General features: G+C 36.8%; 48 protein-coding genes (1 of these 48 running past the window's edge). 3 read left to right on the plus strand and 45 right to left on the minus strand.

The features are described from left to right. Positions 1-345: 345 nt before the first annotated feature. The 22 genes from ADJ83_RS22205 to ADJ83_RS22310 all read right to left on the minus strand — a co-directional run bounded on the left by ADJ83_RS22205 (position 346) and on the right by ADJ83_RS22310 (position 29,314). Positions 346-3,108, minus strand: coding sequence for a VWA domain-containing protein (locus ADJ83_RS22205; protein ID WP_031534434.1), 2,763 nt, complete (start codon positions 3,106-3,108; stop codon positions 346-348). After that, positions 3,092-4,864, minus strand: coding sequence for a BatA domain-containing protein (locus ADJ83_RS22210; RefSeq protein WP_031534433.1), 1,773 nt, complete (start codon positions 4,862-4,864; stop codon positions 3,092-3,094). The genes ADJ83_RS22205 and ADJ83_RS22210 overlap by 17 nt, the downstream gene beginning before the upstream one ends. Before the next feature lie 34 nt (positions 4,865-4,898). After that, on the minus strand, positions 4,899-5,759 hold the full coding sequence (locus ADJ83_RS22215; protein ID WP_031534431.1) for a DUF58 domain-containing protein: 861 nt from the start codon (positions 5,757-5,759) through the stop codon (positions 4,899-4,901). Next, complete coding sequence (locus ADJ83_RS22220; protein ID WP_031534429.1) at positions 5,756-6,766, minus strand: AAA family ATPase; 1,011 nt, start codon at positions 6,764-6,766, stop codon at positions 5,756-5,758. Before ADJ83_RS22220 ends, ADJ83_RS22215 begins: the two co-directional genes overlap by 4 nt. 8 nt (positions 6,767-6,774) lie before the next feature. Further along, positions 6,775-8,331 (minus strand): AAA family ATPase, encoded by a 1,557-nt coding sequence (locus ADJ83_RS25780; protein ID WP_048719120.1) that lies wholly within the window; start codon positions 8,329-8,331, stop codon positions 6,775-6,777. A gap of 8 nt (positions 8,332-8,339) precedes the next feature. Beyond that, positions 8,340-9,185: an ABC transporter permease gene (locus tag ADJ83_RS22230; protein ID WP_031534424.1), complete on the minus strand. Its 846-nt coding sequence runs from the start codon at positions 9,183-9,185 to the stop codon at positions 8,340-8,342. After that, complete coding sequence (locus ADJ83_RS22235) at positions 9,182-10,114, minus strand: ABC transporter ATP-binding protein (RefSeq protein WP_031534423.1); 933 nt, start codon at positions 10,112-10,114, stop codon at positions 9,182-9,184. The genes ADJ83_RS22230 and ADJ83_RS22235 overlap by 4 nt, the downstream gene beginning before the upstream one ends. Beyond that, positions 10,111-12,459 carry a hypothetical protein gene (locus tag ADJ83_RS22240; RefSeq protein ID WP_031534422.1) on the minus strand — a complete coding sequence of 783 codons (2,349 nt, stop codon included), beginning with the start codon at positions 12,457-12,459 and terminating at the stop codon, positions 10,111-10,113. The genes ADJ83_RS22235 and ADJ83_RS22240 overlap by 4 nt, the downstream gene beginning before the upstream one ends. A gap of 398 nt (positions 12,460-12,857) precedes the next feature. Then, positions 12,858-13,124, minus strand: coding sequence for a hypothetical protein (locus ADJ83_RS22245; RefSeq protein ID WP_031534420.1), 267 nt, complete (start codon positions 13,122-13,124; stop codon positions 12,858-12,860). A 156-nt stretch (positions 13,125-13,280) separates the two neighbouring features. After that, a complete protein-coding gene (gene ftsY, locus ADJ83_RS22250) occupies positions 13,281-14,270 on the minus strand; it encodes a signal recognition particle-docking protein FtsY (RefSeq protein WP_031534418.1) in 990 nt (329 codons plus the stop codon). A gap of 191 nt (positions 14,271-14,461) precedes the next feature. After that, complete coding sequence (smc, locus tag ADJ83_RS22255; RefSeq protein WP_031534416.1) at positions 14,462-18,031, minus strand: chromosome segregation protein SMC; 3,570 nt, start codon at positions 18,029-18,031, stop codon at positions 14,462-14,464. Between the two features lie 66 nt (positions 18,032-18,097). Further along, the gene (gene rnc / locus ADJ83_RS22260; protein WP_031534414.1) at positions 18,098-18,838 is read right to left on the minus strand and encodes a ribonuclease III; all 741 of its coding nucleotides are present in this window, start codon (positions 18,836-18,838) and stop codon (positions 18,098-18,100) included. Positions 18,839-19,233: 395 nt separating this feature from the next. Next, positions 19,234-19,464 (minus strand): acyl carrier protein, encoded by a 231-nt coding sequence (locus ADJ83_RS22265; RefSeq protein ID WP_016201082.1) that lies wholly within the window; start codon positions 19,462-19,464, stop codon positions 19,234-19,236. Between the two features lie 140 nt (positions 19,465-19,604). Next, a complete protein-coding gene (gene fabG, locus ADJ83_RS22270) occupies positions 19,605-20,348 on the minus strand; it encodes a 3-oxoacyl-[acyl-carrier-protein] reductase (RefSeq protein ID WP_031534413.1) in 744 nt (247 codons plus the stop codon). Beyond that, positions 20,349-21,293, minus strand: coding sequence for an ACP S-malonyltransferase (gene fabD / locus ADJ83_RS22275; RefSeq protein ID WP_031534411.1), 945 nt, complete (start codon positions 21,291-21,293; stop codon positions 20,349-20,351). Between the two features lie 61 nt (positions 21,294-21,354). Continuing rightward, positions 21,355-22,341, minus strand: a complete 987-nt coding sequence (gene plsX / locus ADJ83_RS22280; protein ID WP_031534409.1) for a phosphate acyltransferase PlsX — start codon at positions 22,339-22,341, stop codon at positions 21,355-21,357. Between the two features lie 16 nt (positions 22,342-22,357). Further along, entirely contained in the window at positions 22,358-22,921 is a 564-nt protein-coding gene (gene fapR, locus ADJ83_RS22285) for a transcription factor FapR (protein WP_031534407.1), read from the minus strand. Between the two features lie 236 nt (positions 22,922-23,157). After that, positions 23,158-25,206 carry an ATP-dependent DNA helicase RecG gene (gene recG / locus ADJ83_RS22290; protein ID WP_031534404.1) on the minus strand — a complete coding sequence of 683 codons (2,049 nt, stop codon included), beginning with the start codon at positions 25,204-25,206 and terminating at the stop codon, positions 23,158-23,160. Then, positions 25,203-26,090: an L-serine ammonia-lyase, iron-sulfur-dependent, subunit alpha gene (gene sdaAA, locus ADJ83_RS22295; protein WP_031534402.1), complete on the minus strand. Its 888-nt coding sequence runs from the start codon at positions 26,088-26,090 to the stop codon at positions 25,203-25,205. The genes recG and sdaAA overlap by 4 nt, the downstream gene beginning before the upstream one ends. Before the next feature lie 16 nt (positions 26,091-26,106). Beyond that, positions 26,107-26,769 (minus strand): L-serine ammonia-lyase, iron-sulfur-dependent subunit beta, encoded by a 663-nt coding sequence (sdaAB, locus tag ADJ83_RS22300; RefSeq protein WP_031534400.1) that lies wholly within the window; start codon positions 26,767-26,769, stop codon positions 26,107-26,109. Between the two features lie 486 nt (positions 26,770-27,255). After that, complete coding sequence (locus ADJ83_RS22305) at positions 27,256-28,935, minus strand: DAK2 domain-containing protein (RefSeq protein ID WP_031534398.1); 1,680 nt, start codon at positions 28,933-28,935, stop codon at positions 27,256-27,258. 16 nt (positions 28,936-28,951) lie between these two features. Next, a complete protein-coding gene (locus tag ADJ83_RS22310; protein WP_031534397.1) occupies positions 28,952-29,314 on the minus strand; it encodes an Asp23/Gls24 family envelope stress response protein in 363 nt (120 codons plus the stop codon). A gap of 372 nt (positions 29,315-29,686) precedes the next feature. On the opposite strand from ADJ83_RS22310, the gene rpmB reads away from it, so the two are divergent. Beyond that, positions 29,687-29,875, plus strand: coding sequence for a 50S ribosomal protein L28 (gene rpmB, locus ADJ83_RS22315; RefSeq protein WP_016201071.1), 189 nt, complete (start codon positions 29,687-29,689; stop codon positions 29,873-29,875). 163 nt (positions 29,876-30,038) lie between these two features. Here rpmB and spoVM read toward each other — a convergent pair whose 3' ends face one another. From spoVM to ADJ83_RS22390, 15 genes are all read right to left on the minus strand, one after another. Further along, complete coding sequence (gene spoVM, locus ADJ83_RS22320; RefSeq protein ID WP_016201070.1) at positions 30,039-30,119, minus strand: stage V sporulation protein SpoVM; 81 nt, start codon at positions 30,117-30,119, stop codon at positions 30,039-30,041. 89 nt (positions 30,120-30,208) lie between these two features. Beyond that, on the minus strand, positions 30,209-30,853 hold the full coding sequence (locus tag ADJ83_RS22325; RefSeq protein WP_031534396.1) for a thiamine diphosphokinase: 645 nt from the start codon (positions 30,851-30,853) through the stop codon (positions 30,209-30,211). A 169-nt stretch (positions 30,854-31,022) separates the two neighbouring features. Further along, entirely contained in the window at positions 31,023-31,904 is an 882-nt protein-coding gene (gene rsgA, locus ADJ83_RS22330; protein WP_031534394.1) for a ribosome small subunit-dependent GTPase A, read from the minus strand. A gap of 106 nt (positions 31,905-32,010) precedes the next feature. Continuing rightward, positions 32,011-34,005, minus strand: a complete 1,995-nt coding sequence (gene pknB, locus ADJ83_RS22335; RefSeq protein WP_031534391.1) for a Stk1 family PASTA domain-containing Ser/Thr kinase — start codon at positions 34,003-34,005, stop codon at positions 32,011-32,013. Then, positions 34,002-34,760, minus strand: coding sequence for a Stp1/IreP family PP2C-type Ser/Thr phosphatase (locus tag ADJ83_RS22340; RefSeq protein WP_109766205.1), 759 nt, complete (start codon positions 34,758-34,760; stop codon positions 34,002-34,004). Before ADJ83_RS22340 ends, pknB begins: the two co-directional genes overlap by 4 nt. A gap of 6 nt (positions 34,761-34,766) precedes the next feature. After that, positions 34,767-35,864, minus strand: a complete 1,098-nt coding sequence (gene rlmN / locus ADJ83_RS22345) for a 23S rRNA (adenine(2503)-C(2))-methyltransferase RlmN (protein WP_031534388.1) — start codon at positions 35,862-35,864, stop codon at positions 34,767-34,769. Beyond that, positions 35,861-37,213, minus strand: a complete 1,353-nt coding sequence (rsmB, locus tag ADJ83_RS22350) for a 16S rRNA (cytosine(967)-C(5))-methyltransferase RsmB (RefSeq protein WP_031534386.1) — start codon at positions 37,211-37,213, stop codon at positions 35,861-35,863. Before rsmB ends, rlmN begins: the two co-directional genes overlap by 4 nt. Further along, the gene (gene fmt / locus ADJ83_RS22355; protein WP_031534384.1) at positions 37,200-38,159 is read right to left on the minus strand and encodes a methionyl-tRNA formyltransferase; all 960 of its coding nucleotides are present in this window, start codon (positions 38,157-38,159) and stop codon (positions 37,200-37,202) included. Before fmt ends, rsmB begins: the two co-directional genes overlap by 14 nt. Continuing rightward, positions 38,152-38,640, minus strand: coding sequence for a peptide deformylase (def, locus tag ADJ83_RS22360; RefSeq protein ID WP_031534382.1), 489 nt, complete (start codon positions 38,638-38,640; stop codon positions 38,152-38,154). The genes fmt and def overlap by 8 nt, the downstream gene beginning before the upstream one ends. Before the next feature lie 359 nt (positions 38,641-38,999). Beyond that, on the minus strand, positions 39,000-40,811 hold the full coding sequence (locus ADJ83_RS22365; protein WP_031534380.1) for a glycoside hydrolase family 2 protein: 1,812 nt from the start codon (positions 40,809-40,811) through the stop codon (positions 39,000-39,002). 17 nt (positions 40,812-40,828) lie between these two features. Continuing rightward, positions 40,829-42,571: a glycoside hydrolase family 2 protein gene (locus ADJ83_RS22370; protein ID WP_031534378.1), complete on the minus strand. Its 1,743-nt coding sequence runs from the start codon at positions 42,569-42,571 to the stop codon at positions 40,829-40,831. Beyond that, positions 42,571-43,008 carry a hypothetical protein gene (locus ADJ83_RS22375; protein ID WP_031534377.1) on the minus strand — a complete coding sequence of 146 codons (438 nt, stop codon included), beginning with the start codon at positions 43,006-43,008 and terminating at the stop codon, positions 42,571-42,573. The genes ADJ83_RS22370 and ADJ83_RS22375 overlap by 1 nt, the downstream gene beginning before the upstream one ends. After that, positions 43,008-43,853, minus strand: coding sequence for a carbohydrate ABC transporter permease (locus tag ADJ83_RS22380; RefSeq protein ID WP_031534374.1), 846 nt, complete (start codon positions 43,851-43,853; stop codon positions 43,008-43,010). The genes ADJ83_RS22375 and ADJ83_RS22380 overlap by 1 nt, the downstream gene beginning before the upstream one ends. Positions 43,854-43,869: 16 nt before the next feature. Then, on the minus strand, positions 43,870-44,793 hold the full coding sequence (locus ADJ83_RS22385; protein WP_331280212.1) for a sugar ABC transporter permease: 924 nt from the start codon (positions 44,791-44,793) through the stop codon (positions 43,870-43,872). A 385-nt stretch (positions 44,794-45,178) separates the two neighbouring features. Further along, entirely contained in the window at positions 45,179-46,447 is a 1,269-nt protein-coding gene (locus ADJ83_RS22390) for an extracellular solute-binding protein (protein WP_031534370.1), read from the minus strand. Between the two features lie 225 nt (positions 46,448-46,672). Here ADJ83_RS22390 and ADJ83_RS22395 point away from each other — a divergent pair, with 225 nt between their 5' ends. After that, entirely contained in the window at positions 46,673-47,590 is a 918-nt protein-coding gene (locus ADJ83_RS22395; RefSeq protein WP_031534368.1) for an ArsR/SmtB family transcription factor, read from the plus strand. Positions 47,591-47,699: 109 nt separating this feature from the next. Here ADJ83_RS22395 and priA read toward each other — a convergent pair whose 3' ends face one another. From priA to ADJ83_RS22430, 8 genes are all read right to left on the minus strand, one after another. Continuing rightward, positions 47,700-50,111, minus strand: coding sequence for a primosomal protein N' (priA, locus tag ADJ83_RS22400; RefSeq protein WP_031534366.1), 2,412 nt, complete (start codon positions 50,109-50,111; stop codon positions 47,700-47,702). Continuing rightward, positions 50,108-51,316: a bifunctional phosphopantothenoylcysteine decarboxylase/phosphopantothenate--cysteine ligase CoaBC gene (gene coaBC / locus ADJ83_RS22405; protein WP_031534364.1), complete on the minus strand. Its 1,209-nt coding sequence runs from the start codon at positions 51,314-51,316 to the stop codon at positions 50,108-50,110. The genes priA and coaBC overlap by 4 nt, the downstream gene beginning before the upstream one ends. 314 nt (positions 51,317-51,630) lie before the next feature. Beyond that, complete coding sequence (rpoZ, locus tag ADJ83_RS22410; protein ID WP_031534362.1) at positions 51,631-51,849, minus strand: DNA-directed RNA polymerase subunit omega; 219 nt, start codon at positions 51,847-51,849, stop codon at positions 51,631-51,633. Continuing rightward, positions 51,849-52,463, minus strand: coding sequence for a guanylate kinase (gene gmk, locus ADJ83_RS22415; RefSeq protein ID WP_031534359.1), 615 nt, complete (start codon positions 52,461-52,463; stop codon positions 51,849-51,851). Before gmk ends, rpoZ begins: the two co-directional genes overlap by 1 nt. A 9-nt stretch (positions 52,464-52,472) precedes the next feature. After that, positions 52,473-52,736, minus strand: coding sequence for an extracellular matrix/biofilm regulator RemA (gene remA / locus ADJ83_RS22420; protein WP_031534358.1), 264 nt, complete (start codon positions 52,734-52,736; stop codon positions 52,473-52,475). A gap of 60 nt (positions 52,737-52,796) precedes the next feature. Beyond that, a complete protein-coding gene (locus tag ADJ83_RS26385; RefSeq protein WP_231512490.1) occupies positions 52,797-53,135 on the minus strand; it encodes a DUF1732 domain-containing protein in 339 nt (112 codons plus the stop codon). 8 nt (positions 53,136-53,143) lie between these two features. Further along, complete coding sequence (locus ADJ83_RS26390; protein WP_231512489.1) at positions 53,144-53,671, minus strand: YicC/YloC family endoribonuclease; 528 nt, start codon at positions 53,669-53,671, stop codon at positions 53,144-53,146. 324 nt (positions 53,672-53,995) lie between these two features. Next, positions 53,996-56,674: a calcium-translocating P-type ATPase, SERCA-type gene (locus ADJ83_RS22430; protein ID WP_031534357.1), complete on the minus strand. Its 2,679-nt coding sequence runs from the start codon at positions 56,672-56,674 to the stop codon at positions 53,996-53,998. 332 nt (positions 56,675-57,006) lie between these two features. Between ADJ83_RS22430 and ADJ83_RS22435 the strand changes: the two genes are divergently transcribed. Further along, positions 57,007-57,671, plus strand: partial view of an Rqc2 family fibronectin-binding protein gene (locus ADJ83_RS22435; RefSeq protein WP_031534356.1) — the 5' portion only. The gene runs 1,048 nt beyond the window's last position; 665 of the gene's 1,713 nt are visible here — the first part of the coding sequence; it begins with the start codon at positions 57,007-57,009; the stop codon falls past the right edge of the window.

Here is a 57,671-nt window from a genome sequence, read left to right on the forward strand (position 1 = left end):
AGGGTAGCATCGTGAAGCCCATCAGCCCCTGGGCACCCGGAGCTGGACTAGTTGAAAAGCGGAAGCGCCTGGTTATCGTTGTACAAACTAGTAGGGGGGCTGACTGAGATACTTTTAAAAATGCGACAATTTAATGTTGTCTCTTCCCTAGTTTGTTTTTAATAAATACAAATGGGCTTTTATAAGGTTTCTATGTTACCTTCTCCTCTTCTTTTCCTTACTTTCGGGCTCAAAGAACGCTCCTCTGTTACTTATAAACCAGTTTATAACCTAAACCGCTGCTTCCATAAAAAACTGCAGATAACTTTTAAAGTATACCCGCAGTTCGTATCATACCAACCTATCTCATCGTTTTTTCTTCCGCTTCATCTCTAACAATTGATCCAAATGGTTTTCGTTCTCTTCCTTTGTATTTAGCTTTTTCGTCTTTTTCGGTGGTTTTGCTTGTTTTTTATTTGTTTCTCTATTAGAATCCAGCTGTGCCTCTTTCCCTATAGATACTGGTGTCTCTCTAGGTGCTGAGCTGATCTTTTGCTTAAAGGTCTTTTGCCGTTTAACACCTTCTTTTTTTTCAAACACAGCAAGGAATTTAACTGGTAATCCTAATCTTCTAATGGCAATTTCTATCAATAGAAGCAGGAAACTAATGAACAGCAAAACTTCTGTAATCTCCTGCTTTTGTTTAACTGGATTCTTTAGCGGTCGAAATGCTTGTGATTCTTTTTCTAGCTGAGAGCCGTCAGTTATTGCCAGAAGCTCGTTTACCTTTTCTTCATTGGCTCCGGTAATTAAATATTCATCAGAATAAGGGACGGTAAAGCCTGATTGGTAAACGGTGACATTTCCATCCTCATCCGTCTGTTTGACATGAATAAAATAAAGACCTGGATCATTGTCAACATCCACCTCATATTTTCCAGGGGCAATCATTTTTGTATTTCCTTCAACCACTTCTCCTCTTTCTGAAATAATGGTTGTTTCAATCGGGAGCATCGATAATTTATCTGCTGAAACGGATAAATAGGTTCGATCCTGCTCTTTTTCGACAGATAAAGAATACGCTTCTGAATCGTACTGTGGCAAAGTATTCGCGACCACTTTTGTAAAAAAGCTGCTCCATTGGTTCCAGCGAGCCCAATCCCCGTTCCATGCACCATTTACGTCAGAAGTGAAAGCTATCGTCTTACCTAAACCGTATTGCCATTCTGCTAATATCGGATCTTCCTTTGTGCTTTCAATCGGAACGGTGCTTTCTGCTTTGGGTGTTGTTGCGATATAGGCATTCATCTGGGGAATTCCTTGACTAAACAACGAATCCCATCCATAGCCAGATTTAATATTAGGATAAAATGGATTGTCTTCAATATAGGTTCTTGTCGCCATAACAGTTTCTCTTGATAAAATGGAAGGAATAACCGTTGAATCCTGTACATCATAAAAACGCCCTGCCCCAAGCTTTGCTAATTCCTCCAACAAATTTCGGTCCGCATCTGCGCCTAAAGCTACCGTTGACATCGTAACATTTTTCTTACTGCCTTCATTAATTAGCTCTTCGTAATCATTATTCGTCGCAGATTGTCCATCGGTGAGTAAAATGATATGTTTTCTTTTTACATCTAAATCACTGATTTGATCATAAGCTTCCACTAATGACCCATATATTTCAGTTCCTCCACCAACTGGAACAGAACGAATTTTATTTACTACTTCTTCTTTATTTTTCAAAGGCTTAGGCTCCACTATCACCCATGGTTTATCATCAAAAGCAATAAACCCTAACGTATCTGTCTCTTGAAGCAATTCAACCGATCTTGCTGCCGCTTCTTTCGCTAACGAAAACTTTTGCCCATCCATACTTCCAGATCGATCTAAAACAATCATTAACGCCATTGAAGGCATTTCTTTTTTTCCTTTGATGTCCATATCTACTGGGAGAAGCTTCTCTATAGGTGTTTGAAAATATCCCCCTAGCCCGAAGCTATCTTCCCCACCTGTCATGAGAAAACCGACACCAAAGTCTTTGACACTTTTTTCGATAAGACTCATTTGATTTTCCGTAATATCTGTTGCAGCAATATTATTAAAAATAATCGACTGATAATTCAAATAGCCAGGAAGTACGGTTGGCAGCTGAATCGATGAACGTACCTCTACTTTATACCCTGCTCCTTCCATGATTTGTACGAGCGCTTTATTTGAATCATTTTGAACCAAGAGAATTTGCGGAATCGTTTTAACCATATTCACGACCTGCAGCTTGTTATTTTCAGCGTAAGCATCATTCGTCAATTCTAGTTCCGCTTTATAGGTTACTAATCCAGCCTGTTCCACTGGAAACTGGATTGGGATAACATTTGTTCCTTCTTTTATTTCAATTGACTTGGAAACAATTTTATTATTATTCTCATAAAAATGAAGCAATCCACTCTTTGCAATATTACTCTCAATCGTTACAGAAACCGACGCTTGTTCCCCTTCATATAAAGTGGAAGGCACTTCTATTTCACTAACGGCAGTATCTTCATAAGAATGCGATTGGAGCAAAACAGTATCTAATTCGATAGAGCGATTTTTTAATAACTTCGCAGCTTCGATGAGATTCCCCATCGTCTCGTTTCCGTCCGTAAATAGAATAATTCTTCCACCACTATTATTCGGAAAAACACTACTGGCAAGATTAATGGCCCCTTCAATATTCGTATGATCTTTCCCTGTCTCCTCATTCCATTTTGGAAAACGGAGACCTTCTTTTCCCATCATTTGTTCAATGGTTGCTTTCTCTCCAAAGGAAAGAACACTATATTCATCTTTTTCGTTCTTATTTTGCACGCTTTTTTCCAGCCATTCGAGTTGCTGGTCTCCTGAATCTTGTACACTTGCACTTCGATCCATTAGAAATACAACTTGTGTTTCTTTTTGCGGCAAAACTATTTGAGGAATAGCAAGCGCAATGATTAATAGGGAAAAAATACATGTTCTTAAAAAGAGTATAACCTGACTTTCCTTTCTATTTGTCATCATCTTCATCTGCTTCCAATATCGGTAAAGAAGAAAAGCAACAGGAAGGAATAGTAATAGAATGAATGGGTATTTAAACTCTATTTGCACGGCGATAAACCTCCCATTCCAGACATAAAATGATAAGAACAAGTAAACATAAAACATACCATAGCCAATCACTTTCCGTTTTTGTAACCTGATTTTCCTTTAGTTGGGTCTCGTTTAATATAAACGACTTTTGCGATTCAATGGTCTTCTCTCGGTCATCTAAATTCACAGAAAAATAAAGGAGCTCAGAATCATTTGTAAGCTGATAAACACCTGGTAGCTTCGGTGCCTGGAAGCCATCTTCCATCGAAAAGGAGTCTACTAATTGGTCATTTTCATTATATATATCCCAATCGGATTCTTGATTTGTTAATGAAATGGTTCTTGATTCTAAAGGCTGAAAATCTCCAACATAATTGGATTGTGAGGAAAGCCATAGATACATATTGTATAAAAGAATCGGAAAACTTGGGTGTAATGGCCAATCACTATCTTTTAAATCAAATTGAATGAATATGGCTGGCTGATTATTTACTTCCCCTTTTTGAATCAACGGCAGCTCTCCACTTTTAACAATCGGTTTCATACTTTCCATCGTTTGCTTTATAGCACTTGCGATAAAAACATCCTTCATATCTACATGTAATAATAATTCATCTTCACTTTGTTCTATCTCTGTTTGTAATTCTTCTTTTTTTCCATCCGTAAAAAAGAATACAAACGGAGCCCCAATATTTTCAGGTAGCGTAGAACCAGATAATAGGAAAATACTGTCCTGTTTCGTTAAAAATTCTGTTTTATCCTCCATTTGGATGACACGAAGACCAATCGCCTCAAACCCCTTTACCAAAAAAGGATTCATTTCCTTATCTGTATACATAGTTGTAATCTGTCTATTAAATACAGCGGTTTGCCTATTATCGATTACATAATCATCTGTAGCAGTAAGTTTGGCATTGTAATAAGATTTCTCGGGTAAATCGTTTATTGCGATTATTTTTCTTTCTTTTGGCTGTAGCTCAATCTCTTGCTGATAAAGCACTGTTTTTTCGCTTTCAACTTGAAAAGGTATTGTCTTAAGGGAATCTGATTGATTTTCCACCAAAGCAATCCCTGCTACTCCATCACCATTTTTTGATACACCAAAAGATAAAATCGAAATATTATCTGGCTTTTCCTGTTCTTGATTATGTACTTCTACGTAGAAGGAATTAATACTCTGTATCCTTTCCTTCTCTACTCCGTCAGAAAAAATATGAATAGCCGTTTTTCCCTCTTTTGCTAGGCTTGCGGTTAGTTCTGTGGCACTTTGCCAGTCTTCATGGGTATAGGAAAGCTCTATGTCTTTAATCGCTGCACTTACTTTATATCGGTCTGACTCATCATGTAGAAGTATTTTAGGATGATCATTTACCTCGAGAACCGTGACAGATTGGTTTTGCTGAATACGTTCCATCATTTCTAACGCAGCAGCTTTGCTTTCTTCTAATCTATTAGAGGCATTTTCCTTTGCGGCCATCGAAGCCGATGTATCAAACATAAAAATGATTTGTTCCCCTTTAATCGCCTCTTTAGCAAAATATGGCCCTACAAGTGCTAACATCAGCAAAAGCAAGCAAATAAGCTGCAGCCAGAATAAGACGTTATTTTGCCATTTATGTAACCATGAGGATGCCTTCATTTCCTTAAGAACTTCCTCCCAAAGTAAATTGGAAGGGATGATTTGTTTAGTATATTTCTTCCGAAAAAAATATAATAGGATAAATAATCCAATTAAAAATAGCAGCAAAAAGTAGTATGGATTTGCTAAATGCATTTTTTCTCTCCTTTTGGCTCGAAATGAATAAGAATTATTGAACCAATCCAGTAAATGCTAGTTCACGTAAAATGATTGTTTGTATATCTAATTTATCGCTGATTTGACAATAACGGATTCCATGTGTGGCACAAAGAATTTCTAGCTCCTGATTATGCTGTGTTAGTCTTTTTTTATAAAGCGTTTTAATCGAATTATTAAGACTTACATCTACCATTTTTCCATTTTCACTATCAACTAATTGTATATCGCCAGAAAGATGCGGATTTATTTCCGTATCACTTAGTAATTGAATCAGCCATATAGGTTGATTTCGAAATTTTAGCCGTTTAAAACTTTCCTCAAAAAGCGACAATGCTTCTAAACCATCAGTTATCAAAACAATCATTTGTGACGGCGCTGATAAAGAGCTAATTAATGATTGTGTGAAGCTTTCATTTATTGTCTGCTCCTTCATATCGACAATTTCGTAAAAGGTTCTTTTATTATGAACCGATCCTTTGCGATGAAAGGAAAGCTTTGTTGAAACAGCAGCAAAACTCAATCGATCCTCATGAGACAGTGTAATATAAGCTAAGCTTGCTGCTAGTTCTCTTGCTAACTCCCATTTAGAAGGGACTTGTTTCATCGAAGAAGTAGCATCAAGGAGTATACTAACAGAAATCTCTTTTTCATCTTGAAATCTTTTAATATATGGCTTATTCGTGCGACCATAGACATTCCAATCAATTTGGCGGATATCATCACCAGGATGATAGATTCTATAATCAGCAAAATCCAGGGAAGTGCCATGGATATGAGATTTTCTTCTGCCATTTTGCATTCCTGTACCCTTCATCGAAACTTGCAGGCTTTTTCGATTCATTCTTGCTAATAAGGAATGATAGTTCTTCATCGACCCTTCCCTGCTTCAATACGTAATGTTTTTTCCAAAATATCTTCGATGATCTGATCTGGAGTAACCCCCGCAATCTCCCCTTCAAAATTAAGCAAAATTCGATGTCTAAGAACAGGCACTGCCACATATCGCAAATCGGCAATAGAAATATGCAATCTTCCAGACGCTAACGCTCTAGCTTTTGCCATCGTTACTAAAGACTGTAGCCCCCTTGGTCCACTGCCTGCCTGAATATACTTGTTTCCTAATTCTGTCACATCCCCTGAGCCTGGATGAGTAGCAGAAACAATATTTACTGCAATGTCTAAAATATCATCAGCCACAAGAATTTGTTTAACAAGACTTTGCAAATGAATAATATTCTCTACAGTGGCAACTTGATTCAAAGTGGTTGAGTCTGTTCCTGTAGTCCGCTTAATAATTGCTTTTAATTCCTCTTTTGAAGGATAAGTTACATGTAATTTACATAAAAACCGATCCAATTGGGCCTCAGGCAATGGATATGTTCCTTCCATATCGAGAGGATTTTGAGTTGCTAATACAAAAAATGGCGCTTCTAATCTTTTCGTTTCTCCCATAATGGTGACCGTTTTTTCTCCCATTGCTTCTAATAAAGCACTTTGCGTTTTCGGTGTTGCTCGGTTGATTTCGTCAGCAAGGACAATATGCTTGAATAAAGGTCCCTCATGAAAATCAAATTGCTGTTTGCCTTTCTCATCAGGCTGTAGCACCATCGTACCGGTAATATCTGCAGGCATTAAATCTGGCGTAAACTGAATACGTGCAAAGGTAAGGTTCATTACTTCCGAAATTGTTCGAATCATCATCGTTTTTCCAAGACCAGGAAGTCCTTCTAAAAGTACATGTCCGCCTGCTAGCATACTCCAAAGTACCTCATCAGTGATTTTTTCTTGTCCGACAATAAACTTGCCAATCTCTTCTTTCACCTTTTTAAGTAAAGACTCTGCTTGGATAAAATCTTGTTCTACTGGTTCTTTTTCCATCTTTTCCCCTACTTTTCATTTGGTTTTATATCGGTAAAATAATTCTTCACAATATTTTCCAAGTCATGTGGTAATGTATATCTTGATGTACTTTCCCTATAAGAATCTTCATATTCTGAAAATACCTGTTCATATGGACGAACACTCCCTTTCAGAACTGGACCTTCCCCTTCTGTCACCTGACCTTTCTTTCCATTCCCTAATTCACCTGAATCCACTTCAATATTATCTTTGCCATCTACTTTTTCTGGGACAGTTAATAACTCTCTGCTTCCGCCCCCAAATCCTGCTCCAGAGCCATTTCCTCCTCCAGATCCACTACCATTCCCGGAGCCTGATCCATTTCCTGATCCTGAGCCCGACCCTGTTCCTGAACCATCCCCATTCCCTGAGCCGTCGCTACCATCATTTCCATTAGTGGAGCCGTCATTGTCCTTCTGCCCTTGTTGGCCATTAGCATTTGCATTTTCTGGTGAATTCGCACCATTATTACTTGATCCATCAGCAACTGTGCTAGAATTAGGTACCGTTATTCCATTTGCAAGACTTTCATTTTTAAGTAGATTTTCTAATTGAGCTAGTTCAGTCTGTACAGATTCCAATTGCTCAAGAAGCTTCTCATTATTTAATAAATCATCCATCTGGTCTAATAGCTGCTGTAACTGTTCTTCTGTTAACTGCTTATTTCCACCAGTCAATTGATTTAGGGCATCTCTTTGTTTTTCTGTTAACTGATCATATTGCTCGTTTGCTTTTTGTAATTCCTTCTTGACTAATTCTTGATCCTTCTCTGAAATGGCTTCAGAAAGAGACTTAAAGCCAGCTTCATTCAGCTTTGCTTCCGCTTTTTGTCGCTCATTGCTTTTCTCTTGAAGCTTTCTTTTTTTTAGCTGTAGCTCTTTCGCTTGTTTTTCCAATTCCGCAAAGGTTTTTTCGACCGTATCCTTCTTCTCTAATTCCTTTTGAACCTGTTTAAGTTCTTTTTTTACTTGTTGATTTGTTTCTCTTTTTATTGCTTTTTCTAATTCTCTTTCCGCTTTAGCCATTGTTTTTATCTCATTCTCTTTTTCCTTCGCTGCTTCCATATTAATGGATGGGAAAAGCTGCAACAGGACACAAATAACAAGAGAAGCAACTCCTGAAAAAACAAATTTCGGGGAGAGATAGCTTTTCTTCCGTTTTAATACAACTAATTGCTTCTGTTCCATTTCCGATATCGCCTGTTTTACAACTAACTGTTCTACAGCGCCATTACTCTGTAAATAGGCATAGGCAGTCGTTGCATAATCATCTGAAACGAACTGATTATATAGTTTTACAGCCTGTTTCTCAGTTGGCCATTTTCTCCATAATCGAAATAGAAAAAGAATGACACCGATACAAGCTGTTAGAAAAAGAATGGATGATAAAAACGGAAGCACAAAAAAATAGGCAATAACAGAAAGAAGGAGAAATACTCCTCCTAAAACCGCAAGTAAAAAACAGAACTCTTTTGCGATCATTTCTTTTGCTAGAGACGTTCTTACTGGTTTCACTAATTCCTTATATTGTTGGTGGTTTTCCATACGATTATCTACTTCCCTTTTGTCATATTCGCTCGCAATTTACGGACGCTAATTGTCAATGAAAGGGCAATAACTACACAATAACTAATGACATGTGCCGCCCATATAGGAAATTTTATCCCGGTCCATTCCTTTATTTGATCAGAAACGGTTGGTTCAAATATATCTGCTAGCACAATACCAGGATTAAACATCGCGCTAAAATAGACGGAAGGTACTTTTTTGGGTACAGAACTAGAATAGATATCTGCCATTTGAAATAGAATGAGCGATATAACGACCGTTCCACCGACAATAAATAGGGTAACACTGTAGGTTGTAACCATGCTGACAATCGTTTTGCGAATCAGCGTCGAAAATAAAACACCAAAGCTACCAATAACTAAGATTGTAAATAAGCTAAAGAAAAACACTTGCACTAGCTGTGTCGGGGAGATACCACCATATAGAAATACAAAGCTATATATTGGTAGACTCGCAAGGATTAATAAAACCAAATATGCAACAGAAGAAAGTAATTTTCCAATAATAATCGTAAAACTGCTTTGCGTTGTCGTTAACAAAATGCTTAATGTTTGCCTTTCTCGCTCACTACTAATTACTCCACCAGTAAGCCCTGGAGTAATAAATAACACTAAACCTAATTGAAAGAACGCCAAAAACATGAACATCATACGACTTTCCTGCGGTTTGAAAAAACCAACTGGGCTCGTTGTTCTTAGTACAAACATAAAAGCAACCATCAGCAAGGAGAGGGCAAGGAGATAAAACAGGATTCCAAGAAATGTTTTCCCTGAACGAAAGCGTAACTTTAATTCTTTATTTAATACAGGATTCATGAAGTAGGTTTTCAAGAGAATTCAACCTCCTTTGTAATTTCCATAAATACATCCTCTAAATTACTTTCCATTTCGGCGAAGCTAATGATCGGAATCTCCATATTAACTGCTGTTTTTAAAAGGCTCAACTGTTCCTCATCTCCGCCTTTAAACTGGAATTGAATCGTTTTAGCATTCTCCAAGACTTCCAATTTTGTAATTCGTGGGTTTTCTTCTAAAAATGCAATCGTTTTTGGCATATCCAGTGTTTTTACACTAATCATTTTTTCACTTTGCAATTGCTGCTGAATTGCTGATACCGTCCCTTGTGCGACTAGTTTCCCTTGATCCAAAATTCCAATAACATCACACATTTCTGCTAGCTCTGGCAAGATATGTGAAGAAATAAGAATGGTTTTCCCCATATTTTTTAGTTCTTTTAAAATCTCCCGCATTTCAATTCTGGCTCGAGGGTCCAAGCCAGAAGCAGGTTCATCTAGAATTAGAACAGCCGGATCATGAATTAAGCTTCTAGCAAGACAAAGTCTTTGTTTCATTCCTCTCGACAAAAGATCCACATAATCCTTTCGCTTATGAGAAAGATTTACTAACTCTAATAATTGTGGGATTAATTTTTCTCTTTTTGCTGCCGGAATCCCATAGCTAGCGCCATAGAAATCTAAATATTCTTCTGCTTTTAGCTGATCATAAACACCAAAGAAATCAGGCATATACCCTAATTGTTTTCTTACCTCTTTCGGCTGCTTAATGATATCCGCTCCATTAATAGTTGCCGTGCCAGAGGTAGGTGCTAATAAAGTAGCAAGAATGGAAAATGTCGTCGATTTACCTGCCCCATTTTGACCAACAAACCCAAACACACATCCTTCTTCAATCTGAAGTTCTAGCGGTTCAAGCGCTGTAAACTTTCCATACTTCTTGGAAAGACCTTTAATTTCTATCATTCTTTTATCTCTCCTTTAATCTTAACAGACGGCAGCTGAATATATGGATCTCCATTCGTTGCTTTTACTACCTTCATATTGATTATTTTATTTTCATCTAGATAAGCAGAAACTTTATCTTCATCTACTTTAAAAAGGCTAGTTATTTTTTCATAAGAATCTGTTTCTTTATTATAAATATTGTATGTGACACCTGGATTACCATTTGGCTGAACAGTTAATGAATCAAACGATAGCGATTTTATATCATACGATTTAGGAATTTGAAGTGTATATAAATACTCGCCATCCTCTAATGAAATATCATTATTTTGGTAGTTCTCACTATAAATGGCTCCTTCGATAACGGTTAATTTTTGTTCCATATTTCCTTCATTTATCGTAAATGCTCCTGGAAAATGATTGGTTAAAATAATCGGCTCCATGATTAAATTAGTGCTATTTTTCGTTTCCTTTTCGCTAGCAATCCCAACATTCACGATATCTTCATTCGTAATCGCAACTAACATCGAATCTCCAGTAGATATGTTATTAAAGTAGTAATCCGTACTTAATACCATGCTTTCCGCCACTAATTCTCTAAACTCCTTTAAATCATGGCCATTATAATCGTAAATATAATAACCATAGCCATTTCCACTTGGTCTAGAAAAGTATTTATTGCTATGTGTGACTTGAACATTTTTTGTTTCACCAGATTTAATAGAACCTAGCTCGATTTTTTCATTACCTGACCAGATAAAGACTTTTGAAAAATCAAATGGATACAGATTCGTTATCGTTCCTGAAATATCTTTTTCTGTTACAGCAAAATCATGGCTAAATCCACCTTCCATTGGCATAGAGGTTTTTCCATACATGGTACGGCTAGACCAATATTCTACTTCTGGAAAAATGATTTCACTACTTTTCACTTTTTCATTTTTAATAGCCTTAACTTGCAGCTCTCCATATCCTAAATAAGGAAAAGGAGTATATGTATCTTGATCAAAGGTTAAAGCAAAATCACCGGATTTATTCGATAAAAGGGTTGTTGCTTGGTAGCCAGATAAATAATTATTGCTATATTGGTAGATACCCATTTCATTCAACTGCGGATTTTTTATTTTATCTTTTGCCCCAGTAATAAACATTCCTAATGATAAAAGAATCGAAAGACACGGAATAATCCACCAAGCATGCTCTCTTTTATCGTATTTTCTTAGTATAAAATACAATATTGGCACAATAACTAATAAATAACCTGCCAGTATTATTAATAAAAGACCAGTTGTAATCGTAGAGCTTTTAAAATACTCATTTGATTCGACAAATTGATAGTACAGATTACTTAAAGGATTCCCACTATATTGGTAATTTGCCGTTATCCGTGTATTCTCTGTTTGCAATAGATTTTCCATCCAACTATTAAAGTCTTGCCAATTCAGTAAGGTAGAATCACTAAGTGAAAAAGAGGTTTGAATAATTTTCCCTTCCCCAAGATTTTTTTTCGCAACCAGTGGATGCTCATTATGTATCGTTATGGCGTCAGAACTGTCTGTTAGAGAAGACCGAAAAGCAGTTATCTTTTCCTGTTCTTTCGTTTTTGTATCAATTCCAGACAATGGAATCTCTTCTTCATTTCCAAAAGCCAATGGCATTAGTGATTCTAAATTGCCATATGCTTGCTTTCCATTTGTCGTTGCACCGGTAATTAAGATTCCTCCTTTTTCTATCCATTTCTTAATCGCCAGTTGCTGTTCTTCTGATAATTCTGTTAATGAGAATTGATCGACCATTAAATAGCTTAGCGTTTCAAGGCCTAATGCTTGATCTGGTATATCTTCTTTAAGTAGCTCTGTCGTAAAAATGGAACTGCTTGAAAGCTTTCGCAAATTTTTAAATTTGTCATACTGATCGGTAAGAATGCCTAAAGTCTGATCTGAAATTAAGGTAAGCCTTAGTTCTTTAACACCAGTAAAACTTACTTCCTCGTCTTTTTGCCAGCTATCTCGATATAATTTCATTTTATTACTAGTATAGTTAGAATCCGAAGAAATCCCTGGTATTGTTACGGTATACGTTTTCTTGCTGTTTGCTGGTATGTCGACAGGTACTAATGTTTGTCCACCGATATCATAACTAGGAGAATAAGGAATAAGTAAGTCACCTTTGAAATCCTTCTCTTTATTCTCAATCGTGACCTTTAGCATAAATCCTTTGCCATCCATTACTTTGCCATCCAAGCCAGCTTCTGTTGTAATTTTTATGCCGGATGTACTTGCTGCATTTGCTTCTTTCACAATAAAAGTGGTGGCCAAAAATAAAATAAAGCAGATGATTAAAACTTTTTTGACTTTTCGCAAACTGTGTTTCCCCCATTTTTTATTTTTTCATTCTATTTAATAGACGATTGGTAATAGTTTTCACCCTACACCAAATTAGAAAAAATTTCATAATGTAATTTTACAATATACTATACTTTTTATACATATTTTTTGTAAAATTTTTCTTCTTTCGTTATTAGACGAAGGAAATGGTCGAAAGGTTTTATATGCCAGAAACTATTTTTTAGTATTTTCGAATCAAAAACTCCTGTTTGTGAAAGTTAACAGGAGTTTTAGTATATATCCGTTATTGATTTGGTTACTTTTCGGACGAATTGATAGCAAAAGCATCCTGTATAATCAAACAAAAATCTAATTTATATGTCATCTAGCCATTATATCAGCCAATCTTGCTCTTTTTTCAGCCAAACCAAAAACTAATGAATATGAAATAAAATTAGAATACTTGCTGGAATCGCAATTAAAAGCGCGCCGATTATTTTCATGCGCATGCCTGATAAACTATTTAGAAATAGATTTTCTTCTTCTAAAGTAAGCAGATTTCCCCAGTCTGCTTCCTCCATTTTTTTAGCTGGTAAGGAGTCTCCAAGTTGAACATAGGCATGATGTTCTACAAGATGTCCTTTTATCATTAAGGCAATTCCTCCAATAAGAACAAGTAAAACAACGCATTGAATAATCATACGTTTTCCCTCCGAAAAATAAAGTAATATGCTACTTTTTATTATTCTACTTATTCTTATTTTTATTACGCCTTTGCAAATATTTAACAATCAAAAAAACAGCCAATAAATAAATGCCGCAAAGTTTCCTTTGCGACATCTATGTAAATTCACTTTTTACTCTTCACTTTCTTCTACTAATGTTGAAAACAAGCCATATACATATCTTTCTGGATCAAAGCTTTGGAGATCATCCATTTTTTCTCCTAAACCAACAAATTTTACTGGAATATGCAACTCGTTGCGAATTGCAAGCACGATACCACCTTTAGCTGTGCCATCCAATTTAGTTAAGACAATCCCACTTACATTTGTTGTTTCTTTAAACGTTTTCGCCTGTACTAATGCATTTTGTCCAGTTGTCGCATCTAGCACGAGTAGAACTTCATGGGGAGCACCTGGAACCTCTCTCTCAATAACTCGTTTTACTTTCTCTAGCTCTTTCATTAGATTCACTTTGTTTTGCAGTCTTCCAGCTGTATCACAAAGAAGAATATCTGCTTGACGAGATTTTGCAGCCTGTACTGCATCGAACATAACTGCTGCTGGATCAGAGCCTTCAGTATGCTTAATGACGTCCACTCCGACACGATCTCCCCACACCTCTAATTGTTCAATAGCTCCAGCGCGGAAAGTATCTCCTGCAGCAAGTAAAACCTTTTTGCCTTCTTCTTTAAACTTATGGGCAAGCTTACCGATTGTCGTTGTTTTTCCTACTCCATTGACACCTACAAAAAGAATCACCGTTAAGCCGTCTGCTTGCATATTAATTGTAGAAGATTCTTCTTCTCCGTTCTGATAAATAGCAACGAGCTTTTCTGAAATAACATCCTGGACTTCTTTTGGATCTTGGATGTTTTTTCGCTTGACTTCATTTTTTAATTCATCAATTAGCTCCAAAACTGTTTCAAAGCCAACATCTGCGCCAATTAATATTTCTTCCAGCTCTTCAAAGAAATCTTCGTCTACTTTACGATAACGAGAAACGAGATCATTGACTTTTTCGGAAAAATTATTTCTTGTTTTCGATAATCCTTCTTTAAACTTCTCGGTTACTGTACTCGTCTGCTGAGACATTTTTTCTTTTAACTTTTTAAAAAAACTCAATTATTATCCCTTCTTTCATTTAGGTTTTTTTTCATAAAGTTTATTGATATGCCCCGTGGTTATGTAAGTTTTCTTTCTATTAACGATTTAGGATTAAATTTCACAAGGCCAATTACTAAGCTATTCTGTAGGAGGAAATGGCCTTGGAAACTAAAAATTATTAACTAGAAGTATTAGTGTCTGCAAAAGGATTATGCATTAGCTACTAACTCATTCGTTTCACTTAAGCGTACCGAAACTAGCTTTGATACGCCAGATTCTTGCATCGTTACCCCATAAAGAACATCGGCTTCTTCCATTGTTCCTTTGCGATGGGTAATGACAATAAATTGGGTTTCATGGCTATATCGTTTTAAATACGAACTAAATCGAAATACATTTGCTTCATCCAATGCTGCTTCGACCTCATCCAAGATACAAAAAGGAACAGGTCTCACTTTCAGAATCGAGAATAATAAAGCAATAGCAGTTAGCGCTCTTTCTCCACCAGATAACAGACTTAAGTTCTGTAGCTTTTTCCCTGGTGGCTGGGCAACTATCTCTACTCCTGTGTTTAAGAGATCTTCTGGATTTGTTAAAACTAAATCTGCACTTCCTCCACCAAATAAGCTTTGAAAGACAGTTTCAAAATGCTCTTTTATGCCTTCAAATGTTTGTTCAAAGCGATTTTTCATTTCTTCATCCATTTCATCAATTACTTGATAAAGAGTATCTTTCGCTTCTTCTAAATCTGTTTTCTGCTCCAGAAGAAACTCATATCTTTCCGAAATTCGTTCATATTCCTCGATAGCACCAAGATTGACAGTGCCGAGCTCTTCCATCGCTAATTTAATAAGCTTCACCTTTTTACGCGCTTCCTCTACTTCTAACGTTAAAGGATAATCTAACTTTGCTCCTTCATACGTTAATAAGTATTCCTCACGTAAATTAGTTAATCGTGTATCTAGTTCTACATCTACACGGTTCAATTTTACTTCTTCATCTTTTAAAGCCTGGACGATACCTCTGTGAAGTCTGCGCTGCTCCTTCGTTTCAAGCTCCAGCTCTTCTAATCGCATTTGCTTTTGCAATCTTTCCTCTCTACGCAAAGAGATTAGCTGGATAGTTTCTTGCTTTTCATGCAGCTTTTGCTCTGCTGCTTCTTCTAGCGTCGCTTCTCCAGAATGCGAATTGCTCATTTCAGAAGAAAGCAAGCGAAGATCTTCACTGACAAGCTTCCATTTTTCTTCCGTTGCTTGATGTTCTTGCAAAATGGTCGCAAGCTTCTCTTTCTCATGTCTAAGCTTTTCTTTTTTTGCCGCAGACTGGATCCTTAGGTCGCTAATTGCATTTACTACCGATTCTTTGGAAACAGATTGTTTATTCTTTTGCTCTGTTAATAAGGCAATCTCTTTATCCAATTCAGTAAGTTTTTTATTCTGTTCTTCAAGCTCTTTTTGTAAATCCGTTCTTCTTTTTAGAAGAAGCTCTTGCTCTTGATTAGAATCTGCCTTATTCCGATCATATAGCGACAATTTATCATTCATGGCTCTTTCTTCAAATTCAACTTCTTTTAAATCATCTTTCCATGTTTGAATTTGGAAACGAAGATCCTCGACTTTTAATCGAGCTTCTTCCATGGTTGATTCTTCTGTTTGCAATGCCGCTTTTCCCTTTTTCAGCTGTTCCTCAAGCTTAAGAGATGTTTTGTCCATTTCAAAAATCTTTTTCTTCAGCTCTTCCAATTCACCTTTTCTGGTGATGATAGATGCTTGCTTTTGCTTGATTGCTCCCCCTGTCATGGAACCACCAGGATTAACAATTTCTCCGTCTAATGTAACAAAGCGGGAACGATACTGAAGGATTTTCGCCATTTCATTGGCACCCTTTAAGTCCTTGGTTATAACGACATTTCCAAGTAAACTGCGCATAATTTCGCGATATTGACTATCATAGTTAATCAAATCTGCCGCAATGCCAATAAACGCAGGATGACCTTGAATTAGCCTTAGTTGCGAATCGGAAAGGGATTTTCCTTTAATAACATTCATTGGTAAAAAAGTAGCTCGTCCATAACCGTTTTTCTTCAAATACGCAATTGCCTCGCGACCATTTTGTTCTGTTTCCACAACAATATGCTGCATCGAACCACCTAAAGCAATTTCCAAGCTCACACTATATTCCTTTGGCACTTGCATTAATTCTGCAACTGCTCCTCTAATGCCGTGCAAAGACTTGCCTCTTGCTTTAAGAACTTCCTTAACTCCTTGGAAAAATCCAGAATAATCGTCTTCCAATTCCTCCAACATTTCTTTTCTCGATTTTGCCTGCTGGGCAAACTGGTAGGATTGATAAAGAGACTTTTCCACTTGTTGAACTTTTGCCTCTATTCCCGCAAAATGACTTTGTTTTTCTTTCCAAGCTGTCGACCATCTCTCTAGTTCGTCAGAAAGCTCCTTAAGCTTTGCTGAAATACTTGTCTTTTTTTCCTGAATACGGACACGCTCATTTGTATAATTAACATTTTCCTCATCAAGCTGAGATGTTCTCTTTTCCTGATTCTCTAATTGCTGGTTAACCGAATTTAGTTCATTTTTAGATGCTGCTTGATTGCTTACTATGTCTATATAGTCACTTTTTAACATTTCAATTTTCTCTTCTAAATTCTCGTTAAAAAGGGCCAGATTTTTCTCGTTAACCTTTAATGTGTCTTCAATTTCCTTTGATTCTGCTTGTAATTCATAAACAAGCTTTTGTTGAGTTTCTTTTTGCGAAACGAGTGCTGCTACTCTTTCCTGTAACTCCACTTTACTTTTTTCAAGCTGATCGCGATTTTGTGTAGCATTCTTTTTTCTTTCTTTTAATACTTCTTTTCTACCTTCAAGCTTCTCTAGTTCCTCACTGACTAAAAGAAGTACTTGCTGTAGATCATCAATCGATTCATCAAGAGCTGCTACCTCGTTTTTCCCTTCCTCCATTTTTGCTTCTTTACTTTGGAGCAAAGAGGATAACTTTAACTCTTCTTGTTTATAGGCCTCTAGCTGCTTGGAGATTGCTTCAAATCGCTCATGTGCCTCTTCAATATCATGAACCATTAAGGCTACCTCAATTGATTCAAGATTTTCTCGATGATGCAAATATTCTTTTGCCATGGAGCTTTGAATTTTTAATGGCTCCACCTGACTCTCTAATTCGTGTAATATATCATTTACACGATTAAGGTTATCTTGTGTTTCAACAAGCTTCCCTTCTGCTTTTTTCTTACGTGTTTTGTATTTTAATACACCTGCGGCTTCTTCAAATATAGACCTGCGATCCTCTGCCTTACTATTTAAAATTTCCTCGACTTTCCCTTGACTAATGATAGAAAAAGCCTCTCTTCCCAGTCCAGAATCCATAAATAAATCAACAATATCTTTTAAGCGACATGATTGTTTATTAATTAAAAAGTCACTTTCTCCTGAACGATAAACACGTCTTGTTACACTTACTTCATGATAATCCAATGGAAGAAAATGATCCTCATTCTCTAACGTTAATGTTACTTCCGCAAAGTTAACTGCTTTTCGTGAGTCACTCCCTGAAAAAATAACATCCTCCATCTTACTTCCACGCAAGGATTTAGCTGACTGCTCGCCAAGAACCCAGCGAATTGCATCGGTAATATTACTTTTCCCACTTCCGTTGGGGCCAACCACTGCCGTTACACCAGGCACAAAATCGACTGAAATTCGATCTGCAAATGACTTAAATCCGATAATATCCAACCGTTTTAAGAACATACCCTCACCCCGATTCCTTCTTGTTTCTCTAGTTGCATTAATCGTCTATGCGTAATATCAAACACTTTATTTTTCACTTTCCGCCTTTAACATCAATAATGATTTTTGCGCTGCCTGCTGCTCCGCTTCTTTCTTCGAGCGTCCCATACCAGTACCAAGCTCACGATTATTTAAAAACACTTGGGAAATAAACTCCCTATTATGAGCTGGTCCCTTTTCAAGAAGTATCTTATACTCGATTGTACCAACAGCATCTCTTTGAACATATTCTTGCAGTTGACTTTTAAAATCCATCACATGAGAAAAAGCACCGTTATTAATTTTCGGAAAAATTACTTCTTCTAAAAATACTACCACTGAATCTAATCCTTGATCTAAATAAAGAGCACCAACAAACGCTTCAAATACATCAGCAAGTAACGCTGGTCTCGTTCTTCCCCCAGTCATTTCCTCGCCCTTACCTAATAGCACATAGTTGCCAAAGGAAAGTTCATTAGCAAATGAAACTAGCGATGGTTCACAAACAATTGCTGCACGCAATTTGGTTAGTTCCCCTTCACTCATCATTGGGAATTTCTTAAAGAGAAATTTAGAAACCGTCAATTCTAACACGGCATCACCAAGAAATTCTAATCTTTCATTGTCTTCATGTGGTTTTCTTCGATGCTCATTCACATATGATGAATGGGTAAAAGCCTGCTTCAATAGTTTTTCGTCAGTAAAATGAATCCCTATTTTATCTTGTAGTTCCTTCATTTTTTTTTCATTTGGTCGAACGGTTCTTTTGTCTTTTCGATTGCCTCGCATTTTGCCTCCACCTTAGCACTAAGTTTACAATTCATTTCAAGTTTAAGTAAAAAAGATAAAAAACGCAAAGAAACTTGGAAAGTTTTTTCTCTCCAAGCCTTTTCTATGACAGAAATCGGGCTACCACTAGGGAAATAACCCCGCTTCACATAAGAAAAACTATTTTATCCATTTTATCCGCTTATTAAAATACGTTTGAACAGCTAAAAACTAGTCCGTTCCATTTAACTTGAACATACCTTTATATTATAGGCATTTAGTTATTAGTATACATCAAACAAACGGAGATTGTCATCTATTCTTAGGGGTAAAAAAACCTACAATAGTTGTTTTTTGCTGATAATCTACTATACAAAATTAAAAGCCCCGTGGTTAGCGGAGCTTTTAAACATTGACTAGCGATTACTTATGTAATTCACAGCATCACCAACTGTAGAAATCTTTTCAGCATCGTCGTCAGAAATTTCCATATCGAACTCATCTTCTAATTCCATAACAAGTTCAACTACATCAAGAGAATCAGCGCCTAAATCATCTTTGAAAGAAGCTTCTAGAGTTACCTCAGATTCTTCTACGCCAAGACGATCTACAACGATTTTTGTTACACGCTCTAATACATCTGCCATTTATTTCACCTCCCCTCAAATGCATTATAGAGTATTTTAACGAAATAATAAATGAGAACTTTTTTAACTTTCGCTGTTCCTTTTATCTGCTAGCGTTCTCCTATTATTTACGACTAGTTTTTCCCATAGTAAAGGAAAAATTACATATACATGCCACCATCAATATGCAATGTTTGGCCAGTGATATAGCTGCTGTCTTCAGAGGCTAAAAACACAACTGCATTCGCAATATCTTCAGGTCGACCAAATTGACCGAGTGGAATTTGGGTAAGCATGCTATTTTTCACTTCTTCTGTTAGCTTATCCGTCATATCTGTCGTTATAAATCCAGGTGCAACTGCATTAACGGTAATATTTCGTTGTGCAAGCTCTTTGGCAGTCGTTTTTGTAAATCCAATAACACCTGCTTTAGCTGCAACATAATTGGCTTGTCCAGGATTCCCTGTTACCCCAACAATGGAAGTAATGTTAATAATTCTTCCTTTTCTTTGCTTCATCATTGGTCTTGTTACGGCTTTTGTACAAAGGAAAACACCTTTAAGATTTGTATTAATAACATCATCCCATTCAGAATCTTTCATACGCATTAATAAATTATCCCTTGTAATCCCCGCATTATTGACTAAAATATCAATGCTGCCAAACGCTTCTAAAGCCTCTTTCATCATCGCATTCACAGAATCGCCATCGGATACATCACATTGAATACTAATTGCTTTTCTGCCTAGAGCTTCAATTTCCTTAACGACTTCATTGGCACGATCGACACTTCCTGCATAGTTAACAACAATGTCTGCACCTTGCTTCGCTAACTCAATCGCAATGGATCTCCCAATTCCTCGAGATGCTCCAGTGACAACAGCAACTTTACCAGCTAATTTCACTTACATATCCCCCTTTAGTTCTTCTGCAACCTTCTTACTTGTTTCGATATCATTAACAGCATATACTTTCGCTTTGCGATCAATCTTTTTAATTAAACCTGAAAGGACTTTACCAGGACCGATTTCAATAAAAGTATCTACTCCTAAATCAAGCATTTTACGAACAGAATCCTCCCATAATACAGAAGAATACAATTGTTCTACAAGCTTTGTTTTTATTTCTTCCTGATCATGAATTGGCTCTGCCGTTACATTGGCGATAACAGGAATTTCCGCATCTTTTAATGTTAATTCATCCAATACCGCAGCAAATTTTTCCGCTGCTGGCTTCATTAAGGCTGAATGGAAAGGACCACTTACTTCTAGTGGAATTGCACGCTTTGCTCCTGCTTCCTTTGCTTTTTCTCCGGCTAATTCAACCCCTTTTGTGGAACCTGAGATTACAATTTGACCAGGACAGTTAAGGTTTGCTAGCTGTACAGAATCACCAGCATCAGAAACTTTTCTTGTCACAACAGTCAATTGCTCTCTGTCTAAGCCAAGCACTGCTGCCATCGCACCTTCACCTGCTGGAACTGCTTCTTGCATATATTCGCCGCGCTTACGAACTGCATATACCGCATCTTCAAAAGACAGCACCCCTGCTGCCACTAACGCAGAATATTCACCTAAGCTATGTCCTGCTACATAATCAGCTTCTATATGAAACTGTTTGAAATGCTCATATATTGCCATACTCGTTGTAAGCAATGCTGGCTGTGTATTATGCGTTAGCGTAAGCTCTTCCTTTGGTCCTTCAAAAATTAATTGCGATAAATCAACGTTTAATTTTTGATTAGCTACTTTAAATAAATTTGCTGCCGGTTCAAATTGTTCAAATAAATCTTTTCCCATTCCCACTCCTTGGGAGCCTTGTCCTGGAAAAACAAAAGCAATTTTAGCCATTTATTTCTACTCTCCTTCTTCTTCCTATTCGAGACCTGTGTTTACGTTGCTTCTATATAATTTACGCTTCATGCTCCATTGCATCCTTGATTTGATCTACTACACCAGATTGCACAAACTCTCTTGTTTGTCTGATTGCACTGAAGATTGCTTGGCTGTCAGATGAACCATGTGCTTTGATTACTGGAGCATTTAAGCCAAATAAAGCAGCTCCCCCATACTCCGAATAATCCAATTTATTTTTTATTTGTTTTAAATTTGGCTTTAATACAGCTGCAGCCATTTTTGAAGTAAAACTGCTCATTAACTCTGTCTTAATCATTTTAAACATCGACATCGCTGTACCTTCTACTGTTTTTAAAATCATATTTCCTGTAAATCCGTCTGTAACAGCAACATCACATACTCCATCAAGCAAATCACGTGCTTCCATATTTCCGATGAAATGGATATTAGTATTTTGGAGAAGGTCAAAGGTTTTCTTTGTTAATTCATTGCCCTTTTTTTCTTCTGTACCAATATTCAATAAGCCAACTCTTGGTTTTGAAATTCCTCTAACCTTTTCTGAATAGATGCTTCCCATCATTGCATACTGAACTAAGTTTTCTGGTTTGGCGTCTACATTTGCACCAACATCTAATAAAAGAAATCCTTCTCCACCAATAGTCGGTAAAGTTGGAGCAAGTGCTGGTCGATCTATGCCTTCCATTCTACCGACTACAAATAATCCAGTTGCCATTAGCGCACCTGTATTACCTGCAGAGATAAATGCGTCTGCTCTATTTTCCTTTACTTCTGTTGCACCAAGAACCATACTCGCTGTTTTTTTTCTGCGTACTGCTCTTACTGGTTCGTCTGTTGCTAAAATTTGCTCTTCTGTATGTAAAATATGGATTCTTTCTTTATTGGTAAGAAAAGATTGAATTTGCTTTTCATCTCCAACAAGAAGTATTTCTAAATCTGAAAAAGCTTCAATTGCTTTTTGAGCACCAATTACTATTTCTTTTGGGGCATTGTCTCCGCCCATTGCATCGATTGCAATTTTCATCATAACGATTGCTCCTTTATTTTTTGGCACGGTACATATCAAATTCACCTTTAAAAACTAGCTCCGTGTTCACGTAACTATTAACTTCTACCGTTGTTCTTCCCGTTATACTATCTATATGACTTACTTTTGCTTTTGCAATAATTCGTTCACCTAAATTTACTGATCTTGTAAAATGAATATTGGCTTTAGCTGTAAGTGCAAGTTCATCGTTTATTACAGCAACAGCAAGAGAATTAGCTTGTGCAAAGAGATGATGTCCCCTTGCTATTCCATTCCTTGTAAAGACATGTTCTTGTTGTACCTCAAAGATAGATATAGCTGAATGATCTAATTCCATATCGATTATTTCGCCAATTACTTCTTCAATCGGCAATGCTTTCACTTCATCTTCAAGTGATTTTTTTGCCACATTTTTAATTCGCTCTCTAAGCTCTGGAATGGATAATTCTAACCGATCTAATCTTATCGTCTGTACACTAACAGAGAATTTTTCCGCTAATTCCTCGTCTGTAATAAAAGGTGTTTCTTTAATTGTCTCCACTAACAGCTGTTGCCGTTCTCGCTTGTTTCTCTTCATTTATTAACACCACCGCACTATTAAGACTAGGTACTAATAGTAGTATATAATTTATGAAGTTGGAATGCAAGCCGAAGTTTTGGTGCCAAATTGCTAGTGGAGATTTTGGAAATGCCACTCTCTCATAATCCCAAAGTATGCCCGTTGATTTCCACTTAAGCCTACTGAGAGTTTGAATTAGAATTTGTAAGACTCCCAATCAAATTGCTAGTTATTTACTGGGAAATATTGTTCTGCTAATCTAATTTTCCGCCGTTTAAGACACCTGTTTCTTTCAAAGTATCTCTTAGTGCTTTATAGTCGTCATTTTGCCAAAATGCAACAGATTCAATTAAGATGGTTGCGTCATTTCTAGCTGTTTCTAGGATGCGATAATCGTGCACCATATCTCCCATTTTAAATTCTGGCAGTCCGCTTTGTTTTTTCCCAAAGAAATCGCCTGGTCCTCTTAATTCTAAGTCCTTCTCACTTAACACGAAACCGTCGCCTGTTTCGGTCATGATTTTCATTCGTTCTTTTCCAACATCTGTTTTCGGATCTGCAATTAGGACACAATAGGACTGTGCATCTCCTCTTCCAACTCTCCCTCTAAGCTGATGCAATTGCGATAATCCGAACCGTTCTGCATCATACACGAGCATAAACGTCGCATTTGGAACGTTAACACCAACCTCAACAACCGTTGTACTTACAAGAACTTGAATATCATTTTGACTAAACTGTTTCATCATTTGATCCTTTTCATCTGCATGGAGCTTTCCGTGCATCAATCCAACCTTATATCTTCCGTGGAAAAATGTGGATAGCATTGCATGAACATCTATGGCATTCTGGACATCTAGTTTCTCCGATTCCTCGATTAATGGACAAATTACATAGGCTTGTCTTCCTTGCTGAAGCTCTTTCTCCATAAACTGCAAAATTCTTGTTAACATATCATGCTTTACCCAATATGTTTCAATATTTTTGCGCCCTGCAGGCATTTCATCAATAATACTGACATCCATTTCTCCAAATACAGTAATGGCAAGAGTTCTTGGAATGGGGGTTGCTGTCATAAACAGAACGTCTGGATTTTCGCCCTTTTCTCGGAGTATTCTTCTTTGCTCCACGCCAAAACGGTGCTGCTCATCTGTGATAACTAGCCCTAATGATTGAAATTCAACATCATCTTGAATTAGTGCATGTGTACCTATTAAAATATCGATCTTTCCCTCTTTTAATTGGGAAAGCAACTCTTTTCTCTTTTTTCCTTTAACAGAGCTTGTTAACAATCCGCATGTTACCCCGAAAGCAGAAAAGATTTGATGTAGAGAATCTGCATGCTGCTCTGCAAGAATTTCCGTCGGCGCCATTAATGCACCCTGATGACCAGAAAGAATAGATGCATATAAAACGATGGCAGCAACAATTGTTTTTCCCGATCCTACATCTCCTTGCAAGAGGCGGTTCATTCGCACCTCTGCTTTCATATCTGTTAAAATTTCGTTTACGACTCTTTTTTGAGCATTTGTTAACGGGAAAGGAAGAGCTTCTATAAACGTTGTTAGTTTCTCAAGAGAATAACGCTGACTTTTTCCGCCTGAATGCTCTCTTTCGTATTTTCTTAATGCACTCATTTTTAATTGGAATAAGAGAAATTCCTCGTATACAAACCTTCTTCTTGCTTGGGTTAGGTCTTCCCTTTTTTCAGGAAAATGGATAATTTGCAATGCTTCCTTCCTTGGAAGAAGCCGATATTTTGTTAGCATCGAAGCGGGAAAGTTTTCTTCGATTAGATGGGCATATTGACTTAAGGCAGACGAAATATATTTCCGTAAATTTTTGACGGTCATATTCCCCTTAACCGCATAAACTGGTTCAAATAAATGCCCTTTTTGGTTACTGCCAATTTGCAAATGATTTGCCGTTATTGTTTGGCGATGCTGATCCCATTTTCCTGTTACGGTAATCAATTCTTGGACAGCTAATTTGCTTTTCAAATAGGGTTGATTAAAGAATACGACCGTAATTAAATAATGTTCTACCAATAGTTTTATCGTTAATCTCGATTTCTTTCTTCCATAAAAAATAAGGGACGGTTCACTATGAACCTTCCCTTCCACCGTCACTTTTTCTTCATGCTTGATTTCTTCGAGGTTTTTCAGACGATAATCCTCATAGCGATAAGGAAAATATTCTAGCAAATCATTAATTGTATGAATATTCATTTCTTCTAATTGTTTTTTTGTTCCAGGTCCGACGCCCTTTATCTGTTCAACGGATTGCTGTAAAGACTCATTCACTTGTTAGCGGCAGCTGTGCTACCAAAGATTTCAGCTTCCAGTCTGCGACCAGTTGGTGTTGCTGCCAACCCTCCCCGTGCTGTTTCTTTCAGTGCTGTCGGCATTGCCTGACCAATTCGGTACATACTATCAATTACTTCATCACAAGGAATGCGGCTTTTAATACCTGCAAGCGCCATATCCGCTGCAATCATCGCATTCGCGGCACCCATTGCATTTCGCTTTACACAAGGAACTTCCACTAAACCAGCCACTGGATCACAAACTAAACCAAGCATATTCTTTAACGTAATAGCCATCGCATGTGCTGATTGTTCTGGGGTTCCCCCCGCCATTTCTACAATTGCGGCAGCAGCCATTCCAGCAGCAGAACCAACTTCTGCCTGACATCCGCCTGCTGCACCAGAAATGGATGCGTTATTTGCTACTACAAATCCAAAAGCTCCAGAAGTAAAAAGAAATGAAATCATCTGCTCTCTTGTTGGATTCAGCTTATTTTGCACGGCAAATAATGTCCCAGGCACAACACCTGCAGAACCAGCTGTTGGAGTTGCACAAATCATTCCCATGGCAGCATTTACTTCATTTGTTGCAACAGCTTTACTTACTGCGTCTAAAATAATTTCTCCAGACAGAAATTGGCCTTTTTTAATATAGTTTTGGAGCAACACAGCATCTCCACCAGTTAATCCTGAATGAGAAACCACTCCATTTAATCCTCTTTCGACCGCTTGCTCCATAACCTGAAGATTTGTTTCCATCTGGGATACAATTTCTTCTCTTGTTTTTCCAGTTACTTTCATTTCTTGTTCTATCATCATTTCGGAAATCGGTAAATTTCTAGTTGTTGCTATCTCTACCAATTCTGCTACGTTACGAAACATATTTACCCCTCCCTCTTTATTCCACAATCGTTGTGACTTTTTCAATCGAATCCAATTGTTCAAGTTCTCTTAATATCGATTCTTCTATATTTTGGTCGACTTCAATTGTCATCAAAGCCAATTTCCCTTTTTCTTTACGGCTAACCTCCATATGACCAATATTTATTTCATATTTAGCCAATACATTTGCAACCTTTGCAATTGCTCCGAAGCGATCATTATGGACAACCAATATCGCAGGATGATGCCCAGAAAGCTTTAACTGAAAACCATTAAGCTCCGTAATTTCAATTTTTCCACCGCCAATCGAAATGCCAACTAGCTCCATTTCTCCATGTTCGTCTCCTAGATGAATTTTAGCTGTATTCGGATGCTCTGGGATGGCTTCTTCTATATGAAATGCTACCTGTATTCCATGCTGTTCTGCAATTTCTAATGATTCTTTAATGCGTTCATCAAATGTATCAAAATCAAGAATTCCGCCAATGATAGCTACATCTGTACCATGCCCTTTATACGTTTCAGCAAATGAACCGTATAAATGAATATTTACCCATTTCGGTTCTCTTTCAAAAAGATTTCGCGCCACTCTTCCAATCCTTGCTGCGCCAGCTGTATGAGAACTGGACGGACCAATCATGACCGGACCAATGATATCAAAAACACTTTTATATTTCATGGATTTTATCTCCCCTTAAATGCCCTAAAATCATTTTCAGTAATATGCTGTTTCAATTCATTACACTATATAATATCATACTATATTAATATATGGTTCTAATTCTTATCGTTCTCTTTATTTTGATGAATGGGACGGTAAAGGCTTTATATATATTGATTGATATGAAAAGTTAATATAGCTGGGATTTGTTTGCTTTGGGGATTATAGGGAGGAATTTCTCTGTTACTTTAAGAGGCTTTTTCTTCCTTGCTCGGGCTTAGAGACCGCCTCTCTGTTATCTTAAGGTGCTTTTTCTGCACTGCTTGAGCTCTGAGACCGATTCTCTGTTACCTTTTCGTTCAACTACTCCCCTTCAAAGTAACAGATACCTTCTCAAGCGCTCTTCTTCAAACAAAATTACCAATCCATCCCGACCATTCTACCTCCAAAAATAAACAAAAAAGGGCATACCTCTCCTAAGGCACACCCTTTTTTAGCTAATGATTATTCGATTGAAAAGATGAAGGAATATAGTGGCTGTTTTCCGTCATGAACTTCTACTTCCACATCTTCATAATTTTCTTCGATAAAGGATACAAGCGTTTCAACCTCTTCTTGCGTCGCTTCTTCTCCCTTAATTACCGTTACAATTTCTGATTCGTCATCAATCATGGACTTTAAGAGTTCCATTGCAGATTCTGTTTTATCCTTGCTTTTCACAACGATTTTTCCTTCTGCTAATCCCATAAAGTCGCCTGTTTCGATTTCCAGACCGTCAATGCTTGTATCTCTTACCGCATACGTAATTTGACCTGTCTTCACATGCTCAAGCGCCGCTTTCATATTCTTCTCATTTGTTTCTAAATCGCTAGAAGGATTGAAAGCAAGCAATGCTGACATTCCTTGAGGGACGGTTTTAGAAGAAATGACCACAACATCTTGTTCCAATACTTCCGCTGCTTGTTCTGCTGCCATAATAATATTTTTATTATTTGGTAAAATAAAGACCTTTTTCGCATTTATATGGTTTACAGCATTGACAATATCTTCCGTACTTGGATTCATCGTTTGGCCGCCCTCAATTACATAGTGAGCGCCAATGCTTCTGAAAAGATCTGCGATTCCGCTTCCCATTGAAACTGTTACAATTCCATACTCTTTTTGTTCTTCTGCAGAAGGTGCTGTTGGTTCTTCTACTCCTTCAGACCCATCCACTAAACTACTATGCTGTTCGCGCATGTTTTCAATTTTCATTTTTACTAAGTTACCGTATTTTTGACCAAATGTTAATACTTCACCAGGCTGATTAGAATGTATGTGAATTTTAACAATCTCATCATCTGCGATAACTAATAAAGAATCTCCATATTTGCTTAATGCTTGTCTAAAATCTTCTTCTGAAAAAGGTTTGTTTCCTAGTTTTTCCTGTTCTAAACGAACCATAAATTCCGTACAATAGCCAAATTCAATATCCTCTGTATTGATATAGCTGTGAACATTTTTATGATGCTCTGCATTTACCAATTCGTTCATTGAAACAACATTTTGTACAGCATCAGGAAGTTTTTCACCTTTTAACTCAGCTAAGAAGCCTTCATAGACAAATACTAATCCTTGCCCACCACTGTCTACTACACCTACTTCTTTTAAAACAGGTAATAGGTCAGGTGTTCTATTTAAAGATGCTTTTGCTTCTTTCACTGTATCTTCGACGATAGCAATAATATCATCATTCGTTTCTGCAGATTGAACCGCTTTCTTCGCAGCATCTTTCGCAACTGTTAGAATGGTTCCTTCTACAGGCTTCATTACTGCCTTATATGCTGTTTCCACACCAAATTGTAAAGCATCTGCAAATTCTTGACCAGTTATCGATTCCTTTTGCTCAATATGTTTGGAAAATCCACGAAATAATTGAGAAAGAATAACTCCTGAATTTCCTCTAGCTCCCATTAATAAACCTCTTGATAATGAGGTTCCAACTTTACCGATATGTGATTGAATATTCTTTTGAACTTCCTTCGCACCAGAAGTCATCGATAAATTCATATTCGTCCCTGTATCTCCATCTGGCACTGGAAAAACATTTAACGCATCTACATATTTAGCATTAGAGGATAAATGGTTTGCACCTTGGATTACCATTTCGGCAAAACGCTTTCCTTCTAAAACTGTAATTGACACTGTGTTTCCTCCTCTACTACGGGTTCGTCACACGAACTCCCTGAACGTAAATATTAACCGAGTCAACGGCAAGTCCAACTGTCTTATTGAGTGTGTATTTTACTTTTGATTGAACATTGTGCGCAACCTCGGAGATTTTCGTTCCGTAACTTACAATGATATACATATCAATATGTACTTCTTCTTCCACTTTTCGAACGATTACACCACGTGTAAAGTTTTCTTTTCGCAAAATATCTGTTAGACCGTCTTTAATTTGACTCTTTGACGCCATTCCAACAATACCATAGCAGTCTATTGCTGCCCCACCTGCGATTGTAGCGATCACTTCTGTAGATATATCAATCTGTCCGAAATTCGTTTTTAGTTCAATGGACATGAGTTTTCCCCCTTTGGAATTGCTCCTTGACTACTGACATTTTACTATAACCACTACTTTTTTGAAAGCTATAGTTAAAAAGCTTATTAATATTATATAACAAAACAATACTTCTATTAAAGCATTGGCATAAATTCAGAAAAAAGTTACTAATTTTACTATTCCCATAAAGACTTGGAATAAACAACTTAGTTTTGATGTCAAGGAAATTTTCTTGAAAGCTTTTAATCCAACTATTGCATTCATTTAAGTTGTATGATAAATTATTAAGGTATCTGTAACGAGGATTATTTAGCAGACTATAAGTAAATTGCTATCTATGACTTTTCAAACTCATTTTAATGAGTTTCTGTAATAAGGAGGGAAATATACATGCCACGTAAATGTGTTATCACTGGAAGAAAAACAACTACAGGTAATGCTCGTTCCCATGCTATGAACGCTAACAAACGTACTTGGGGAGCTAACCTTCAAAAGGTTCGTATTTTAGTAGACGGTAAGCCTAAACGTGTTTGGGTATCTGCTAGAGCATTAAGATCTGGTAAAGTAGAACGCGTTTAATCAGATCGCAATAAAAAAGGACATGTCACATGTCCTTTTTTATTTTGTCTTTCTAACTCTAACCAACTCTAAAAGCTAAACCATATAAGTACAGTAAGTTTTCGATATTCTCCGCCCTATTCACGAAAGGTTGTCTTTACAAAAAAATCCGCAGAATTTTTTGTTAGTCCTTCTTAAAGGTTCCTAACATTGCTCGGACAAGTCCCCCTAAAAATTTCGGCAATTTAATGGTATAAAATCTCATGAATACTGTCCCTCCTTAATCAATAAACATCCCTAGCACTTACATATCCTATTCAGATAAAACAAATTGGTACCATGATTAGTCAAATTTTAATCACAACTTCTTATTACCATTAATATGCCTTCATCAAAGGAAAAAGTACCAGTTTCTCGAATTAGTTCATTACTTATACATAATGTGCTGCTAGCAGGAAGGTTTCTCCTTACTAAAGGGTATTTAAAACCTTCTAAAGTTAGACCTACAATCTTTGTGCTATAAGGGAAAAATGAAATATACTTATACTCACTCATTCTGTCAATAGTATAGGCGCCCGCTTGGACAACCGCTACACTATTTTGTTTATCGATTATCTCCACTTTTATATTTTGATTGTCGATAGCACCTCTAAGTAATAGCTGGAGATTAGCTATTGTATGATCAAGTCTCCCACCCGTTGAACCGAATAGTCTAATAACAGTTGCTCCTTCTTTAATCGCCCATAGAAGTGCAAGCTCCATATCTGTTTCATCTTTTTCTGGTTTGAAGCGTTTAATAATCCCTGTTTTTTCTTCCATCTTGTGTAACTCTTCTTGTGAAATAGAATCAAAATCACCGAAAGCGGCATATATGGGGATAGATTTTTCCATCAAATACATAACGCCTCTATCGACTCCAATCCAACAAACATCTTTCGGGAATTTTTCTAAATCAGGAATATACTGCTTAGGACCACCGGCCATAATATGGACAATCATTGTTCTCCTCCTTTATTTTTCTTTCTATCTATTTCTATACAAAAATGCAGACTCTTTTATATAACCCTTTGTTTACTTTGCTTGTATGGCCAAACTGCCAATCAAACAATTCCTACAAATAGCTATAGAAAGAATCTGCTTTATCATGGACATAGAAAGTCCAGTTACCCTAGTATCTAGGTTTTCTATCTTTAATTTCTTGAAGGAAATCTTTATAATGCTCATAACGATATGCTGGAATTTCGTTGTTTTCCACAGCTTCTTTGACAGCGCATTTAGGTTCTGAAAGATGGAGGCAGCCTCTAAATTTACAGTCTTCGCTTACTTTTTCTATTTCAGGAAAACAATAATTTAAGTCTTCTGCTTCTATTTCAAGAAATTCAAGTGAGCTAAAGCCTGGTGTATCTGCGATAAGTCCATCACCAATGGAAATAAGCTCTACATGTCTTGTTGTATGCTTTCCTCTACCTAAACTTGAAGAGATTTCATTTGTCTTTAAGTCTAAATCTGGTCTAATTACATTTAATAAGGAAGACTTTCCTACACCTGATTGTCCGGCAAACACGGATATTTTATCTTTTAAATAGGGCAATAGCTGTTCTATCCCTGCTTCGGTTTCAGAAGAGGTTAAAATGACAGGATATCCAACAGCTTCGTATTGTGCTGCAAATTCCTTCATTTTTGCTACTTCATCGCTGCTTGCTAAATCCATTTTCGTTACACAGATTAGCGGATCAATTCTGTTGTATTCGATTAGCACAAGAAAACGATCTAATAATACTGTGCTAAACTCAGGCTCTACGCTTGAGAATACAAGAATCGCCTGATCTACATTTGCAATTGGCGGTCTTACCAGTTCATTTTTTCTATCTTTCACTTCTAATATATAACCATCTGTCTCGTTCTCCGCCTGAAAAACTACTTCGTCCCCTACTAAAGGGGTCACCTTATTTTTTCGGAAAACGCCTCTTCCTCGGCATTGTATTATTTGCCCTTCACTTAATACATAATAAAATCCACTTAATGCTTTAATGATTTTGCCTTTAGGCATACATATAACGCTCCTTACTACTTTTAGCCTCTTAAACCATTTTTATATATGTCTAAAAAGAAGCATTCCCTTTTACCAACATTTCAAACCAAGCTCAACTTATCCATTAGTCTGGGTAAGGAACTTCTTCATCAAGGATAACAACACTATCAATTTGCACACGATAGTACCCTTTTTGCCCTTCTGGAATCTGAAGATAGATTGTTTTTTTCGTATTTTCAGTGATCGTAAACGTTTCAGCAGGTTCTGTCATGCTATTATTAAAATCACCTATATAAATTCTTACTGTTTGTTCAACTGGCTTTCCATCAGGTGTCATTTCAGTTGGTTCATAAGGGATCGAAATTTCTTTCATTACTTCTTTCGGCTGTACTTCTTTCTTTCCTTTAGACAAGACAACGGAAATTTCCGCCCCTTTTTTCAAGTTCGTTCTAGGCTCTGGTGATTGTGAAATGACCAATCCTTTTTCTACTGAATCACTATATTCTTCAGTAAACGTTACCTTTAATCCAACATCGTCAACGTAATCATTTACTTCTTTTTTCGTATAATCTGTTAAATCTTTTATGCTAATTAGCTCTGCACCTTTACTGATAGTAAACTCGATGGATGTCTCCCCTGGAACTACTTCCTCATTTGGTTCAATACTTTGAGCTAAGATTGTTCCTGATGGTTCGTTCTCATCAAATTCTTCTACACTATCGACATCTTTAAACCCTTCTAATAGTTTAACAACATCTTCATAATTTCTACCGACATAATCACTTAAGACCACTGTCTCTTTTCCTAAGCTTTCGTAAACGGTAATTTCTGTCCCTTCTCTCCGGGCACTACCAGCACTTGGACTTGTTTTAATGACATGTCCTTTTTCGATATCCTCACTATTTAAGGTGATGGTGTCAGACACGACAAACCCTTTTTGTTCGAGCTCTGTCTTTGCTTCATCTACTTCTAGATTAGTTACATCTGGAACTTCAATATCTTCTGGTTCAAGCAAGTCTGGCAAGACAAATATCACTAAACCCATTAGTAATACTAATACAATAAATGTCGAAACAATAATTGCAGCTATTTTCTTACCTTTTTTCTTGGCTTTTTTCCCTTTCTTTTCTGGCTTCTTCGGCTTTTCTTCTACTTGCTGCTTCCCAGGTTCTTCTTTATCATATTTATGAACAATCGTTTCATCAAAATTTTTATACAAACCATCATTGGTAATGACAGGGATTGCTTTTGTTGCTTCATCATCAATTGGAATCGCAAACTTAGGTTCATCCATTCTTTCCAGATCAAGTGCAGTGCGCAAATCATCAGACATTTCTTCTGTACTATTATATCGATAAAAAGGATCCTTTGCGGTAGCTTTTAGCACGATATTTTCTACACTTTGTGGAATTCCTTCATTCCATCTTCTAACACTAGGTGTTTCAGACTGCAAATGCTTTAAGGCAATCGAAACCGCAGATTCTCCTGAAAAAGGAAGTCTTCCTGTTAATAATTCAAACATCACAATCCCAAGGGAATAGATATCAGACTTTTTATTCGCCATCCCGCCACGCGCCTGCTCTGGTGATAAATAATGAACAGAACCTAGCACAGAATTTGTTTGGGTAATACTTGTTGCACTTAATGCCATGGCAATTCCAAAATCGGTTACTTTTACATTCTCATCTTTATCTATTAAAATATTATGAGGTTTAATATCCCGATGAATAATATGGTTCTGATGGGCATGTGCGATTGCCGATGTAATTTGTTGCATAATTGCGATAACTGTCTTTACAGAAAGCGGTGAATTTTTATGTATATATTGTTTTAATGTATCGCCTTCCACATACTCCATTACAATATAATAGATGTCTCCTTCTTCCCCAACATCATAAATACTAACGATATTTGGATGAGCTAAGCTTGTTGCTGATTGTGCTTCCCGGTGAAATCGTTTAATGAATTCTTCATCATTGACATAATCAAGTCTTAGCATTTTGACTGCTACATCTCGATCAAGAATCATATCATGCGCAAGATAGACGTTTGCCATTCCACCTCCGCCAATCATATCTAATACCTTATAGCGACCACTTATTCTTTTCCCAATCATCATTGCTTGTCACCTGCTTGATGATCATCCTGATGCTCTAATATAATGACAGTGATATTATCTTCCCCACCATTTATATTAGCTGTTTCAATTAAAGTAGAAGCTTTTTCTTCAAGCGAATACTCTTTTTCAAGGACTTCTTTCATTTGTTGATCTGTTACTTTATTTGATAATCCATCGGAACAAATAAAAATAATGTCCCCTTCTTCAAATATAATCGTCATCACATCAATATCTAACTGGGCATCTGTTCCTAGTGCTCGTAATACGACATTTTTTCGCGGATGATGTTCAGCATCCTCTTTGGAAATTTGGCCCATACGAACTAATTCATTTACTAAGGAATGATCTTCTGTTATTTGCTTAAAGCCATCTTCATTATATAGATAGCATCTGCTGTCTCCCACATGTGCAATCGTCGAAAAATTCTCTGTACTGATGACACCAATAATGGTTGTCCCCATGCCTTCACATTCTGGATGGGTCGAAGCATAGTCGAAAACATATTGATTGACCTTTAATATATTGGATTTCAACCAGTTTTCTGCTTCATCTGCAGTTTGAATTTCTTCTACCATTGCCCAAAGCTCTGTCAATTTTTCAACAGTGAGAGAGCTTGCAACATCACCTGCACGGTGTCCGCCCATGCCATCTGCTACGATGGCAAGGCGTTGACCGCTTTTATTTCTAATAATTGCTCCACTATCCTCATTATGTTGTCTAACTTTCCCCTTATCAGTCATAAAAATTTGACTCAAAGGTGATCACCTCGTCTCTTCTTTTCTCTCCTTCGCACGAAGCTGTCCACATGCAGCATCGATATCTGAACCTTGCTCACGGCGAATTGTTACATTTACACCATGTTTCTTTAACGTTTTTTCAAATAAAAAGATTTGATCTTTCGGTGTTCTTACATAATCTCTTTCTGGTACATAGTTAACAGGAATTAAGTTAACATGGCACTTTATTCCTTTTACAAGCTCAGCTAGCTCTTCTGCATGCTCCACTTGATCATTTACATTGCCAAAAAGACCATACTCAAAGCTTACTCGTCTTCCTGTTTTATCCACATAATAACGAATTGCTTCAATTAAATCAGGTAGTTTATAAGCGCGGTTGATCGGCATTAGTCTGCTTCTTAGCTCTGTATTTGGAGCATGTAGGGAAACAGCAAAGTTTATTTGCATATTTTGGTCTGCAAATTCATAAATTTTTGGGATAATACCACTAGTTGAAACAGTGATATGTCTTGCACCAATATTTAACGCTTGTTCATGATTAATAATTTTTAGGAAACTTAACATACTAGCAAAGTTATCAAATGGTTCGCCAATTCCCATAATAACAACTGAACTTACACGTTCACCTAATTCATCTAATGCCTGTTGTACTTTTACGACTTGAGCAACGATTTCTCCTGCTTCTAAATTTCTTTTTAATCCACCTAATGTAGAAGCACAGAATGTACATCCGATTCTGCAGCCTACTTGTGTTGTTACACATACAGAATTGCCATATTCATGGCGCATTAAAACGGTTTCGATGGAATACCCATCATGTAATTCAAATAAAAACTTAATTGTTCCATCATTAGATGTTTGCTGAATAAGCGTGTTTAATGTTGTAATCGTAAAATTTTCTTGCAGCATTAGCCGTAGATTTTTTGATAAGTTAGACATATCTTCAAAAGAGGTTACTCTCTTTTTATATAGCCATTCAAAAATTTGGTCAGCACGAAATGCCTTTTCATTATGTTCTGTTAGCCAATCCTTTAATGCTTGTAATTCCATTGAGTAAATCGAGGGAATAGTTGGTTCTGCCTTTTGTCTTCTTCTTGATGATGTTTTTACTTGTTCCATCATTGCACCTTCTTTCTTAATGCTGCAATATAAAAGCCATCGGAGCCAAAATACTGCGGTAAAATCTGTAATTCGTTTCCATCTGTATATTGTTTAATGTCGGCCGGTAATCGTTCCCCTAAAGTTAAATCTCTTTCAAAATGGGAATTGTCCGCCAAAAATTTTTCTACCACTTCTTCATTCTCTGCTTTATCAATCGTACATGTACTATATACTAATAATCCACCTTTTTTTAAGAGGGAAGAGACAGAAGCTAATAAATCCAATTGAATTTTTTGCAAACGATCAACATCTGCTTCTGTTTTTGTATACTTCATATCCGGTTTTCTTCTCATTACGCCAAAACCTGAACATGGTGCATCAAGAAGAATACGGTCAAAGCTTTCTTTCTCAAGGCTGCTATCTAGCTTTCTTGAATCCATTGCCTTTGTTTCAATCGTTGATAAATCCAAACGTTCTGCATTTTGCTTAATAAGCTTTACTTTATGCTCATGAAGATCAATGGAAAGAACTTTTCCTTCCTTATTCATCTTCTCCGCAATATGTGTCGATTTACCACCAGGAGCGGCGCAAGCATCCAATACAGAATACGGCTTGTCTACATCTAGTGCATAAGCAACAATCATAGAGCTTTCATCTTGAATTGTTAACATTCCTTTTTCAAAAGCAGTTGAATGGGCTACATTTCCTTTTAATACCTTAATCCCTTCTGGAATTACCCCACTAGCTTCAACTTGGAATCCTTCTTCTGTTAAAAGGGATATGCATTCTGAGACAGAGATTTTTGTAGTATTTACCCTAGCTGTTTGCATTGGTGCTGTTAAATTAATTTCACACATCTTCTTCGCTTCTTCTAGCCCTAGCTGCTCCACCCATCTTTTTACAAGCCAGCGGGGATGACTTGTTTCAATAGCAAGTCGCTCTATTTCATCTTGAATTCCGCTAAAAGCTGGCAAGCCCTGTCTAAGGATATTCCGTAAAACAGCATTTACTAGGCCGCTAATTCCTTTATGACCCCTTTTTTTCGCAATTTCTACCGCTTCATTGATTGCAGCATGATCTGGAATGCGATCCAAATATATTATTTGATACAGTGTCATCTGTAAAAGAATATGCACCCAAGCTTCCATTTTCTTTCCTTTATTAATAAAAGGATGAAGATAAAATTCAAGCGTCATTTTTCGTTGAAGTGTCCCATATACGATTTCCGTTAGCAAACCAATATCCTTTGAGGGAATCTCATTTTTTTTAATCGTTGTATTTAATAATAGATTACTGTACGCTTGATTTTTTTGAATACTCTCCAAAATATCCAACGCTGCTTCCCGAACATTTTTTCTAGTTTTCTTCATTTGTTACTCCTAATACTTCATTTACTTGCATCTTGCTGCCAGCGCCACGTAAAAATTGACCAATATCCATTTTCTTCTTCCCTGCTGGTTGCACTTCTGTTAATTGAATATAGGTGTCATTGCCCGTTGCTATAACTGGACCTTGATCTGTGATTTCTACAATTGTTCCAGGAGCGGCTTCTTCCGTTTTCGTTACTTTCTTTCCTGCCCATACTTTCATCACTTTCCCTTGATATAGGGTAAAGGCTACTGGCCACGGATTTAACCCACGAATTTTGTTATAAACTTCTTCACCAGAAGTAGACCAATCAATTTTCTCATCTGAACGTTTTAGATTTGGCGCAAACGTTGCCTCCTCGTCCTTTTGAGGTATAGGAGTAATTTCTCCTGCTAACAGTTTAGGCAAAGTTTCAGCTAATAAATCACTTCCAACAACACTTAATTTATCATGAAGTGTTCCTACTGTATCTTCTTCTTCAATTTTCACTTCTGCAACGGAGATAATGTCACCAGCATCTAACTTCTCTGCCATATACATAATGGTAATACCGGTTTTTTCTTTTCCTTGTAAAATACTATAGTGAATTGGTGCTCCTCCTCTTAATTCAGGAAGCAAGGATGCATGAACATTTACACAACCGTATTTCGGTGCATCTAATAGCTCTTTTGGCAAAATTTGTCCAAACGCAGCAGTCACGATTATATCTGGATTTAGGGAAATAATTGTCTTTAACTCTTCTGATTGACGAATTTTTTCTGGTTGATATACAGGGATATTATGCTTTAGCGCTTCTATCTTTACTGGTGGCGGTGTTAGCACTTTTTTTCTGCCAACAGGACGATCAGGCTGGGTAACAACAGCAATCACATCATACTTTTCTTCTAATAATCTTTGTAATACAGGAACAGAGAAGTCTGGAGTTCCCATAAATACTACTTTAGTCATTTGCTTCCACTCCTTCTAGCTCATCTTCCTCTAGATAGCGAATTACTTTAGAAGTAAATAATACTCCATCTAAGTGATCCATTTCATGCAAAATCGCCCGTGCTAAATATTCTTCTGCTTCTATTATATATTTTTTTCCTTTTCTATTTTGAGCCTCTACTTTAATTGAAAACGGACGATCAACATCCCCGAATAATCCGGGAAAGCTTAAGCAGCCTTCTGGTCCGACTTGAGAGCCGTCTACTTCTAATAAAATAGGATTAATTAATTCCAGTGTACCCATTTCATCATCAATATCTACTACGGCAATGCGTTTTGATATCCCGATTTGCGGTGCAGCAAGGCCGACACCATCAAATTCAATCATTGTATCATACATATCGTTTAGTAGCTTTGCTAATTTCTTATCAAATACTGTAACTTCCTCACATGGTGTTTCTAACACCGGATCTGGGAACATTACAATTTGTTTTACTGCCACATTATTTCCTCCAAACATTGAGCGCAATTTCAGTTTAAATAATTTTTAACCTCAGACTATTATCAAATTTATTGTTCCTTTTATCTAAATAAAGTTCTTACAAACAGCCTATGCAAAAATTCATTCCTTTTTGTATTTTATCAAACCCTGCTACTAAATAGCTATGTATTCCTTTTGGAAATTAATAAGTTCCTTCCTATTTTGGGCTAACAAAATAAAAACCCATGTCAGAAAAACTCAGGATAACTTTAACCATCCATCATTTTCGCTGTCATGAGCCTTGAACATTTTAACATATTACCATGCAAAAAGAAAGGAGCGGTTCCCCGCTACGTCCATTATAATTGCTAGTAAAACATTTACCCCTTTATCGCCAATCTTTCTGGGAAAAACAGATTATTAAGCTCTTTAATTTTCGCTAAATCGCATTTTGGAACGCGCTCATATGTTAGAATACCGTTAATTTCTTGTTCGACATCTGTAAGTTGTGTATAGCAATAGCCCCATAGTCCTTTTGATTGGAAAATTGCTTCCATAATCTTGCGGTATTCTGTTATATAATCCTCTGCGTTCTCTACGGAAGTATAGCCCCAGCCGCTTTGATCACCCATTTTAAAAGCAATTCCTCCGAATTCTGTTAACAAGATTGGTTCTCCTTTATGAGCGTGATTTGCTGCATACACATCCCATTTACTATGAGCATGGGTAAGTAAATTTTCAACCGTTGAAATAGACTCCTTGAAATATTGATATTTCTCCTTCTCCTCTGCATTACCATGGCCGTAATTATGAATCGCACAAATGTCTGTATCGGTTGCTTCCCAGCCATCATTGGAGATTACAAGGCGTGTGCCATCAATGGCATGGAGCATATGATACATAGTTGTTGAAAAGTGCTGCTGTGTTTTATCAGAATGAATATCTGGAATACCCCAGCTTTCATTAAGTGGCACCCATGTGATAATAGACGGATGATTATAATCTCTCTCCACAATTTCCATCCATTCCTTCATTAATCTTGTTGCAGCTGTTTTTGTATAAATAGGTGCTGATGCGCATTCTCCCCATACTAGAAAACCTAATGTATCTGCATAATGCAAGAAAAGAGGATCTTCTGTTTTTTGATGCTTTCTACAGCCATTAAACCCCATTTCTTTAGCGAACTCGATATCTTTTTTAAAGTCTTCTGCTTTTGGAGCTGTTAAAAGTCCCTCTGGCCAATACCCTTGATCAAGAACCAGTTTTTGATAATAGGGTTTATTATTTAAATAGACCATGCCCTTTTCAGTATGAACTTTACGATAGCCAAAATAGGATTCCACCCGATCTAAAACTGTTCCACTTTCATCACAAAGTTCAAGAGAAACATCAAATAAATTTGGATGCTCTGGTGACCATGTGTAGCCATCATCATGAAAATTGGTACGAAAAATTTTATTTTGGATAATGTCTACTGCCCGTTTTTCGGTAATATTGTTCATTTTAATGCGATCTTCTGCAATCAAAGTATTCTTAAACATCATTTTGTAGTTTATATAATAAGTAGCTTTCGAAATATCTGTTTCTTCATTTAAAGCAAAATCCATCCATACGACGCCGCTATCAAGATCAGATGTAAATCGAACTTTTTCAATATGTTCATTATTTACTTGTTCTACCCAAACCGTTTGCCAAATTCCTGTCGAATTCGTATACCAAATTGCCCGGGGCTCCTCTTCCCAGAATTGTTTGCCCCGCGGAATCGTTTCATCTTTTAAAGGATCATAGACCTTAACAGTAATAATTTGATTTTCTTCTGCTAAATAATTGGAAATATCAAATGAAAACGAAGTATGCCCGCCTTCATGCTCTCCCACGAATTGTCCGTTCACATAGACCTTGCTATAATAGTCTACCGCCCCAAAATGCAAGATTGTTTTCTTAGCAGAATCATTAGAAATAACTACTTCTTTTTTATACCAAACATATTCATGGACAGCTCTTTCTCCAATCCCACTTAATAAAGATTGGTAGACAAACGGAACTTGTATTTCTTTTTCAAATGTTTCTTTATTAAAATACTGCTTTTTTTCTCCAATATTGTCATCATCAAACTGAAATTGCCATGTTCCATTTAAGTTAATCCACTCATCACGCACAAACTGAGGGCGCGGGTACTCTTGTCTCGTCATCTTATACACTCCTATGATTATAATCTTCGAGTATTTACTTGTCTTACTCTCTCAACAGAAACTTTTGGTTTTCTATCGATTGTAAGCAAGCCATTTACTTCTTGTTGGACATCTGTTAGTTGTGTATAACAATAACCACATACATATTCTAAATCCTGAACTGCATGATGGATGTCTTCAAAACGTTTAAAAAACGCTTCTTCATCCTTCACTTGATTCCCATATCCCCAGCCTTCCTCTGTTTGAAAAGCAATTCCGCCAAATTCAGAAATAAGGATTGGCTGACCTTTATATGGGTAATTCTTTGCAAAGGCATAGAAACCTTTATTAAACTGGATGGAATTCGACATTAATTTTTCTTTATCTTCATATCTACTTGCAAGAAGCGCTCCAAATTCTTCATAGTCATGCAATGTGATAATATCGGAAACAGTATGTTCCCAGCCGTCATTTGTGATTACAGGACGATTGCTATCATATGCTTTTGTTAAATGATAGATACTTTCTGTAAAAGCTTGTTGCTGTCTGTCATGATGGATATTACCAATACCCCATGATTCATTAAATGGAACCCATGTGATTACACTTGGATGGTTGTAATTTTGCTTTACAATTTCTAACCATTCATTGGTGAAATTCCGAACAGCTTTGTCACTAAACCCATACGTTGAACCAACCTCTAACCAGACAAGAAGACCTTTTTTATCCGCTAAATATAAAAATCTGCTGTCCTCTACTTTTTGGTGCTTCCGTACTCCGTTATAACCCAATTCTAATACTTTATCGATATCTTCTTCTAAAGCCGAAACACTTGGTGGAGTTAAATCCGATTCTTCCCAATAGCCTTGGTCTAAAATTAAGCGTTGATATAGCTCTCTATTATTCAGAAGGATTCTATTTCCTTCAATAGATATCTTACGCATTCCAAAATAGGATTGGACTTCATCCAGTAATACATCTTGATGGTACAATTTAAGAGTCAAATCATATAGATTAGGATTTTCTGGACTCCACACCTTCATTGTCCATGGATCCAGTCTTTCTAAAACACTTCCTTTAAGTATTGCTACATTATCAACTATATTTGCCGTTAATTCATTGATTACTTTGCCATTAAATTGGATTGTTGCTACTACTTTATATCCTTCTGCTGTAAGCGGGATGTCTTTTGTTTCTACTTCTATCGCTACTTTTTGCTCATCAAATAATGGTGTAATTTTAGCATGGTTTAAGTGAGCTTCATTTACATACTCCAACCAAACCGGTTTCCATATTCCCGTTGTTTGAACATACCAGCAGCCAAAATTTTCATCATGCCAGCGTTGTTTTCCTCTCGGTTGTGCACAATCCTTTGAATCTTTGACTTTAACAGTCAGTTTATTCTCGCCAGTTGTCACATAGTTAGCTATATCTACAGAAAAACCATGGTAACCTCCTTGATGAATTGTTACGAGATGACCATTTACATAGATAAACGCCTCATAATCTACTCCTTCAAAATGGACAATCGGATGCTTTTGTATATCATCGATTGTAATCGTTCTTTCATACCAAACCGTTTCGTGATGTTCTTGCTGATTAATCCCACTTGCTTTCGTTTCATAGGTGAACGGCACATTTATGGTTGTGCTCTTTGGAAAAGATGCATACCACTTCTCCTTCTCCCCTACTTTTTTATCATCAAAAGCAAATTTCCATTCTCCGTCTAGTGAAACCCATTCCGCTCTGTGGAATTGAGGATTTGGATGCCATTCATTCATTAATTTATACCTCCAACTTGTTCATTTCTTGTCCTATTTATTTTTCGTATAGATTTATTTTTTGCTAAAACTAAGATACCCGCCGACATACATAAAACTAGACTTATAATATCCATGATCGTATAAGATAGTGCCCCACATACGAATAGCCAAACTGCGACCTTTACATGGACTTGATCATCTATCATATATTTTTTTGCACAAACTAAATTAATTAACCCGAGACCGATTAACAAGGCACCAAACATCCCTATAAATATATAGATACTTCCTACATACGATTCCATTGCTTTCATATAAGCGAACTTAGAATCCTCTACAAGCTTTGCACCTTCTACCTTTTTTAATGTCCCATATAGCAAGATCGTAAAGAGACCATCAACAATTTGCCAAACACCCACAATTCTCACTAAATTTCTTTCTAACTTTCTATTCATTATCCTTTCACCCCTGCAGATAACGACATAGATTCCAAGAAATACTTTTGTGCGAATAGATATAAAATAAAGGTTGGAATAATCGCAAACAATGCACCTGCCATTAATAAAGTCGGTTGTGCTTGATACATTCCTTGCAATAATTGTAGACCTGGTGTAATTGGCATCTTTTCTATATCATTAAATACAATGGACGGCCATAAGAAGTCGTTCCATGATCCCGTAAAGGAGAATAAGGCAACAACCAAAAGTACTGGTTTTACCAATGGCAATATTACTTTTCCTAAAATTTGAAAATCATTTGCACCATCCATACGGGCAGCCTCATCAAATTCGAGGGGAATATTATTCATAAACTGTCTAACTAGGAAGATATTAAATACTCCAGCAGCTCCAGGAACAATCATCGCAATCGGTGAATTCACCCATCCAAGGACATCGATAATTTTATAAAGAGGAATAAGATTTACTACTCCTGGAAACATCATCGTTGCCATTAAAAAAGCAAACAAACCGTTTTTACCCCTAAAATCCAATCTGCTAAATGCGAACGCAGATAATGTAACAACAATTAAAACTAAGATGGTATGTGATACAGAAATAACAACTGAATTTGTAAACCAACGTACCAATGGTGTACTTGTATTATCAACTAATAATGTTGTGTAATTTGTAAGTACCCATTCAATCGGTAAAAATTTAAAGCCCACTGTTTGTAGTTCTATTTCTGATTTAAAGGAGGTTACAACTCCCAATAATAAAGGAATAATCCAAATCACAGCCATGACAAGCAAAAAGGCAAAAGCAATTATTTTCGGTAGTGGATTGGTTCTTTTACTACTCATACTCTTCCTCCTCTAATTAATTCTTTCTCTCTCTTAAGAAAAAGAATTGCAATGATGCAACAACCATTATGCAAAGTCCAAGAATAACAGCCATTGCAGACGAGATTCCAGCAATCGATTGACCTGAACCAAAGGCATTTTGCTGAATATCCATTAATAACACTCTCGTTGAGTCTGTTGGGCCACCACCAGTTAACATTAATGGCTGACCATAGACATTAAATTGGGCAATGGTTGTGATAACAACCGTATAAAGAATTTGCCCTTTCATACTTGGAAGGGTGATTTTAATAAATTTCTGGAAAGAAGAAGCGCCATCAATGTCTGCTGCTTCATAGTAATCTTTCGGAATGCCATTCAGTGCCGCTTGGTAAATGATCATATTCCCACCAATCGTCCACCAAACCGTTACTACTACTAGTGCAATCCATGCAAACGGCTGTGTACCAGTCCAAACTGTTTCAAGATTAAATATATTATTAATTGGACCATACGTTACGTTAAACATAAGTCCCCAAATGATAATGACAGCAGAAATTGCGAATAATGATGGTAGATAGAATAAAGACTGAAAAACTTTCCACAGAGTCGGTTTTGTATTCAATGCCGCTGCAAGAAAGAGAGGTACAAGAATACAAAATGGGACGGTAAATAGAACAAATAAAAAGGTGTTTTTCAAACCACTATGAAGTTGTTCATAAAAGACGGAATCAGATTGAAGTAATAGTTCTTTATAATTATCCAATCCAACAAAGGTTGGGGAACTAATCAAATCCCATTCTGTAAAAGAGATATAAATTCCAAAAAAGATTGGAATCAGAAAAAACACTCCAAAAATAATCAAATGAGGTGCTAAAAATAGCCATGGGGCAAAGGAGGTATTCCTAGTATTTTTCATTTTCATTTGATTCACATATTTCGTAGTGGAAACAGTTTCCATACACCCTACTTCCTTTCCTCTTGCTTTTATTAAAGTAAGATTCGTAGATCCTATACAATTAAAACTTATAGTCTAAATGCACTTATTTTCTTACTAGCAACTTTGATTTCTGTATGTAGGCTGTTGACTATTCTAAATAGATTGGGCCGTTTTGTTGATATTAGCTGCAGCTGAATACACTTCGCTTTTTGCTGGCAAGGTTTTAGTCATCGCGAGCATAACTAGTCATGTTTCCACGTATCTCGCTCGTTTTACCCGGTTGCGCCTTTCGTGTATTCAGTCTGCTTAAGATTGGCTATCCTTCCTTTTCCTGCATGTTTTCAATTATCTAAGAACCCCTAAAATCCCAACTCAAAAAGTAAACACTTTCATTTTTATTCGAAAATCAATTATTCGAATTATCTTTTTCTACCTTTGCAGATATTTCTTTTTCCATATCCTCTAATGCTTTGTCCGTTTCTGTTTTGGAGAATACAACATCGCCCGCTTTCGAATCAAGCAATTCAGAAACATAACCATTGTATTTGTAGTCAAATATTTTTAATGTTGCTTGTTGTTCTGGTGTTGCTAAAAAGAATGATTGTGGCATTGCTTTATATTCTTCATTTTCTAATAGAGAAAGCGTTGCTGGGTTTTGACCGGATTTTGCCCATTCCATTGAATTATCACGAACCCAATCTAGAAACTCAACGACACCTTTTGCTTTTTCTTCGCTACGAGAATCATCTTTAAACATGACAAATTGGTGTGAGGAAGACCAGTTCACTGCTTTAGATAAGTCATCTGATAATTGCGGAGCGTTTGTTAATCCCCAATTTATCTTTGACTCTTTAATTTGGTTTTGCATCCAAATTCCTTCTGGTAGAAAAACAACTTTTCCAGTTAAGAACATTTGCGTAGGATCTTCTCCATCCTTTGTCGTATAGCCAGCCTTCACATAATCTCTCCACAAATTAAAAGTATCTTTCGCTGCTTGGTTAACTAAAGTTGGTTGAATGCCGTCTTCTGTTAGCTCACCGCCATTTTGTGCATATAGTGACAAGAAATTAGGCTTCAGCCATGTTACCCCTAGTGCTCTGATTTTATCCTTTTGCGCTTGCTCACCAACTTGTTTAATCTCATCAAATGTTACAATATTATCATCCAATGCTGTCGGTAAATACTTATCCACTAAATCTTTATTGTAATAAAGTCCGAAAGTATGAATATCTAATGGAATACTATAACGCTCTGAATCTAGTTCTCCAATCTTCCAAGCCTCCGCAACATAATTGTCTGCCTTAATTTCTGGAAAATCGGCGAGCAAATCATTATAAGCAGTTAACATGCCATTATCTTTAAACTGTTTAATTCGTTCTGCATGGACGATTGTTAAATCTGGAATATTCTTTTTGGAGTTTACAATTGTCGGAATCTTCGTATACATGTCCGTTTCTTTTAATGAAACGTTTTTAATTTTGTATTCAGGATTCGTCTTATTATATTCATTTACCATTGCCTGCATGTTTTTCCCGTCAGGCCCTGTGAATGGATTCCAAAACGTAATTTCGTTTTTGGAACTGCTACTAGCTTCCGAATCTCCACAGCCTGCTAAAATACCAATTGAAAGCCCAATTACCCCAAGATACTTCCAAAGCTTACTCTTTGCCCCCACAATAATTCCTCCTTTTTATTTAACTCATTACTCATCTAAATTCTTTAACTAAAAAGTTAAAGTTTATCTTTCAAACCTTTTTACATTACTAATTTAACAACTCAAGAAAGCGTTGTCAATGCTATTTTGTCAATATTTAAAGTGTTTTCTATTGCGGTTAAACACTACGAATGATATAATAAATAAACAAGCTATTGTTTAACTAAATAGTTAAAGGAGGTCCCCATGCAAATACAAATTTCAAAGGATTATTTTCATATTTACCAAGCACTTGCTAGCGAAACAAGAATTGAGATTATTGAAATCCTTGCTAAAAACAATATGAATATATCTGATTTAGCAAAACAATTAGGTATAAGTGCCGCTATCGTTACCCGTCATATTCAAAAGCTAGAAGAAGCAGGAATCGTTAAATCGGAAAGAACCCCGGGAAAATCAGGACTGCAGAAAATAGTCTATTTAGCGATAGACAATATTGAAATTCATTTTCCAAGAAAAATATTTAAAGAATATCAACTCCACCAGACAGATTTAAAAATTGGTCATTATACTGATTTTTCCGCTATGCCTACTTGCGGAATTGCAACAGAAAAAGAAATCATCGGGAAAGCGGATGATCCTAAATTTTTTATGGATAGCCAAAGAGTAGATGCACAGCTATTATGGTTATCTAAAGGATTTGTAGAGTACAAAATCCCAAATTTACTAGGACCAAATGAAATTCCAGAAATGGTAGAAATCAGTCTAGAGCTTGCATCTGAGTTTCCGATTTCCAATAATGTATGGCCAAGTGATATAACGTTTTACTTAAATAACGTGGAGATTGGCACCTACACTGTGCCTGGAAATTTTTCTGATGTGAGAGGTCGCTATACGCCAAAATGGTGGAATGATAAATTTAGTCAGTACGGCCTTTTAAAAACAATCAGGGTAAATAAAATGGATACAGGTATTGATGGGGAGCCGTTTTCTAGTGTCACGATTAATGATTTACAATTAGAGAACTCCCCCTTTCTCACTTTGAAAATTGCGGTTAAAGAAGATTCAGAAAGAGTTGGTGGGATGACTTTATTTGGGGAACATTTTGGAAACCATAAGCAAAATATACAGATTGGGATATATTATTTGGAGAAGGAAAATTAATATAGCAAAATAAAAAGAAATGACCGTTTCCATTCTGTCATTTCTTTTTATTTTCATTTTCACGTTGAAGGTTAATAGCCAACAGTAGCATCGTTTGTAACAGTCATCACTACATCAAAATAAACGGATTAACATCAATCGAGATCTGCAATCCATTTGTGCTTATTTCAGTCTGATAATGATCTAAAATTGACTTTAGAACTTCCTCTAAGTTTGGTTCTTGTTTATATTTTATTAGGCATTGATAACGATATTTATTCTTTATCCTTGCGATTGGTGAAGCGACTGGTCCTAAAATAACCGTTTGCGGTGATAATCTATTTCTGACGATCTGCGTGATTTTCTCCGAGACACCGACTACTTTCATCAGCTCTTCATGACTAATCGTAATCATCGTAAGAAAATAGTATGGCGGATAGGCATGCTGTCTGCGAATCATCATCTCCGTTTCATAAAAACGGTCATAATCCTGTTCGCTCGCAAGCTCAATACTGTAATGCTCAGGGGTATATGTTTGAAAAATAACTTCTCCCTTTAATTCATGTCTGCCTGCTCTTCCACTTACTTGTGTCAGTAATTGAAAGGTCTTCTCCGATGAGCGGAAATCTGGCAAATGAAGCATTGTATCAGCTGATAGTACGCCAACTAGCGTAATTCTTGGGAAATCTAGTCCTTTGGCAATCATTTGGGTGCCTAATAGAATATCTGCCTCTCCATCTTGGAATTTTTGTAGCAGCTTTTCATGAGCACCCTTTCGACTTGTTGTGTCCACATCCATCCGAATAACTCTAGCTTCTGGCAGGATTTTCGCCAGCTCTTCTTCTACCTTCTGCGTTCCTGTTCCAAAATACCGAATATGCTCACTGCTACATTCTGGACAAGTGGTAGGCGTATATGTTTCATACCCACAATAATGACACTTCATCTGATTTTGAAAACGGTGGTAGGTTAAGCTAATATCACAATTCGGACATTTAACAACATACCCACAGTCACGGCACATGACAAAGGACGAATGCCCTCGCTTATTTAAAAATAAGACTGTTTGCTCTTTCTTTTCAAGGCGATCTTTCAGCTTATCTAGCAATACTTCGGAAAACATGGAGCGATTGCCGGTTCGAAGTTCTTCCCGCATATCAATAATTTCCACATTAGGAAGGGATTGGTTATTCATTCGATTAGGAAGGGATAGTAAAGTATATACGCCTTTTTGGGCTCGTGCAAAGCTTTCTAAAGAAGGAGTTGCACTACCTAAAATAATCGAACAACCATGCTTTTTCCCTCTTTCGATGGCAACGTCCTTTGCATGGTAACGTGGATTCTCCTCTTGCTTATAGGTCATTTCATGCTCTTCATCAATAATGATAATGCCAAGATTCGTAAATGGAGCAAAGATGGCGGACCTAGCTCCTACGACAACTTTCACTTCGTTTCTTTGAATTTTTCGCCACTCATCATACTTTTCTCCCACTGACAATCCACTATGCAAAACCGCAACCAGTTCACCAAATCGCCCTTTAAAACGGTTAACCATTTGGGGAGTTAGGGCGATTTCAGGGACAAGCACAATCGCTTCCTCTCCCTTTGCCAATACTTTTTCAATGGATTGCAAATAAACTTCTGTTTTCCCGCTACCGGTTACACCATATAAGAGAAACACTTCATGGCGCTCCTCTTTGACCGCCTGATGGATCGGTGCAACAACCTTCGCCTGATCATCTGTTAAAGGCAAGGCATATGTTCTTTCAAACTCACGCTCTTGATAAGGATCTCGATATACTTCTTTATCTATTTCGCCGAGAAGACCTTTTTCAACTAGCCCTTTTATAGCAGCTGTAGAAATCTTTAATTTCGTTAAGAGCTGTTTTTGTTCAATTGGTTCTGGATGCTCACTAAAAAACGCAAGTAATTCTTTTTGTTTTTTTGCGTTTTTATTCAGCGATTCTTCGTAATCGGTTAAATCTTCTCTCTTTACCAAAGGATAAATATGCTTTACCTTTTTCTTTTGACCTCTTGATTGAACCTCGTAGGAAACTTCTATTGTTCCTTTTTTCACTTCCTTTTGCAGAGCAGAAAGAGATACATTCTTTAGAGCTTCCTCCCACACTACTTCTTCCATATTGCGAAAAAGAGCAGCTACCCCTTCTGCCATGTCTTGTTCTTTTCCCATTACCCTTTTTACCTTGCGCTCATATTTAGCCTTTAAAGCCGGCGGTAGCATCGCTTGAAAAGCAGAAATTTTATAGCAAAGGGTAGAATGAGACAACCAATCAGCAAGGGATAAAAGCTCTTTATTTAAAACAGGTACTAAGTCCATCGGCTCGATTATCTTTTTAAGTGATTTAAAACTAGACGTTTCCTCCAAGCTTTCCACAAATCCTTGAACCTTTCTAGGACCAAATGGAACAATAACTCGCATGCCTGGTTGAATAACCTCTTCCAGTTCTTCTGGAATGAGATAATCAAAGGGTCTGTCCGTTTGTTTTGCCGGAACATCGACAATTACTTTCGCTACAGTCATTTCTGAACAGCTTCCTTCATCAAGACCGCTTGTTCCAAGATTTTTTCCGCTACTTCATCTTTAGAAAGAAGGGGAAGTTCGATGGAAGTCCCATCTTTCTTATACATTGTTACTAAATTTGTATCTGTTCCAAAGCCAGAATCCTGCCTATTTACATTATTAGCAACAATCATATCCGCATTTTTCCGTTTTAATTTATCCATTGCATACACAGCCATATTTTGCGTTTCTGCTGCAAAGCCAATCAGAATTTGTTGATTTTTTCGCGACCCAAGTTCTGACAAAATATCCTTAGTCCGTGTAAATTCGATTGTTTCTGGACCGCTTTGCTTTTTCACTTTATGATCATATACTACCGTTGGCTTATAATCACTAACTGCTGCAGTTTTAATGATAATGTCAGACTTCTCGCTATAGCTTATCACCGCATTATACATCTCTTCAGCACTTTCCACAGAAATTACCTGTGCACCCTTTGGTGGGGCAAGATTTGTTGGTCCGGATACTAAAATAACATTTGCCCCATATGCAATTGCCTTTTTTGCAATACTATATCCCATTTTTCCAGATGAATGATTGGAAATAAAACGAACAGGATCAATTTTTTCTCGCGTCGGTCCAGCAGTTACGAGAACGGTTGTACCACTAAGGATGTTTTTCTTCCCAGAGAAATAATCCTCCATATGCTGAATAATCATTTCTGGTTCTTCCAATCTTCCCTTCCCCACATACCCGCATGCTAAATAACCTTCACCCGGGTTAATAAATCGATACCCATAGTCATGAAGCGTATTAATGTTTTTAATAACTGCAGGGTGATCATACATATGAACATTCATGGCAGGAGCAATCCAAACATCACTTGTCGCTGCAAGCAAGGTGGTTGTAATCATATTATCAGCAATGCCGTTTGCTATTTTTCCTATCACATTCGCTGTTGCCGGTGCGACTAAAATCAAATCAGCCCAATCTGCCAAATCAATGTGGGCAATCACTTTCGGATCTTTTTCATCAAATGTGTCCGTATATACTTCGTTTTTAGAAAGTGCTTTAAAGGTTAAAGGATTCACAAATTCCATGGCCGCTTCCGACATGATAACCTTCACATCCGCGCCCTTTTGCGTTAATTTACTTGTTAAAGCACATGCCTTATAAACCGCAATTCCTCCCGTAACACAAAGAAGAATCTTCTTTCCATTCAACATTATGCGCTTCCTTCCTTTCTTTCTGTTCTAAGAGTTTATGATAAATAATATTGTTTTATTTGTATTCCGTGGGGACAGCACGATTCACTGGGACGAGCGCCGAGCCGCTTCGCCAAATCTTAAATCGGAAACCAACCTGCTTAGTTAGAATTTAAACATTTATGGGAACACCATTATGTAGTCTTTCATTACTTCTATTATTGTTAAGCATATAATTAAATAACCATTATGTCCATGAAAAAAGACTTAGTAAATGGAATTGCTCCTTTTACCTAAGCCTTTTAGTTTGTACTATATTTTTCAAAAAAATTTAATTATTCCTCGCTTGAACCACTTGGAGTATTTACACGGTAAGTTAGCTGATCTTTATTAATCTCTTCTAATGCTTTTCCTACATTTTTATGAGAAACATATTTTGCTAATTGTGGTCTCGCATTTGTTTGTAGCTTTCTTGCTCTCTTTGCAGCAACAGATACTAATGAATATTTAGAATCGATTTTTGTCATTAATTTATCAATGGATGGATATAACATTATTTAGCCTCCAGCATTTTCTTGTATTTTGGTTCTACTCTTTCTCTGCGACAATGTTCAGCAACAATGATTGCTTTAATTTTTTCACAAGCATTCTCTACTGTATCATTTTCTACGACATAATCATATAAGTGCATCATTTCAATTTCTTCTCTTGCCACATTCATACGGTTGTTAATAATCTCTTCTGACTCTGTACCTCTTGTCACAATACGATTCTTCAACTCTGATAGGCTTGGCGGGCTTAAAAAGATAAATAAGCCGTCAGGAAACTTCTCACGAACCTGCTTTGCACCTTCTACCTCAATTTCTAAAAAGACGTCTTTCCCTTTTAATGTTGTTTCTCGTACGTAATCAACTGGTGTACCGTAGTAATTTCCTACAAATTCTGCATATTCTAGTAATTTCCCTTGTTCGATTAAGCCCTCAAATTCTTCTCTCGATTTAAAGAAATAATCTACACCATCTACTTCACCAGCGCGCGGAGCTCTAGTTGTCATGGAAATAGAATATTCAAAGGATGTATTTTGTTGTGAGAATATTTCCTTTCTCACTGTTCCTTTCCCTACACCAGAAGGTCCAGACAAAACGATTAAAAGTCCCTTTTCTACCAAATCTTTCTCCTACCCTTCGTCTATAATCTCATCACGATCATTTAATCGATGTGCAACCGTTTCTGGCTGAACTGCTGAAAGAACAACATGATCGCTATCCATTACGATAACCGCTCTCGTTCTTCTGCCATATGTAGCATCTATTAATGATCCTCTATCCCTAGCATCTTGGATAATGCGTTTAATGGGGGCAGATTCTGGACTGACAATAGAGATAATTCTATTTGCAGAAACTATGTTTCCAAAACCAATATTAATTAACTTAATGGACATTTGCCTACTCCAATCCTATTATTTTTAGTTTTAACTAGGAAGATTTATTCTAAACCCTATTTATTCAATGTTTTGGATTTGTTCTTTCATTTTTTCCAAACAGCTTTTCACCTCGACAACAATTGCTCCAATTGCTGATGAATTAGCTTTAGAACCTATCGTATTGATTTCTCTGTTCATTTCCTGCAACAAGAAATCAAGCTTTCTTCCAATCGGGCTTTCTTCTTCCATAATTTGATAAAACTGTCTAATATGACTATGTAATCTAACTAATTCCTCATTAATATCTGCTTTATCTGCAAAAATTGCCACTTCTGTAACGAGTCTTGCTTCCTCTATCGGTTCCGGCAAATAGCTTTCTAGACGTGCTTTCAGCTTTTCCCGGTATTGTGAAATCACTTCAGGAGCTAATGACTGTAATTTTCAACCCAAGTCTCTGTTTGCTTCAGGTTGTTTTCTAAGTCTTTGGATAACTCTAATCCTTCTATTGTTCGCATATTATTTAACTGGACAACCGCTTCTTCAACTGTAGTAAGTAATACTTCTGATAGTTCTTCCATGTCAAGTTCCCGTTCTACTATCTGAAAACACTCTTCTTGATTTAAGAGATCTCGTAGGGAGATAGGCTCTTCAATGGAATATTTGTCTTTTAATTGATGAAGTAATTGGTAATATTGATCAAGCAATGGCCAATCGACGATCATTTCTTGGCCCCTTTTCTCTTCATCTTCTAAGCTTACAAATACTTCTACTCTACCTCTATGTATATAGTTTGAAATAATTTTCTTTATTTGTTCTTCCAAATATAGAAATTGCTTTGGCATCCGAATAATCTGATCGCTAAACCTGTGATTGACCGATTTCATTTCAATGTGAAGTGTTGAATGATGATATTGTTTTGTTGCTCTTCCAAATCCAGTCATACTTTTTATCATGCTAACACATCCGTTTTCTTAAAATGTGCGAATTAATGTTGCTCATGCTTTTCCCGCAAAGTTTCGCTACTAACCCGCAGCCTGAATACACTTCGCTTTCCGTGGGGCGAGCGGTGAGCCTCCTCAGCTTCTCTTCCGGGGTCTCACCTGTCTCGCTAATCCCCGTGGTGTCTCCGTGTATTCAGGCTGCTTTATTATTCTTTAATAATTTCTCATCATACTTGCATAGCGTCGAATATTTTAGAAAAAACAGCATTAAAAACCACATTAAATAAATAAAAGGTAATAGAGTGGTCTCTACTACCTTTTGGATTATAACATATTTTATTTTGATTTACTTAATAAAAATGATCCTGCGAGTAAAAAAGTTGGTACGGAAGCGAATCCGATGATCATTGGCCAATCTTTCATTGCTATTGGCAGTGTATGGAAGATTTCTTGTAGGAATGGTACGTAAATGACGACTAGTGCAAGTACAAGGGATGAAATAACGGCCCATACAAGATACATATTGCCAAATGGGTTTCTTGAAAAAATTGATTTTTCACTGCGGCAGTCAAAAACATGTATTAACTGAGCAAGGACTAATGTGATAAATGCCACTGTTTGGGCGTATTCTAGATTTTCTGGATTATTATCATAGGCAAACATAAACGCTAAAATTGTGGAAATCCCGATTAAAAATCCTCTTGAAATTACCTTCCAGCCGAGCCCTCTTGAAAATACACCTTCATTCGGACTTCGCGGACCTCTTTTCATGACATTGTCTTCTGGTCTATCCAAGCCTAAGGCCATTGCTGGCAATCCATCTGTTACTAAATTCACCCATAGAATTTGGATTGGTACAAGTGGTAAAGGTAGAGCTAATAACATCGCAAACAGCATAACCAGTATTTCCCCAACATTTGAAGCTAGTAAATAACGGATAAATTTACGAATATTTTCATAGATATTTCTACCTTCTACGATCGCTGCTTTAATGCTTGCAAAATTGTCATCCATTAATACTAAAGAGGATGCTTCCTTCGCTACATCTGTACCTGTAATTCCCATTGCAATACCGATGTCCGCCTTCTTGATTGCTGGAGCATCATTCACTCCATCACCAGTCATAGCTACGACATGTCCTCTATTTTGGAATGCTTGAACAATCTTCAGTTTATGTTCTGGAGAAACGCGAGCAAATACAGCAACATCTTCTACAATATCCTCTAATTCTTGTAAACTTAAATCTGTTAGCTCTTTTCCTTCCATTACCTTGGAACGGTTATTGGCAATGCCAAGCTGCTTAGCAATCGCTTTTGCCGTAATAACATGGTCTCCGGTAATCATAACTGTCTTAATTCCAGCTTCTTTACATTCTTTGACAGCTTGTTTTACTTCTGGTCTTGGTGGGTCAATAATGCCTTGGAGCCCGATAAAAATTAAATCCTTTTCCGCTTCTCTTTCGTGCAAAATAATCGTATTTGGAGATATTTCCTTATATCCAATAGCGATTGTACGAAGCGCTTGGGAAGCTAATCCGTTAATCGCTTCCTGCACTACTTTCTTCTGCTCACTTCCTAATACAGTGGAACGATTTTCAAAAAGAATCGATTTACTTTGACCAATCAACACATCTGGCGCACCTTTTGTTACGACAAACTGTCTTCCAGATGGGTCTTTTACGATCACACTCATCATTTTTCTTGTCGAATCAAAAGGAAATTCATTCACTATCGTAAATTGATTTAATAATTGAGAGCGCGTAAATCCTGCCTTCATACCAGCAACTAGTATAGCGCCTTCTGTCGGATCACCGTTTAAAACATATTCTCCGTCTTTTTGCAGTATCTCTGCATGATTACAAAGCATTCCAAATGTTAAAAGCTGTTGTAACGCCTTATCTTTAGCAGGATCGACTAATTTTTCATCTGCATAGTATTTTCCTTGTGGTTCGTATCCTGTTCCATCTACTGTATACGTTTTGCCACCAATCCATGTTCTTGTAACCGTCATTTTATTTTGCGTTAATGTACCGGTTTTGTCTGAACAGATTACAGAAGCACATCCCAGCGTTTCTACTGCAGGCAATTTACGGACAATTGCATTTTTTCGGATCATTTTCTGAACACCAAGAGATAAAGCAATTGTAACAATCGCCGGTAGCCCTTCTGGTATTGCAGCAACTGCTAAGGATACACCTGCTAGAACCATTGTGTATAAATCATGTCCTTGAAGTACACCAATTACTACAACTAATACTGTTAATAGCAAGGCCGTTACAATGAGAATCTTCCCTAACTGCTCTAATCTTCTTTGCAGTGGGGTTGTCACAGAATCTGCATTTTGCAGCAAGTCTGCGATTTGTCCCATCGCCGTCTTCATTCCCGTACCGATTACGACACCAACACCACTTCCACGCGAAACCATCGTACCCATAAAGCCCATATTCTCCATATCACCGAGCGCTAAATTATTATTCTTAATGGCTGATACGATTTTAGGAACAGGTACAGATTCACCTGTTAACGCTGATTCTTCGACCTCTAAACTTCTTGATTCTATTATTCTTACATCTGCACCGATTCGGTCCCCGCTAGCAAATTTAATGACATCCCCAGGAACTAATTCCTTTGATAAAATATTTATCCATTCCCCGTTGCGAAGGGCATGAACATGGGGCTGTGATAACTCCTTTAAAGCAGACAAGGATTTCTCTGCACGAATTTCTTGAAAAAATCCAAGAAAACTATTGAGAATTATGATTGCAATAATGGCAATCGCATCAATATATTCACCCAATAAACCTGAAACAAGCGTAGCAGCTAAAAGAACAAGTACCATAAAATCCTTAAATTGACTGAAGAAAATAAGCAATAGTGATTGCTTTTCTCCTTCCTCTAATTCATTAAATCCAAAATTCTTTCGTCGCTTTTCCGCCTCTTCATCCGTTAATCCAGCCGAAAAATCAGTATTCAATGTTTGTTCTACTTCTTTTTCGTTCATTTCATGATAGTTCATCCGGCCATCTCACTTCCCCCTTTTTCATTCACCGTTCGCGAATAGCACTTTTGCGAAATAATTACGTAGTAGTTCTGAACAAAGGTTAGCAATTCTAACTAACATACATAGTTGTCCCAACACCACTCTATGGAAATCATATTCAGGCTTGGCCGAAAAAATGCTATCAGGGTTAGATTTTTATTTCGTTTTAAAATTAAAAATAATTTTTTGGCCATTTTTTCTTATCACAAGATGCTAATTTTTCTTCATTAAGGCTACCAAATCCTTGTATTTCTTTGTAATTAAAGATAGAGTAAAGAGGGAAATTATTATAAATGAGGTTGTTAGTTATGTCATTTGATGGTTTATTTACAAGAGCAATGTCCCTGGAATTAAAAGAGCTGTTACTAGGAGGTAGAATTAATAAAGTTCAGCAGCCTTTTACAAATGAAATTATTTTATCTGTTCGTGCAAATGGAAAAAATCAAAAGTTGCTTTTATCTGCACATCCGAGCTATGCACGAGTTCAAATTACCGAGGAAACATATGAAAATCCGAAAGAGCCACCAATGTTTTGCATGCTTTTACGCAAGCATTTAGAAGGTTACTTTATAGAAGACATTTATCAGATAGACAATGAACGAATCATTGTTTTTGAGATTAGAGGAAGAAATGAAATTGGCGATACTTCCTATAAAAAACTGATGATTGAAATAATGGGACGACACAGCAATATTATTTTGATCGATCGCGACAAAAATACGATTTTAGATAGCATTAAACATATTTCCTATGCTGTTAATAGCCATAGAGCCATACTACCTGGCTATGAGTATAAGGCTCCACCAAAACAAGAAAAACAAGATCCTTATACAGCTACAGAGGAAGATGTTTTAAGAGCAATTGATTTTAATAGCGGAAAGTTGGACAAGCAGCTTGTACAGCAGTTCGCTGGATTCTCCCCTTTAGTTGCCAAAGAAATTTTCTATCATGCTGGCCTTGCGAACCGCGATAC

Source organism: Bacillus sp. 522_BSPC (genome assembly GCF_001076885.1).
Taxonomy (GTDB): domain Bacteria; phylum Bacillota; class Bacilli; order Bacillales; family Cytobacillaceae; genus Niallia; species Niallia hominis.

What these genes read in the sequence shown, in the direction of transcription:
- smc (WP_031534416.1), bottom strand. Translation starts at nt 18,031, where the DNA reads ATGTTCTTAAAACGGTTGGATATTATCGGATTTAAGTCATTTGCAGAT.
- ADJ83_RS22365 (WP_031534380.1), bottom strand. Translation starts at nt 40,811, where the DNA reads ATGACGAGACAAGAGTACCCGCGCCCTCAGTTTGTGCGTGATGAGTGG.
- ADJ83_RS22325 (WP_031534396.1), bottom strand. Translation starts at nt 30,853, where the DNA reads ATGATTGTCCATATTATGGCCGGTGGTCCTAAGCAGTATATTCCTGAT.
- rsmB (WP_031534386.1), bottom strand. Translation starts at nt 37,213, where the DNA reads ATGAAGAAAACTAGAAAAAATGTTCGGGAAGCAGCGTTGGATATTTTG.
- remA (WP_031534358.1), bottom strand. Translation starts at nt 52,736, where the DNA reads ATGTCCATTAAGTTAATTAATATTGGTTTTGGAAACATAGTTTCTGCA.
- ADJ83_RS22245 (WP_031534420.1), bottom strand. Translation starts at nt 13,124, where the DNA reads ATGATTATTCAATGCGTTGTTTTACTTGTTCTTATTGGAGGAATTGCC.
- fapR (WP_031534407.1), bottom strand. Translation starts at nt 22,921, where the DNA reads ATGAAGAGAAACAAGCGAGAACGGCAACAGCTGTTAGTGGAGACAATT.
- pknB (WP_031534391.1), bottom strand. Translation starts at nt 34,005, where the DNA reads ATGATGATTGGGAAAAGAATAAGTGGTCGCTATAAGGTATTAGATATG.
- sdaAB (WP_031534400.1), bottom strand. Translation starts at nt 26,769, where the DNA reads ATGAAATATAAAAGTGTTTTTGATATCATTGGTCCGGTCATGATTGGT.
- ADJ83_RS22220 (WP_031534429.1), bottom strand. Translation starts at nt 6,766, where the DNA reads ATGGAAAAAGAACCAGTAGAACAAGATTTTATCCAAGCAGAGTCTTTA.
- ADJ83_RS22380 (WP_031534374.1), bottom strand. Translation starts at nt 43,853, where the DNA reads ATGAGTAGTAAAAGAACCAATCCACTACCGAAAATAATTGCTTTTGCC.
- ADJ83_RS22385 (WP_331280212.1), bottom strand. Translation starts at nt 44,793, where the DNA reads ATGGAAACTGTTTCCACTACGAAATATGTGAATCAAATGAAAATGAAA.
- ADJ83_RS25780 (WP_048719120.1), bottom strand. Translation starts at nt 8,331, where the DNA reads ATGGAAAACCACCAACAATATAAGGAATTAGTGAAACCAGTAAGAACG.
- ADJ83_RS22215 (WP_031534431.1), bottom strand. Translation starts at nt 5,759, where the DNA reads ATGAAGAACTATCATTCCTTATTAGCAAGAATGAATCGAAAAAGCCTG.
- ADJ83_RS22370 (WP_031534378.1), bottom strand. Translation starts at nt 42,571, where the DNA reads ATGAATGAATGGCATCCAAATCCTCAATTCCACAGAGCGGAATGGGTT.
- ADJ83_RS22265 (WP_016201082.1), bottom strand. Translation starts at nt 19,464, where the DNA reads ATGGCAGATGTATTAGAGCGTGTAACAAAAATCGTTGTAGATCGTCTT.
- coaBC (WP_031534364.1), bottom strand. Translation starts at nt 51,316, where the DNA reads ATGTTGAATGGAAAGAAGATTCTTCTTTGTGTTACGGGAGGAATTGCG.
- fabD (WP_031534411.1), bottom strand. Translation starts at nt 21,293, where the DNA reads ATGGCTAAAATTGCTTTTGTTTTTCCAGGACAAGGCTCCCAAGGAGTG.
- rnc (WP_031534414.1), bottom strand. Translation starts at nt 18,838, where the DNA reads ATGCGAGGCAATCGAAAAGACAAAAGAACCGTTCGACCAAATGAAAAA.
- ADJ83_RS22310 (WP_031534397.1), bottom strand. Translation starts at nt 29,314, where the DNA reads ATGTCCATTGAACTAAAAACGAATTTCGGACAGATTGATATATCTACA.
- ADJ83_RS26390 (WP_231512489.1), bottom strand. Translation starts at nt 53,671, where the DNA reads ATGATAAAAAGTATGACTGGATTTGGAAGAGCAACAAAACAATATCAT.
- ADJ83_RS22235 (WP_031534423.1), bottom strand. Translation starts at nt 10,114, where the DNA reads ATGATAGAAATTAAAGGTCTTTCCAAGAAGTATGGAAAGTTTACAGCG.
- priA (WP_031534366.1), bottom strand. Translation starts at nt 50,111, where the DNA reads ATGACTGTAGCGAAAGTAATTGTCGATGTTCCGGCAAAACAAACGGAC.
- rsgA (WP_031534394.1), bottom strand. Translation starts at nt 31,904, where the DNA reads ATGCCTAAAGGCAAAATCATTAAAGCATTAAGTGGATTTTATTATGTA.
- rlmN (WP_031534388.1), bottom strand. Translation starts at nt 35,864, where the DNA reads ATGATGGAACAAGTAAAAACATCATCAAGAAGAAGACAAAAGGCAGAA.
- plsX (WP_031534409.1), bottom strand. Translation starts at nt 22,341, where the DNA reads ATGAAAATTGCAATCGATGCAATGGGCGGAGACAATGCCCCAAAAGAA.
- ADJ83_RS22395 (WP_031534368.1), top strand. Translation starts at nt 46,673, where the DNA reads ATGCAAATACAAATTTCAAAGGATTATTTTCATATTTACCAAGCACTT.
- ADJ83_RS22375 (WP_031534377.1), bottom strand. Translation starts at nt 43,008, where the DNA reads ATGAATAGAAAGTTAGAAAGAAATTTAGTGAGAATTGTGGGTGTTTGG.
- fmt (WP_031534384.1), bottom strand. Translation starts at nt 38,159, where the DNA reads ATGACTAAAGTAGTATTTATGGGAACTCCAGACTTCTCTGTTCCTGTA.
- rpmB (WP_016201071.1), top strand. Translation starts at nt 29,687, where the DNA reads ATGCCACGTAAATGTGTTATCACTGGAAGAAAAACAACTACAGGTAAT.
- ADJ83_RS22430 (WP_031534357.1), bottom strand. Translation starts at nt 56,674, where the DNA reads ATGAACTATCATGAAATGAACGAAAAAGAAGTAGAACAAACATTGAAT.
- ADJ83_RS22210 (WP_031534433.1), bottom strand. Translation starts at nt 4,864, where the DNA reads ATGCATTTAGCAAATCCATACTACTTTTTGCTGCTATTTTTAATTGGA.
- sdaAA (WP_031534402.1), bottom strand. Translation starts at nt 26,090, where the DNA reads ATGTTTCGTAACGTAGCAGAATTGGTAGAGATAGCAACAACTAGAAAT.
- spoVM (WP_016201070.1), bottom strand. Translation starts at nt 30,119, where the DNA reads ATGAGATTTTATACCATTAAATTGCCGAAATTTTTAGGGGGACTTGTC.
- rpoZ (WP_031534362.1), bottom strand. Translation starts at nt 51,849, where the DNA reads ATGTTATATCCATCCATTGATAAATTAATGACAAAAATCGATTCTAAA.